Source organism: Pseudomonas sp. WS 5021, from assembly GCF_012985535.1.
In the GTDB taxonomy this organism is placed as follows: Bacteria; Pseudomonadota; Gammaproteobacteria; order Pseudomonadales; family Pseudomonadaceae; genus Aquipseudomonas.
On the sequence record NZ_JAAQWP010000001.1, the window covers coordinates 1,082,255 to 1,139,309 of the forward strand.

The window sequence follows — 57,055 nt, forward strand, 5'->3', positions numbered from 1 at the left end:
TCATTTGCACCTGAATGACGAGCCGGGGGCCGCTCTTGTTGCAGACTGTTTCAATCGGTTCTTCACCGCGCCTTGACTTGGCGGGGGCAACTGTCGAGGCTGGGCGGATTGAAAGGGAGTCAACCATGAACAATCCGAATACCGCGAAGGCATCCACCGGCCCAGGCGCACCGATCCGATGAGTAGTGCCAAGGGAATTATCCGTGTGCTTGGGCTGTGCTGCGTCAGCCCGTTGGTTTTCGCTGCTGATCTACCGGGAAGCCAGGATCTGCCCAGCGTGGCCCGTCAGGTGGATGCGCAGATTGTCGACTACCGTCCCGCCGAAGAAAAAGAACGCATTTACCCGATGGGCGCGATCCGCAAGATCAGCGGCCAGTTACGTTACGAAGGCCAGGCCACGGCGCGTGGTCAAGTGACCGCCATCACCTATGAACTGCCCGCCGAGCACAGTTCCAGCGCGGCCTTCAAATCCACGCGCGAGGCCTTGCAAGAGCAGGGCGCACAGTTGCTGTTCTGGTGCCAGGCCCGCGATTGTGGCGAAAGCAGCCTCTGGGCCAACGAGGTCCTGGGCAATGCCAAGCTGGTGGGCGCCGATGGCCAGCAGGAATTCCTCTTGCTGCGCCTGGCCGCCCCCCAGGACAACTCCCTGGTGGCGCTGTACGGCATCACTCGCGGCAATCGCCGGGCGTACCTGCATGTGGAGCAAATGGACGCCAGCGCGCCCTTGGGGCAATTGCTGCCAACCTCGGCCACGTTGTTGCGCGAACTGAAAAGCACCGACGAGCTGGATTTCCCCTCGCTGGGGGCTGAGCCCGACGCCACGTGGCTGACCCTGATTTCCCGTGGATTGAACCTCGATACCACCTTGCGGGTCAGTTTGAGCGGGCCCAACGCCGAAGCCTGGCGCCAGGGCCTGATCGACAAGGGCGTACGCGCGGCGCGGTTGGAAACCGCCACTAGCGAGGCCAAGGGCCTGCATCTGCAAGTGATCCGCTGATCGTTCCAGGGCGAACGGACCCGTGCCGTTCGCCTAAGCTCTTCCTCTACAGACTTTTTTCGAGAAACCACATGCTCAACAATGATCGCCTGCTGGTGCAGATCCTGCTCCTGGTGCTGTTTGGTGCCAGTTTCTGGGTGATGGCGCCGTTCTGGTCGGCGCTGTTCTGGGGCGCGGTGCTGGCGTTTGCCAGCTGGCCGCTGATGCGCCTGTTGACCCGCGCCCTGGGTGGCCGCGAGTCCCTGGCCGCCGGGATCCTGACCCTGGGCTGGATGCTGCTGGTGGCGGTGCCGCTGGTGTGGCTGGGCTTCAACCTGGCCGACCACGTGCGCGACGCCGTGGCGCTGATCAAGGACGTCCAGGTCGACGGCCTACCCGAGGCGCCCACCTGGCTGGGCTCCATCCCGTTTGTGGGAGAGCGGCTGGTGGGCATGTGGGACAGCATCGACCAACAGGGCGCAGCCTTGATGGTCACGATCAAACCGTACCTGGGGCAGGTCGGCAACTGGCTGCTGGCCCGTAGCGCGCAGATCGGCGGCGGCATTCTGGAGCTGACCCTGAGCCTGGTGTTTGTGTTCTTTTTCTACCGCGACGGGCCGCGCCTGGCGATGTTCGTCCACCGTTTGCTGGAACGCTTGATCGGTGAGCGTGCCGGGTACTACATCGACCTGGTCGCCGGTACCGTACAGCGGGTGGTCAACGGCGTGATCGGCACCGCCGCCGCCCAGGCATTACTGGCACTGATCGGCTTCCTGATCGCCGGCGTGCCGGGGGCACTGGTGCTGGGCATCGTCACCTTCCTGCTCAGCCTGATCCCCATGGGCCCGCCGCTGGTCTGGATCCCGGCCACGGCCTGGCTGGTATGGAAGGGCGATTACACCTATGCGGTGTTCCTTGGCGTCTGGGGCACATTCATCATCAGCGGCGTGGACAACGTGCTCAAACCGTACCTGATCAGCCGCGGCGGCAACCTGCCGCTGGTGATCGTGCTGCTGGGGGTATTTGGTGGCTTGATCGCGTTCGGCTTTATCGGCTTGTTTATCGGGCCGACCTTGCTGGCAGTGGCGTATAGCCTGTTGACGGATTGGAGCGCCAGCCAGGCGCAGGTTCGTCGCGAGGACAAGACAAACTGATCTCTGCTAGGAGCCGGCAGGCCGGCTCCTACAGGGGTTCGCTTCTGGGTAGCCACATTTTTGCCGTCAACCCACCGCCTGGTGTTTCCTCCAGGCTCAATCTACCCCCCAACCGCTCCACCGCCTCCTTGGCGATGGTCATCCCCAGCCCCACGCCCCCGGAATTACGGTTGCGCGAGCCTTCCAGCCGAAAAAACGCTTCGAACACCGCTTCCCGCTGCTCGGCGGCAATCCCCGGCCCATGGTCGATCACCCGAATCACCAGCGCCTGGGGGCTATCCTGCAGTTCAATGCGCGCCGTACCGGCATAGCGCAGGGCGTTGTCGATCAAGTTGTTCAGGCACGAGCGCAAGGCCATGGGTCGCACTTGCAGTGGGGCGCTTCGGCCCAGGCACTGCACGTCTGCGCCCTGGTCCTGGGCGTTTTCGCTCAAAGATTGCACCAGTGCCTGCACGTCCAGCCACTGCCGGCTTTCGCCGGTGCGTTGTTCGTGCAGGTAGCTCAAGGTGGCGTCGAGCATGCCGATCATGTCGTCCAGATCGTGGCGCATCTGGCCCTGCAAGCGCATATCGTCGATCTGCTCCAGGCGCAGCTTGAGACGCGATAGCGGGGTGCGCAGGTCGTGGGACACTGCGCCGAGCATGCGCGCGCGCTGGCTGACTTGTTCGCGGATGCGTCGTTGCATCAGGTTGAAGGTCGAGGCAGCCTGGCGGGCTTCGCGCGGGCCGGATTCGTCCAGGGGCGGGCTGTCCAGGTCCAGGCTCAGGCGCTCGGCCGCCGCGCTCAAGCGCTGGATCGGGCGGCTGAGCAGCTTGGCGCCGAACCACGCGGCGATGATCAGCGAGATACATTGGAAGGACAGCAGCACCACCGCGCCTCTGAGTCTGGGACGGCTATGTACCTGGGGCTCCAAGGTACCGTCCGCTTGTTCGACCAGCGTTGTGACAGGCGGTGGTGGTGGCGGGCCGTAATGCTGGAACCAAAGGATCGCCAGCACATGGGCCAGCACAATGCCCACCAGCAACACCCCGAACAGGCGGCCAAACAACGTGTTGAAGGCGTTGCGCATCAGCCAATGTCTCGCGCGTCGAACAGGTAGCCTTCACCGCGCACGGTCTTGATCAGTTGCGGGGCCTTGGAGTCGTCCCCCAGTTTCTGGCGCAGGCGCGAGACCAGCAGGTCGATGCTGCGGTCAAAGGCTTCGATCGAGCGCCCACGGGCGGCATCCAGCAACTGTTCGCGGCTGAGCACCCGGCGCGGACGTTCGATAAATACCCACAGCAAACGGAATTCGGCGTTGGACAGCGGCACCACCAGGCCGTTGTCGGCCACCAGTTGGCGCAGCACGCTGTTGAGGCGCCAGTTATCGAAGCGGATGTTGGTCCGCTGCTCGGTGCGCTCATCACGAACCCTGCGCAGGATGGTCTGGATCCGCGCCACCAGTTCCCGGGGTTCAAACGGCTTGGACATATAGTCGTCAGCCCCCAGTTCCAGGCCGATAATGCGGTCGGTGGGTTCGCAGCGGGCGGTCAGCATCAGGATCGGGATATCCGATTCGGCCCGCAGCCAGCGGCAAATCGACAAACCGTCTTCGCCCGGCAGCATCAGGTCGAGCACCACCACATCAAAGGTCTCGGCCAGCATGGCCTGGCGCATGGCGGCGCCATCGGTCACGCCGCTGGCGAGGATGTTGAAGCGGGCCAGGTAATCGATCAGCAGTTCGCGGATCGGCACATCGTCGTCGACGATCAGCGCGCGGGTGTTCCAGCGCTTGTCCTCGGTGGCGGGCTCGTGGTTCAGGGCGCAAGGGGTATGCATGGTGCGATCATCTGCCTGGTTGACCGTCGGCCCAGGGGCGGCGACGGGGTAGGTGCGTTGAGCGTAGGCGCCGTGTCGGGGCATGCGGGCGAGGCTACTGGCGGGGCATGTTGCAGGCGTGTCGTGAATGTATCGACTTTGAAATATTAGCCGCTTCTCCCAGAAAAGTAGGCAGTCGGCGAGGATTTACCGATCATCGGATCCCGCAAAGCCGCTGCTTGCGCTACAATCCGCGCCGATTTCGACTTGCCTGAGAGCCCATTCCAATGTCCGTCTGCCAGACTCCTATCATCGTCGCCCTGGATTACCCCACTCGTGACGCCGCACTGAAGCTGGCTGACCAGTTGGACCCCAAGCTCTGCCGGGTCAAGGTCGGCAAGGAATTGTTCACCAGTTGCGCCGCAGAAATCGTCGGCACCCTGCGGGACAAAGGTTTTGAGGTGTTCCTCGACCTGAAATTCCACGACATCCCCAACACCACCGCAATGGCGGTCAAGGCCGCTGCCGAGATGGGCGTGTGGATGGTCAACGTTCACTGTTCCGGCGGCCTGCGCATGATGGCCGCGTGCCGTGAGGTGCTGGAGCAACGCAGCGGTCCCAAGCCGCTGCTGATCGGTGTAACCGTGCTGACCAGCATGGAGCGTGAAGACCTGGCCGGTATCGGCCTGGATATCGAGCCCCAGGAGCAAGTGCTGCGCCTGGCGGCCCTGGCGCAGAAGGCCGGCCTTGATGGCCTGGTCTGTTCCGCGCTGGAAGCCCAGGCGTTGAAGGCCGCCCATCCGGCGTTGCAGTTGGTGACTCCGGGGATTCGCCCGGCGGGCAGCGCCCAGGACGATCAGCGCCGCATCCTTACCCCGCGCCAGGCGCTGGATGCGGGTTCTGATTACCTGGTGATTGGTCGCCCGATCAGCCAGGCGGCTGATCCGGCCAAGGCCCTGGCGGCGGTGGTTGCTGAAATCGCCTGATGCCTTTGCGCTAAAAATGTGGGAGCTGGCTTGCCAGCGATGCAGGCACCTCGGTTTTTCAGTCAGTCCGAGGTGATGCTATCGCAGGCAAGCCAGCTCCTACATTTGCTTATGGTGTGTCGGCTGGCACCCAATCCCACAAGGGCTCTGTGGGGTGTCAGTTGACCTTGAGCACCAACTTGCCAAAGTTCTCGCCGTTGAACAGCTTCATCAGCGTCTCCGGGAATGTCTCCAGCCCCTCGACAATATCTTCCTTGCTCTTGAGCTTGCCCTGCGCCATCCAGCCGGCCATTTCCTGGCCGGCAGCGGCAAAGTTCGCCGCGTGGTCCATCACCACAAACCCTTCCATGCGCGCCCGATTGACCAGCAGCGACAAGTAGTTGGCCGGGCCCTTCACGGCTTCCTTGTTGTTGTACTGGCTGATGGCACCGCAGATCACTACCCGCGCCTTCAGCGCGAGGCGGCTGAGCACGGCATCAAGGATATCGCCGCCCACGTTGTCGAAATACACGTCCACGCCTTTCGGGCATTCGCGCTTGAGGGCCGCCGGCACGTCCTCGTGCTTGTAGTCGATGGCCGCGTCGAACCCCAGTTCATCCAGCAAAAACTTGCACTTGTCGGCGCCGCCGGCAATCCCCACCACGCGGCATCCCTTGATCTTGGCGATCTGCCCGGCAATGCTGCCCACCGCCCCGGCGGCGCCGGAAATCACCACAGTGTCGCCGGCCTTGGGCGCGCCGGTATCGAGCAGGGCGAAGTAGGCGGTCATGCCGGTCATGCCCAGCGCCGACAGATAGCGCGGCAACGGCGCCAGTTTCGGGTCGACCTTGTAGAAACCTCGCGGCTCGCCGAGGAAGTAATCCTGCACGCCCAGGGCGCCATTCACATAATCGCCTACGGCGAATTTCGGGGTGTTCGAGGCGATGACCTGGCCTACGCCCAGGGCGCGCATGACTTCACCGATGCCTACCGGCGGGATGTAGGACTTGCCTTCATTCATCCAGCCACGCATGGCCGGGTCGAGGGACAGGTACTCATTACGCACCAGTACCTGGCCGTCCGCCAGGTTGCCCACTGGCACTTCCTGATAGGTAAAGGTGTCCCGCGTGGCCGCGCCGACCGGGCGTTTGGCAAGCAGGAATTGGCGGTTGGTCTGGGCAGTCATGGCAAGGACTCTGGGTAAATGAACCTCAAGTGATAGACCTTCCAGGCGCCAGGAGCAAGTTCGGCCGATGCCTGCGAATGCCCGTCGATAGGCTGGCTTGATAGTGGGCACGGCACACTTATCACTGCCACGCATGGGCGTTCAACCGGCCTTCTGATAGTGCTGACGCGCGGCGCCGGGCACTGGCTATGCTGGGCGAACGGGTATTCATCCAAGGATAAAAGCTATGAGCATGACGTTTTCCGGCCAGGTCGCCCTGGTCACTGGTGCCGCCAACGGCATTGGCCGCGCCACGGCACTGGCATTTGCCGAGGAAGGCTTGAAGGTGGTGGTCGCCGACCTGGATGTGACGGGCGGCGAGGGCACGGTCGCGCTGATCCGCGAAGTGGGCGGTGAGGCGGTGTTCGTGCGCTGCAACGTCACCCTGGAGGCGGACGTAAAGAACCTGATGCAGCAGGTGTTGAACAGTTATGGCCGCCTGGACTATGCGTTCAACAATGCCGGCATCGAAATCGAACAAGGCAAGTTGGCCGACGGCACCCTGGATGAGTTCGACGCGATCATGGGGGTCAACGTCAAGGGCGTGTGGTTGTGCATGAAGTACCAGTTGCCGTTGCTGCTGGCCCAGGGCGGCGGGGCGATCGTCAATACCGCGTCGGTGGCCGGGTTGGGGGCTGCGCCGAAGATGAGCATTTATGCGGCGTCCAAGCATGCGGTGATTGGCCTGACCAAGTCTGCGGCCATCGAGTACGCGAAAAAGAAAATCCGCGTCAACGCCGTGTGCCCGGCGGTGATCGACACCGACATGTTCCGCCGCGCCTATGAAGCCGATCCGCGCAAGGCCGAATTTGCCGCCGCCATGCACCCGGTCGGGCGTATTGGTACGGTCGGGGAAATCGCCAGTGCGGTCCTGTATTTGTGCAGCGATGGTGCGGCGTTCACCACCGGACATGCATTGGCGGTGGATGGTGGGGCGACCGCTATTTAGGACCTGCTGCCGTGCACCACTGGGAAAGTGATTTGAGGCGCTGTGGGGCGTTTCCGCAGGTGGCAAGATGCCTTGGTTTATTGTGTTTCAATAGGTAAATAATTCAATAAAATCAATGATTTAATAAATTTATGAGCGGGGTGATCCGGACCTTCTGTGCTTAACTGTTTTGAGTTAAAAGCCAAACAGTTGAAGGGGGTGGCTCATGGATTTAGGGATCAATCGACAAGCCCTTGTACCGGTGGTTCAGCAAATTGTCAGCGCCATTGCCGCATGGATCCGAGAGAGCGGGGTCAGCCCTGGAACGCGCCTGCCGTCCATCCGGCAACTGGCTCATGACAACCTGCTCAGTCAATCCAATGTGATCGAGGCCCTGGAGCGCATGGTGGCCGAAGGAGTGTTGGCCTCAAGGGCCGGCTCGGGGTTTGTTATCGCCGAACAGCCTGTGGCCAGCAGTCCACTGGCAGAGTGCCAGTGGTACGAGGGCGCGGAGCGCAGGTGGGGAGCCTTTACCGATAACCAGTTGGGCGAATTGAAGCTGGGGTGCGGCTGGCTGCCGGACTCCTGGCGTGAAAGTGATGACATCAGCTACGCGATTCGCGAAATCAGCCGTACCGATACCGCAGGGGTTTTCAACTACAGCACGCCCCTGGGGTTGCCGGTGTTGCGTGAGCAATTGCACAAGCGCCTGACGCAGATCCAGGTGGCCAGCAGTACCGAGCGCATTCTCACCACCCATGGTGCCAGCCATGCCCAGGACCTGCTGATCCGCACCTTGCTCAAGGCCGGCGATACGGTGGTGGTTGAGACCCCTGGCTACGGCAACCTTTATCGTCAGTTGGCCTTCCACGGCGTCAAGTTGCTGGAGGTCCCCAGGACCCGCAGTGGCCCGGACATCCAGGCCCTGGAGGCGCTGCTGGCCAGCCACCGCCCCAAGTGCCTGTTCATCAACAGCCTCTACCACAACCCGACCGGTAGTAGCCTCTCGCGGACAGTGGCCGAGCGCCTGCTGCACCTGGCCCACGCCCGGGACTTCCTGATTGTCGAGGAGGATGTCTATGGCGACCTGCAACATGCTTCCTGTATCCGGCTGGCGGCATTGGCCCATGGTGATCGGGTCATCTATGTCTCGAGTTTTTCCAAGACCCTGAGCAGCGCCCTGCGAGTCGGCTATCTCACTGCCAGCACGGCCTTGATCGGCCAAGTGCTCAAGCTCAAGACCCTGACGGGCCTGGGCACCTCGCGCTTCGCCGAAGCGATGGTGGCGAGCCTGCTGGCCAACGGCACCTACCGCAAATGGGTGCAACGCCTGCGCCGTCGCTTGAGCACGGAGATGGCGAAGACGTTGCAGGTGCTGGAGGACGAAGAGTGGGAGGTGTTTGCGGTACCTGCAGGTGGCATGTTTGTGTGGGCGCGCCCCGGCGCAGTGGATGGCACGAGGTTGCATGCCAGGGCGCGGCAGCTTGGGGTCCTGCTGTCTTCCGGGGAGTTGTTCAGCCCGACCGGCGAGCACGCCGATTGGCTACGGATCAACGTGGCCTATGCCTGTGATCACCGGGCCCTGGCGTTGTTCAAGGCGATGGGGCCTGCAGGATCGACCTCCACCATTCTGAAAACGACGGGTATGTAGCTTTTTGCCATTATTGTGGCGCCAACGTCTTGTGTTGCGGGGGCCGGGGTTGCGAATCTCGTTGCATGGATACCGGGCTTGCTGGCATTCGCCACGCCAAGAGGATTTTGCGCAATGATTTGGGCCGTGCAACGACGATTTGCCAACCTTGGGCTGGCCAGGAAACTGGGGCTGGGGTTTGCCCTGGTATTGCTACTGACGGCCCTGGTGGCGGCGATTGGCGTGTGGTCCCTGCAAACCGTTGGCCAGCGTTTTGTGGGGCTCAAGGGCATGTCTTCGCTCAATGAAGGGCTGCTGAACGTGCGCCTGATCGAGCAGGAGTATGCGTTGCGCACCGACGCCAAGTCGGTCGAGGCTCTGCACCAGCGGGTCGATAGCCTGTTGGCCGAGGCGCTGGCGCTGAACATGAGCGAGGTCGGGCAGGCCCTGGGCGCTTATCGCAAGGCGTTTGACGAGTTTGTCGAGCTGACCCAGGCCAAGGATCTGGCGCTGGAAATGGCCAGTTGGTCGGTGTCCAGCGTGGCCAACAACCTTGATGTACTGCAGGCCGGCCTGGCCGACGACGGGGCCTATGGCCTCAAGGAAAGCCAGGGCAGGGAGGGCGCCGAGTTTATCGAGCAGGCCGGCCAGGTGGCGCAGGTCTCGCGCCTGATGTTGCAGGCCATGAACGAAGCGCGGGTGCGTCTGGATCAAAGCCGCAAGGGTGATGAGGACAGTGCCGGGCAAGGCCGCATCGAACAGGCTGACCAGGCCCTGGCCCAGGCCGAACAACTGAAGACCCTGGTCAAGGACCCCGGCTATCAGACGGTGCTTAATGAAGTGGTCGGGCACATCGGCGCCTTCAGCGAAAAACTCACCGAATACACCGGCCTGTTGGCCCAGGAAAAGATCGTCTACCAGCAGTTGCATGAGCGGGCGGCGCAGGTGGTGGCGCAGGTCAGCCAGGCCTATGCCGCCCAGGACCAGTCGATGCAGGCGCAATTGGCCAAGAGCAGCTTGCTGATCATTGTTTCGTCGGCCCTGGCCTTGTTGGTGGGGGTGATTGCGGCGTGGCTGATTACCCGGTTGATCGTGCTGCCGCTGCGCAGCGTGATTGGCGTGGCCCGGCAGATTGCCGCCGGGGATCTCAGCGGGCGCATGGAGGTGAGCCGACAGGACGAAATGGGCCAGTTGATGCAGGCGATGCAGCAGATGGGCGGGGGCCTGAGCAGCATGGTCAGCGGGTTGCAGGCGGGCATTGCGCAATTGGCCAGCTCGGCTCAGTCGTTGTCCAGCGTGACCGAGCAGACCAACCTCGAAGTCAGCAACCAGAAAGAAGAAACCGAGCAAGTCGCCACCGCCATGAACCAGATGGCCGCCACGGTGCATGATGTGGCGCGCAATGCCGAGCAGGCCGCCCAAGCGGCGCAAACCGCCGACGACAAGGTCGACAGCGGCCAACAGGTGGTGCGCCAGAGCTTGCAGCGCATCGAGTTGCTGGCCAGTTCGGCGACATCCGCCAGTACCAGCATCGAGAGCCTGAGCGCGGAAATCCAGAACATTGGCAGCGTGCTGGAGGTGATCAAAAGCGTGGCCGAGCAGACCAACCTGCTGGCACTCAACGCGGCCATCGAGGCGGCACGCGCCGGCGAGCAAGGGCGCGGCTTCGCGGTGGTCGCCGATGAAGTGCGGGCCCTGGCCCGGCGCACCCAGCAATCGACGGAAGAAATCGAACGTCTGGTCAGCACCCTGCGCAGTGCAGCGCAGTCCTCGGTGCGGGATATCCAGCACAGTGGCGAGCTGGTGAAACTGGCCGTCAGCGATGTCCTGGAAACCGAAAGCGCCTTGGGCAGCATTGCGGCGGCGGTCTCGCTGATCCAGCAGATGAACCAGCAGATCGCGGCGGCCGCCGAACAGCAGAGCTCAGTGGCCGAAGAGATCAACCGTAGCGTCACCAGCATCCGCGCCAGTGCCGATCAGTCGGCGCTGAGCATGCAGGGTAACGCCGCGTCGAGCATCGAGTTGGCGCAACTGGGGGCGGAACTCAAGGGGATGGTGGGGCATTTCCGGCTGTAATCATATTCAGGACCGGAACGAGTTCCCTGTGGGAGCTGACACCCTGAGGTGTACATCGCGGGCAAGCCCGCTCCCACAGGGGAATGCAGCTGCGTGCCTCGGCATCTCATCCATGTTGGAGATACGCAAGGTGTGATCAGGCGTGATTAGCCAAAAAGGTCAGCAGCGCCTCATTGACGAAATCCGGGTTTTCCCGGCTGGAGATATGCCCTGCACCCGGGATCAATACCAGATCGCAGCCAATCAGCTCAGCCATCTCCTGCGCCTCTGCGGGTGGGCGCGGCTGGTCTTCGTCACCGCACATCACCAACGTAGTATCGGAGTTCAGGCGGCACAGGCCTGCCATCGCATCACCTCGACCGAAAATCAGGCGCCCCAGGGGCACAATGCTCTGTAGCAGGCGATCCTTGGGGAAGTCACGCAGGGATTGGCGGAAGTCCTGATACAGCGCAGAGTCGCGGTCGATGCCGGGGCGGAAGAAGATCGGCACGATGATATCCAATAGCGCATCTGAGATAGCACCCGTGGCTTCAATCGCGCTGAGCAGCGCGAAATACTTTTCGCGGGTCGCCTCAGGCTCTGCGCCCAGGTAGGTGTCCATCAGCACCAGGCTATTGACCCGCTCGGGCGCCAGTAGCGCCAGCGGGGCGCCCCACATGCCGCCGACTGACAAACCCACCAGATTGACCTTGGCAAGGCCCAGGTGGTCCAGTAGCGCCAGGGCCTGGCGCGCCAGGTCGTCCAGGCTCTGGGTCGATGCTGGCAGTGGGCCGGACTCACCGTGGCCCCACAGCTCTGGCACGATCACTCGGTACTGTTGCGACAGGGCGGCGATCTGCGGGGCCCACATCTGCTGGTCCCACAAGTAGCTCTGGCCGAGCAGGACAGCCGGGCCAGAACCCTGGTCCACGTAGTGCAAGGGCTGATCATCAATGATGGCGATAGGCACGGCTTGCCTCCTTGGTTAAGTGCATGAAGTGCACTTTTGTACGCGAATTATAGAAGAGGGGATAGCCGCAGGATGATGGCACCGAGTGCAGGAAATGCACCCGGTGACTTAAGTACAGGAGGGGGTCAATCGTAGATGACTTTCTTTTTCCATTCGGCATCCGCGTCATCGGCCTTCAAGCCTGCAGTCAGTTCATTGACCTCTTCTGCGGTTTGCTGGCTGTTGGTCAGCACCATGGAGTTGGCGCGCGCCAATTGTTTTTCCAGCAGTTGCAGGTGCTGGCTGTAGGTGGCCGGCTCAGGCTGCTTGCGCAGGTATTGCACGCCGCGCTCGAACGCCAGGCGCGCCTGGCCGGGTTGCGCCTGTTGCAACGCGTGCTGGCCAAGATTGTTGAAGAACTCGATGTGCAGCAGCACCAGCAGGTGACGGATCTCGCGGATCCAGTGCTTGGCCTCGTTGGTCGGCAAAAAGCCGTCCTGGGCGGCGCGGGTGACCTGGCCGTGCAGGGCTTCGAGCAGAAAGCGCACATCCTTGGCCTTGGCTTCGGTCTGGATCGGTCCCGGGGGATTGTTCACCGGGATCGATTCGCCCTGGCCTACCAGTGCTTCCAACTCGGCAATACGTGCCTTGATGGTGGCGCTGGATTTGTTCAGGTGAAGCATGCGTTGGTTGACGTTCAGTTCCAGGCGGGTCAGCAGCAGCTTGAGCTGCGGCGTCATCAGTTGGCCAGGGAACGTCTCGGTGATCTCGCCACAGCGGCGCAGCCGATCGTTGAGTTCGATCTGGGCACGGGCCTTTTCCAGTTTGTTGTTTTCCACCACGTGGTTCATGTAGCCAATGGCGATCAGTATTACGATCCCGGCTATTACCAGCAGGGTGATCATGAGTGGTGTCACCGGTGTGACCTCTTTATGGGATGTGCGTTGAAGTGTAGTGATTGGCGCATGCGGCGGATAGGACTCTTCGACGAGATGAGTCGGTGCTTTCATCTGTATATGTAGGCATCGTCTTTATAGATGCACATTGCCATCATTCGCGGGTGGGGACTATAACGCCTTGTCGGGCGCCAGAATATAGGCGCCAAAGCCTGGACGGCGAGAAACCCCGGGAGTGCCTGGAAAGCAGGGGGAAGTCATTGATTTAAATAAATTTATCCTTGGGGGTTGACGACCTTTCAATCCATCCATAGAATGCGCGCCACTTACAGCGTAAAGCACACAGCGAAACGCGGTAGGGAGTGAATGTTGTACGTGTGTCCCCTTCGTCTAGTGGCCTAGGACACCGCCCTTTCACGGCGGTAACAGGGGTTCGAGTCCCCTAGGGGACGCCATTGCGGGAATAGCTCAGTTGGTAGAGCACGACCTTGCCAAGGTCGGGGTCGCGAGTTCGAGTCTCGTTTCCCGCTCCATTTTTAAACAGTGTGGCTTTCGGGCGGCACTGAGTGAAACCAGGACCAAGTCTTCGGACAAGGCCTCTGGGCACTGGAATACACACCATGTGTTTCAGTTAGCGTGTCCCCTTCGTCTAGTGGCCTAGGACACCGCCCTTTCACGGCGGTAACAGGGGTTCGAGTCCCCTAGGGGACGCCATTTGCGGGAATAGCTCAGTTGGTAGAGCACGACCTTGCCAAGGTCGGGGTCGCGAGTTCGAGTCTCGTTTCCCGCTCCATATTCAACAAAAACGCCGCTCAGTGATGAGCGGCGTTTTTGTTTGTCCGGGATGGACCCGCTGCAAGAGCAGGTCCAAGGGTTGGCTTAGAGTTTTGGCAGTTGCCCGATACGTCCCATCATTTCTGTCACGATCTGTAGGTCCAGCAGGAACTGCTCGGTGGTCTTGAACTCGTTGTCGGTGTGGCCGGTGTACTTGGCTTCTGGTCGGGCCAGGCCGAATTGCACGCCGTTTGGCAGTTCATGCACCGACGTTGCGCCGGCCGAAGTACCGAACTCGGGCTTCATGCCCAGGTTTTCGGTGGACACGGCCAGCAACGCCTTGACCCACTCGCCCTCGGGGTTGCGATACATCGGCGCGGCCACCGAGTAATCGAAGGTCGGCGCAATATGGGTGTTTTTGCTCCAGGCGCTGAGCTTGTCGGCGATCTCTTTCTTGAGTGTTTCCGGGGATTTGCCCTTCGGCACCCGCAGGTTGACTGCCAGCTTGAAGGCTTTTTCATCCATGCCGACGAAGGTCAGGGAAGTGGTCAGCGGCCCCATGAACGCATCGGAAAAGCCCACGCCCAATTTGCCGCCCAGATAATCCAGGCCCCAGTTGTCGGCGGCGTAACGCGCAGCGTCGGTGATTTCGTTGTGCTTGAGCGCAACCTTGCCATCCAGGCTATTAATGAAGACCAGCATCCGCGCGACCGGGTTAATACCGGATTCGGGCTCCGAAGAGTGGGCCGACACCCCGGTAACGGTCAGCTTGACATCATTGCCGACAACCTTGGCATCTACCGTGAAATCACCCCCATTGGCCTTGGCAAACGCAGCGCCGGCCTGCTGCAGGCTGGCCGCCAGTTCAGCGGGTTTGTCGCTGCGCAATGTGGCTACCGAGGCCGAAGGAATCTGGTTGGTCGCCAGGCCGCCGGTCATGGCGATGATCTCGGCGCCTTTGCCATCTGCCTTGCGCTTGGCAAAGGTCGCCATGACCGTGCCATAACCTTTTTCGGCGATGACCACTGGGTAGCCGCCGTCCAGCGCCAGGTTGTAGTTCGGCGTCGGGTTGTGTTCAAAGTAGTAAGGAATGGCGTCGCCAGTGGTTTCTTCGGTGGTGTCCACCAGCAGCTTGAAGTTGCGTGCCAGGGGCAGGTTTTCTTCCTTGATCACTTTCATCGCATACAGCGTTACCACGATGCCGTTCTTGTCGTCCTCGGTGCCGCGGCCGTACATGCGGTCGCCAATCAGCGTGACCTTGAACGGGTCGAGGCGGGTGCCGTCGGCCAGGACCCAGTTTTCCGGGGTCACCGGTACCACGTCGGCGTGGGCGTGAATGCCGACCACTTCATCGCCCGTGCCTTCCAGGGAAATTTCGTAGACGCGGTTGTCGACATTGCGAAAATTCAGGTTGAACGCCTGGGCCAGGCTCTTGATCTTGTCGGCGATCTTGATGAATTCAGGGTTGTCGTGCTGGGCCACGCCTTCCACCTGGAAGGTCGGTATGGCCACCAGCTCACGCAGGGTCTCGGTAGCCGCTGCGCCGTATTTCACCCGGGCGTAAATGCCCAGCAGGCGGTGAATCTCGTTTTGCTGTTCGGCGCTGAGGCTCTTGTTATCGAGAAATGCGCTGATCGCCGGGCCGAGATCGGCGGTTTTGCCCAGTTCACTTTTGGCCAGGCTGCCCAGGAAAGTGCGGAAGTCCTTGATCGACGCGTCATTGAACGTCTTGAGGATGGTCGCGCTCTGTTGCGGGGTGATGTTGGCGAAGGCGGGTGCGGTAAAGGCGGACAGGCTGGCGACCATCAGGGTGGCGGCGGCCAGGTGCTTGAGGGAGAAGTCCATTGCTGGGGGCATTCCTTTGCAGGTGGTGAGTAGGAAGTTTCCTATTTTTTTTGTCGGAAACATTTTCACACACTAGCATCAGCCACAAGCAGGAGGGGAGTCCCTTGCGGGGTGATGTCCGATCTCGATAAGAAAACGCCGCCTGCCATCCACCTGTCAGTCCAGGCTATAGCGCACCGACAGCGTGCCCTTTTTCTCCGACAGGCCGAGGATCTTGACCTGGCCGACTTGGGCCAGGGCTTGCACATGAGTGCCGCCGCAGGCGTAGGGCGGCAGGTCGCCAAAACCGACTTCGCGGGAGCCACTTTCCAGTGTCATGTGGCGCGGTAAATCCGCGGCGATCCACTGGTTGACCTGTTCCTGCAAGGCATCGGCTTCTATGTCTTGGGCCGATTCCCCACGGATAAAACTGATCTTGCCTTCACCGGGCCAATGGTGGGCCTTGATCGGCATCCAGCCCAGGGTTTCACCGGCGTTGCCGATCAGATGCCCGGCCGAATGCAGGCGTGTATGCAGGGCGCGGCGCTGGCCGTCGACCCGAGCTGGCTGGAGGCCAAGTGCCACGGGCTGGTCCACGTAGTGCACGATGCGCTCGGCCTCCTGCACCACTTTCAATACGTTGCTGTCCCCCAGCCACCCCGTATCAAAGGGCTGGCCGCCACCCTGGGGATGGAAAATAGTGGACTGCAGGACTACTGCAAACTGCTGCTCATGGGGCGTGCACTCCAGCACATCAACATCGGCAACCAGGTGGTCATGGGTAAAAAACAGGCGCTGGGTCATCGTCTACATCCGCATCAGGGGTCTACGCAGCAGTATAAGTAGTGCGCAAATGGGTGATAATCCGCTGAAATCTCAATGGACTTGTGCGTCATGAGCATCAATCTTCCTTTGCCACTGCTGGGTGAAATGGCGATTTTCGTCAAGGTGGTGGAAGCCGGCAGCTTCTCTGCAGCGGCGCGCCAGTTGGGCACTTCGCCATCGGCGGTGAGCCGCAGCATCTCGCGGCTGGAACAGGCCCTGGCCACGCGACTATTACAGCGCACCACGCGCAAGCTGCGCTTGAGCGAAGGTGGCGAAGAAGTCTTCAATCGCTGCCAGGAGATGGTCAACGCGGCGCGCTCGGTGATGGAAATCAGCGGCCAGTACACCCACGAGGCCGAGGGGCTGATACGGGTCAGCGTGCCCAAGGCGGTCGGGCGGTTTGTGGTGCATCCGCATATGCCAGAGTTCTTGCGGCGCTATCCCAAGGTCGATGTGCAGCTGATCCTCGAAGATCGGCAGGTGGATTTGATTGATGACAATGTCGACCTGAGCATCCGCATCACCGATAACCCGCCGCCGGGGTTGGTAGGGCGCCGGTTACTGCCGATCGAGCATTTGCTGTGTGCTACGCCGCAATATCTGGCCACCCACGGAACGCCGCTGCATCCCCATGACTTGCTGGAGCACAGCTGCATTTATCTGGGCGAAACCCCTGGGGATGCGCGCTGGAAATTGCGCCAGGCTGGCAAAACAGTGACGGTGGGTGTGCGTGGTCGTTATGCGGCCAATCACACGGGGGTGCGGCTGGATGCGGTGTTGCAGGATGTGGGAATTGGCAGCTTGCCGTATTTCACTGCGCGGCATGCATTGGAGGAGGGGCGGTTGGTGCAGGTCCTGGCGCAATGGGATTTTATTGCCTCGTACCATGGGGATGCCTGGTTGCTGCATTCACCCACGCGCTACCTGCCACCGAAACTGCGGGTGTTCATCGATTATCTGGTGGAGTGCATGGCTAAGGAGCCCACATTGCGTCGGCGGTAGGAGCACGATCGAGAATGTTGGGCGGATTAATGTGGGAGCGGGCTTGCTCGCGAAAGCAGCGGGTCAGTCAACATCAATGTTTGCTGGGCCGACGTCTTGGCGGCGATGCGTCGATCCGACAAGCCCGCTCCACATTTGGATCTTTGGTGCTTTTGAGATCAGTGCTTGGGCTGGTCGTTGGACATGGCCAGCAATTGCTTTTCCTGGTTCCAGTCGAACGGTTCGTCGTTCTGTTCGGCTTCGAAGCGCCGTTCTTCCAGGGCCTGGTACAAGTCCAGTTCATCATCGGGCATGAAGTGCAGGCAGTCACCGCCAAAGAACCACAGCAAGTCGCGCGGTACCAGATGGGCAATCTGTGGGTAACGCAGGATGACCTGGCTCATCATGTCCTGGCCCAGGTATTGGCTTTCGATCGGGTCGATGGGCAGCATGGCCCGCAGTTCATCAAAGCGTTCCAGGAACAAAGCGTGGCTTTCCTCTGGAACCTGTTCGGCTTCGCCGACGGCAACCAGGATACTGCGCAGGTGGTCGAGCAAGACGAGATGATCGGCAACGACGTTGGACACGAGAGTAAGTCCTCAAAAGCAAAAACGGGCGCGAGAGTATATAGCTCTCGCGCCCGCTTTTATATGACCGCCGGTACTAGCGGACTCTGCCAGGCGCCTGGGCCAACTCCTCCTTGCTGAAGTCATCCACGTCGATCACCTTGCGCCGCGCTGCTTCCGCGTCGCGCAGGGTCTGCGCCTCGGCCGGTTGCAGCACGCCAGCCTCGAGTGCGGCTTCGATGGCGTGTTCCCCCGCGCGTGGCTTGACCTGGCCACTCTTGAGGGCGCTGTGGAGTTTCTTTTGCAGGGGCTGGCTGGCACCCAGCAGGTCGTAGGCATGTTGCAAGGCGCCGACTGGATCTTGCGCCGACTGTGGGCGGTAGCAGCCAGCCAGCAGTTCTTCGAGGGTCGGGTCGCCCTTGGCCCGGCCAATTACTGCGGCGACTTCCGCGTCCAATGCATCGGACGGACCTTTGTGGCGGCGGCCGAACGGGAACACGATGACTCGCATCAGGCAGCCCAGCACTTTGTTGGGGAAGTTGCTGAGCAACTCATCCAGCGCGCGCTCCGACTGGCCAAGGCTTTCTTCCATGGCCCAGGCAAACAGCGGCTCCAGGTGGTCCGGGGAGTCGAGGTCGTGGTAGCGCTTGAGCGCTGCCGAGGCCAGGTACATATGGCTGAGCACATCCCCGAGCCGTGCGGACAGGCGTTCACGACGCTTCAGCTCGCCGCCCAGCAGCATCATGCTCAGGTCCGCCAACAGGGCGAACGCGGCAGCCTGGCGGTTGAGCGCACGGAAGTAGCCCTGGCTCAAGCGGTTGCCCGGGGCTTTTTCGAAGTGACCCAGGCCCAGGTTCAACACCAGGGTGCTGGCGGCGTTGCTCACGGCAAAGCCGATATGTTGCATCAGCAGCCCATCGAACTCCTTGAGCGCCTGGTCGCGGTCTTCACGGCCGGCCAGGGCCATTTCCTTGAGGACGAACGGGTGGCAGCGGATCGCGCCCTGGCCGAAGATCATCAGGTTGCGCGAGAGGATATTCGCCCCCTCCACGGTGATGAAGATCGGCGCCCCCTGCCAGCTGCGGCCCAGGTAGTTGTTGGGGCCCATGATGATGCCCTTGCCGCCGTGGACGTCCATGGCGTGGCTGATGCACTCGCGGCCGCGCTCGGTGAGGTGGTACTTGAGGATCGCCGAGAGCACCGAGGGTTTCTCCCCCAGGTCGACGGCATTGGCGGTGAGCATCCGCGCGCTGTCCATCAGCCAGGCGTTGCCGCCGATACGGGCCAGGGCTTCCTGGATACCTTCGAAGGCCGACAGTGGCACGTTGAACTGTTCGCGCACCTGGGCGTACTGGCCGGTCACCAGGCTGGTGAACTTGGCCGCGCCGGTGCCCACTGCTGGCAGGGAGATCGAACGGCCGACCGACAGGCAGTTCATCAGCATCATCCAGCCCTTGCCGAGCATCTCCTGGCCGCCGATCAGGAAGTCCAGGGGAATGAACACGTCTTTGCCGGAGTTGGGGCCGTTCATGAACGCAGCGCCCAGGGGCAGGTGGCGACGGCCGATTTCCACGCCGGGAGTATCGGTGGGGATCAGCGCCAGGCTGATGCCCAGGTCTTCTTCCTCACCCAGCAGGTGGTCCGGGTCATGGGCCTTGAAGGCCAGGCCGAGCAGGGTCGCGACCGGACCCAGGGTGATATAGCGTTTTTCCCAGTTCAGGCGCAGGCCAAGGGTTTCCTTGCCTTCCCATTCGCCTTTGCAGATCACCCCGGTGTCGGGCATTGCGCCGGCATCGGAGCCTGCCAGCGGGCCGGTCAGGGCAAAGCACGGGATGTCATCGCCACGGGCCAGGCGCGGCAGGTAATGGTTGCGTTGCTCGTCGGTGCCGTAGTGCAGCAGCAGTTCGGCCGGACCCAGGGAGTTGGGGACCATCACGGTGGAGGCGAGGTCGCCGCTGCGGGTTGCCAACTTCATCGCCACCTGGGAGTGGGCGTAGGCCGAAAAGCCCTTGCCGCCGAACTCCTTGGGAATGATCAGGGCAAAGAAGCCATGTTGCTTGATGTGGTCCCAGGCCGCTGGCGGCAGGTCCATGGCCTGGCCGATTTCCCAGTCGGTGATCATGGCGCACAGCTCTTCGGTGGGGCCGTCGATAAAGGCCTGTTCTTCTTCTGTCAACTGCACCTTGGGGTAGGCCAGCAATTTGTCCCAGTCGGGGCGGCCGCTGAACAGTTCGCCGTCCCACCACACGGTACCGGCGTCGATGGCATCGCGCTCGGTTTCGGACATTGGCGGCAGTACTTTCTGGAACCAGTTGAACAGCGGTGCGGTGAAGTACTGGCGACGCAGGTCGGGCAGCAGCAGCGGTGCGGCGACTACCGCCAGCAGGACCCAGAACACCAGCAGCAGCCAGCCCGGTGCATGGCTAAAGGCGCCCATCGCCAACAGATAGACGGCGACCACGCCCAGGGCGGGCAGGGGCGCGGTGCGACGGTGAGCCAGGTAGGCAATGCCGAGCACCAGAACCAGTATCCACAACAACAGCATATTCAATCCTCCGTGAAACCAGGGGCAGAAGCACCCTCAGAGCTTAGTCGGCATCCGAAAAAGCGGTGCCTGAGGGTGTTACGTGGTGTGGCGGGAAGTGCTCTCCAGTCACAGGCAGCAGGCGCCGACATTTGGCCGAATCGTCGTTATCCCTCGGTCGGACCTGTGGTTAGACTCCAGGCTCGCCTCGGAGACAATCCCCATGAATGCGTACTTGAGTCCCAGCCGCTTCATCGATAGTGACCACCCTGCGGTGGTGGAGTTCGCCGAAAAACATCGAGGTTCGAGCCTCGATCCCCGTGACCAGGCAGTCAGTCTCTATTACGCCGTGCGTGAAGCGGTGCGCTACAACCCTTACACCTTCAGTCGCGATCCGCAAACCCTGCGTGGCAGCTACGCCCTGGCAGCGGGCCAGAGCTATTGCGTGCCCAAGGCCACCCTGCTGGCGGCTTGCGCCCGGCATTGCGGCATACCGTCGCGTATTGGCCTGGCGGATGTGCGCAATCATTTATCGACGCCGCGCCTGATCGAGTTGCTCAAGAGTGATGTGTTCGCCATGCATGGCTACACGGAGCTGTACCTGGATGGGCGATGGGTCAAGGCCACACCGGCGTTCAACCAGCAATTGTGCGAGTTGTTCGATGTGCCGCCCCTGGATTTCGACGGAATCAACGACAGTGTGTTTCACCCGTTCAACCGCCAGGGCCAGCGCTCCATGGAGTACGTGGTGGACCATGGACAGTTTGCCGAGGTGCCCGAGGCATTCTTCTTTGCCCACATAAAGAAATGTTACCCGCACCTGTTTGGCGAGCAGTCGCCGCAGTTGTTGGGTGATATGCAGAGCGATTTGAGTCGCGGCTGAACCGGCGTATGCTGCTCCGGCATTCATCCACTGGGAGGCGGTCATGCTGAGGATCTGGGGTCGTAAAAATTCGTCAAACGTCAGGAAGGCACTGTGGTGCGCCGAGGAGCTCGGCCTGGACTATGAGGCAATTGATGCGGGCGGGGCCTTTGGTGTGGTCGATACGCCGCAGTACCGGGCGTTGAACCCCAATGGCCGGGTGCCGATGATCGAGGACGGCGAGTTCGTGTTATGGGAATCCAACACCATCGTGCGCTACCTCTGCGCCAAGCAGGCCTCGAGCTGGTACCCCAAGGACCTGCAAGCGCGGGCTAATGCCGAGAAGTGGATGGACTGGACCACCTCGACCTTTGCCGAACCGTTCAAGACGGTGTTCTGGGGCATCCTGCGCACGCCGGCCGAGCGGCAGAACTGGGACAGCATCCATGCCGGGCGCAATGCCTGTATCGAGGTGTTGAAAACCGTGGACCAGGCCCTGGCCGGCCAGCCCTACCTGTCCGGCACCGAGATCGGCATGGGCGATATTCCCCTGGGCAGCTTTATCTATGCCTGGTTCGAGATGCCTATCGAGCGCCCGGCAATGCCCCACCTGGAGGCGTGGTACCAGCGCTTGCAGCAACGCCCGGCCTATCAAAAAGCGGTGATGACCGCGTTGACTTAATACTGACTATTAATACAGGTGACTGTACTTGTGCGGCGCGGGCAAGCACCATGCTCGCCGTGCGCCGCAGTTGTATTACGTAGGGCGCGCCCTTATCTATTCTTTCTATTCCCTTCCTTGGTGCGTAATCCGATATGAGTTCCGCTCTGTCCATCCGGCAGCTAACCAAAACCTACGGCAACGGTTTCCAGGCCCTGAGTGGTATCGATCTGGATGTCGCCGAAGGTGATTTTTTCGCGTTGCTCGGCCCCAACGGTGCCGGCAAATCCACCACCATCGGCATTCTGTCGACCCTGGTCAACAAGACCAGTGGCACGGTGAATATCTTTGGCCATGACCTGGATAAATCCCCGGCCGCGCTCAAGCGCAGCATTGGCGTGGTGCCCCAGGAGTTCAACTTCAACCAGTTTGAAAAGACCTTCGATATCGTGGTGACCCAGGCCGGTTACTACGGCATCCCGCCGAAGATCGCCAAGGAGCGCGCCGAGCAATACCTGACCCAGCTGGGGTTGTGGGACAAGCGCGACGTGCCATCACGCTCGCTGTCCGGCGGCATGAAGCGGCGCCTGATGATCGCCCGTGCCTTGGTGCACGAGCCACGCCTGCTGATCCTCGACGAACCGACGGCAGGGGTGGACATCGAATTGCGGCGCTCGATGTGGACCTTCCTCACCGAACTGAACCAGAAAGGCATCACCATCATCCTCACCACCCACTACCTGGAAGAGGCTGAACAGTTGTGCCGCAACATCGGCATCATTGACCACGGCACCATTGTCGAGAACACCAGCATGCGCAACCTGCTGGGCCAGTTGCATGTGGAGACGTTCCTGCTCGACCTGAAGAACAACCTGTCGGTGCCTCCGCAACTGATCGGCTACCCAACCCGCCTGGTAGACAGCCATACGCTGGAAGTCCAGGTCGATAAAGCCGTGGGCATCACCGCGCTGTTCAGCCAGTTGGCGTTGCAGAACATTGAAGTGTTGAGCCTGCGTAACAAAACCAATCGCCTTGAGGAGCTGTTCGTGTCCCTGGTGGAGAAAAATCTGGCGAAGGTGGCGGTATGAGTTCCGAGTTCCAACCCAACCTGGTAGCGCTCAACACCATCGTCTACCGCGAAGTGAAGCGCTTCATGCGCATCTGGCCGCAAACCCTGCTGCCGCCAGCGATCACCATGGTCCTGTACTTCGTGATCTTCGGGAACCTGATCGGCCGGCAGATTGGCGATATGGGCGGCTTCACCTACATGGAATACATCGTGCCGGGGTTGATCATGATGTCGGTGATCACCAACTCCTATGGCAACGTGGTGTCGAGCTTCTTTGGCAGCAAGTTCCAGCGGTCCATTGAGGAACTGATGGTGTCACCGGTGTCGCCGCACACCATCCTGATCGGCTACACCCTGGGCGGCGTACTGCGCGGCTTGATGGTCGGGGCGATCGTGACGGTGCTGTCGATGTTCTTCACCGACCTGCAGGTGCATCACCTGGGGGTGACCATCCTGGTGGTGGTGCTGACGGCGACGATCTTCTCGCTGCTGGGCTTTATCAACGCAGTGTTCGCGCGCAACTTCGATGACATCTCGATCATCCCGACCTTTGTGCTGACGCCGCTGACTTACCTGGGCGGGGTGTTTTATTCGATTACCTTGCTGCCGCCGTTCTGGCAGACCGTGTCGATGGCCAACCCGGTGCTGCATATGGTCAACGCGTTCCGCTACGGGATTCTTGGGGTGTCGGATATCAAGATCAGCGTGGCGATTACGTTCATGATCGCGGCGACGGTGGTGTTGTATATCGGGTGCGCGCGGTTGCTGGTGAGTGGGCGTGGGATGCGTACCTAAGCCAGGTCTAAAGATGTGTGGGTTTGTGTAGGAGCGGGCTTGCCCGCGATAGCAGAGTGTCAGTCAATACCTCTTTAACTGACCCGCCGCTATCGCGGGCAAGCCCGCTCCCACACAAGCCCACACACACACAGTTTGGTCAGGTGTGCAGCGCAATCTCGATCAGCTCATGCAGCTCCTCAACCCGCATCGGCGCAGCGCCAAACAAAATTCGAAACACCGTCGGCGCCGCCAGCAGATTGATCAACCGATCTACGCTGGGCAATGCCTGGCCGCTACCTTGGTAACGATCCACGATTACCTGCAGTTGCCCACCCAGAATCGTCACGCAGTACCCCGGCGTCTGGCTGCACTGTACGTCGCGCATCATGTTGCGCCCCGGTTCCGAGCTCATCTCGTCCAGGTATTGTTCGGCCCAGGCTTGCAGGTCGCCGCGCAGGCTGCCGGTGTCGGCCGGTTCACTGTCGGGACGCATGCGGGCCAGGGCGACGTCGGCGAGCAGGGCGGCGAGGTCGCCCCAGCGCCGGTAGATGGTCGACGGTGTGACTCCCGCGCGTGCGGCGATCTGCGGCACCGTCACGCTGGCGCGCTCTTGCTCCTGCAGTAGCTGACGCACCGCCGAATGAACCGATTCTTGTACCCGGGCACTACGGCCCCCCGGGCGGAGGCCTTCTTTTATCGCCATGCCAAAACCTTAACACAAAGAATTTGCTTTAAGCGCGACCCAGTAGCACACTGCACAAAAGCAAAATATTAGCTTTAGCGGAGCGTGCCCATGTCCAGCGTCACTTCTCATCGTTCCAGCCTGGTGTTCCTGGCGATCACCTTGCTGACGTTTCTTGCCGCCTCCAGCGCGCCGACGCCGTTGTATCACCTTTACCAGGAGGGCCTGCACTTTTCCGCAGGCACCCTAACCCTGATCTTCGGTGTCTATGCCTTGAGCCTGCTGGCCGCGTTGTTGACCGTCGGTTCACTGTCGGATTACCTGGGGCGCAAGCCGGTGATCTTTGCCGCGCTGGTGCTGAATATGCTGGCGATGCTGCTGTTTATCTACGCCGACAGTGTCGCCTGGCTGATCGCCGCCCGAACCTTGCAGGGGTTTGCCACAGGCATGGCCACCGCTGTGCTTGGCGCTGCGTTGCTCGACACCGACCGTCAGCAGGGCCCGTTGGTCAACAGTGTCGCGCCGTTGCTGGGCATGGCCTGCGGCGCCATGGGCAGCAGTTTGCTGGTGGAGTTCGCGCCGCTGCCGACTCAGTTGATCTATTGGGCCTTGTTCGCGCTGCTGCTGTTGCAGAGCCTGTATGTGTGGCGGCTGCCCGAAAGCGTCAGCCGCATGCCGGGCGCGCTGGCCTCGCTATGGCCGACCCTGCATGTGCCGCCCCAGGCGCGCCGGGCCTTGTGGCTGTCGCTGCCGGTGGATATTGCCGTGTGGGCCATGAGCGGTTTCTACTTGTCGCTGGCGCCGTCGCTGGTGCGGGCGGCAACCGGATCGACTTCCAACCTGATCGGTGGCGGCCTGGTCGCGGTGTTGACCTTGAGCGGCGCGGTGATGATTTTCAGCCTGCGCAATCGCCCGGCGGACAAGGTGCTGCGCCTGGGGGCAGGCCTGTTGGCCGTGGGCGTCGCGTTGATCCTCGGTGCGGTCCACAGCGCCAGCCTGCCACTGTTTTTCCTCGCCACACTGGTGGCGGGCAGCGGATTTGGCGCGGGGTTCCTTGGCGCGGTGCGCAGTGTGGTGCCCTTGGCCTTGCCCCATGAGCGGGCCGGGTTGATGTCGGCGTTCTACGTCCTCAGTTACCTGGCGTTTTGCCTGCCGTCCCTGCTGGCGGGCAACCTGACCCGCAGCTTTGGCCTGATCGCAACCACCGACGGCTACGGTGCGGTGCTGATCGTCCTGGCGCTCGGGGCCTTGATTGGCTTGATGAGGCAAGCATCCGCCAAAGCTTTATATAGGTAAAACAGATAACAGTTAGAGATATTACCCGTTATATAGATATTCGTTGCGCTTCTATCATGGGCTCAACCTCATACGAGGAAGAGGAATAAGCCATGACGTGCCCCAATAGCATCACCCCCAGCTATAAACCGTTCAGCCATCTCGCCGCTCCCAGGGAAGTGATTCGCCAGTTCACCCCCAACTGGTTCGCCGCCACCATGGGCACCGGCGTGCTGGCGTTGGCCCTGGCGCAAGTGCCGGTGCAACTGCCGGGTGTCTATGCCATCGCCGAAGGGTTGTGGTTGCTGACAATCGTTCTGTTTGTATTGTTCAGCGGCCTATACGCCGCGCGCTGGGTGATGTTTTTTCACGAGGCGCGGCGAATTTTCGGACACTCCACGGTCTCGATGTTCTTCGGCACCATTCCCATGGGCCTGGCGACCATCATCAACGGCCTGCTGCTGTTTGGCCTGCCGCGCTGGGGCGAGGGCGTGGTGCAACTGGCTGAGGCCCTATGGTGGCTGGACGTGGCCATGGCCCTGGCGTGCGGGGTGTTGATCCCGTTCATGATGTTTACACGCCAGGAACACAGCATCGACCAGATGACAGCCGTCTGGCTGCTGCCGGTGGTGGCGGCCGAAGTCGCTGCTGCCAGTGGTGGCCTGTTGGCGCCGCACCTGGCCGACGCTCATTCGCAACTGGTGATGCTGGTGACCAGCTACGTACTCTGGGCATTTTCCCTACCGGTTGCGTTCAGCATTCTGACAATCCTGATGCTGCGCATGGCCCTGCACAAACTGCCCCACGCCAACATGGCCGCGTCGAGCTGGCTGGCCCTTGGCCCGATCGGCACCGGCGCCCTGGGTATGTTGCTGCTTGGCCAGGACGCGCCGGCGATCTTCGCTGCCAATGGCTTTGCCGGCATCGGCGAGATTGCCGCCGGCCTGGGGCTGGTCGCCGGCATCACCCTGTGGGGCCTGGGCCTGTGGTGGATGTTGATTGCGGTGCTGATCACCCTGCGTTACCTGCGCGCAGGTATTCCATTCAACCTCGGCTGGTGGGGCTTTACCTTCCCGCTGGGGGTGTATGCCCTGACCACCTTGAAACTGGGCAGTACCTTGCACCTGGCATTTTTCAGCGTGACCGGCAGCGTGCTGGTCGCCGCCCTGGCCCTGATGTGGCTGGTGGTCAGCAAGCGCACGGTGCAGGGCGCCTATAAAGGTGAGCTTTTTGTTTCACCGTGTATTGCAGGGGTGGGGAATAAGTAAGCGGGATTAGGTAAAGTCGTGGCCTGAAAAATCAATAAAGCCTTCAGGCCACGCAGGAACACGGACGATGAGTCACCCCTCGCAATTTACCTTGCTGCGCAAACGGCGCTTTCTGCCGTTCTTCATCACCCAGTCCCTGGGGGCGTTCAACGACAATATCTTCAAGCAGTCGTTGATCCTCGCCATTCTCTACAAGCTGGCCATCGAGGGCGATCGCTCGATCTGGGTCAACCTCTGCGCCTTGCTGTTTATCCTGCCGTTCTTCCTGTTCTCGGCCCTGGCCGGGCAGTTTGGCGAGAAATTCAACAAGGATGCGCTGATCCGCGCGATCAAGATCGGCGAGATCGTGATCATGGCCATCGGCGCCGTGGGCTTTATGACCAACCACCTGGAGCTGATGTTGCTGGCGCTGTTTGCCATGGGCACCCACTCGGCGCTGTTTGGCCCGGTGAAGTACTCGATCATGCCGCAAGCGCTGCATGAAGAGGAGTTGGTGGGCGGTAACGGCCTGGTGGAAATGGGCACGTTCCTGGCAATCCTCGCCGGGACTATCGGCGCTGGGGTGATGATGTCCTCTGCGCACTACGCGCCGGTGGTGTCCACGGCGATTGTCGCGATTGCCGTGCTGGGCTACCTGGCCAGCCGGGCGATCCCGCGCGCCGCGGCGTCCAGCCCCCAGATGCGCCTGGACTGGAATATCTTCAGCCAATCCTGGGCCACCTTGCGCCTGGGTCTGGGGCAGACACCCGCGGTGTCGCGCTCGATTGTCGGCAACTCGTGGTTCTGGTTTGTCGGGGCGATCTACCTCACGCAAATCCCGGCCTACGCCAAAGAGTGGCTGTATGGCGATGAGACCGTGGTGACCCTGATCCTCACGGTGTTCTCGGTCGGTATCGCGTTGGGCTCGATGCTCTGCGAAAAACTCTCCGGGCGTAAGGTGGAAATCGGCCTGGTGCCCTTCGGGTCATTCGGCCTGACGGTGTTTGGCCTGTTGCTGTGGTGGCATTCTGGCGGCTTCCCGCAGAACGTCCAGGCCAACGATTGGCTGGCGGTGTTGGGTTACGGCCAGGCCTGGTGGGTGTTGATCGATATCCTTGGCCTGGGGGTGTTCGGCGGTTTCTATATCGTGCCGCTGTATGCCTTGATCCAGTCGCGTACCGCTGAAAACGAGCGGGCGCGGGTGATCGCTGCCAACAATATTCTCAATGCGCTGTTCATGGTGGTCTCGGCGATTGTCACCATCCTGCTGCTGAGCGTGGCCAAGCTGTCGATCCCCGAGCTGTTCCTGGTGGTGTCGCTGCTTAATATCGCGGTCAACACCTACATCTTCAGGATTGTTCCCGAGTTCACCATGCGCTTCATGATCTGGCTGCTCGGCCACTCCATGTACCGCGTGCAGCATCGCGACCTGCAACACATCCCGGACGAAGGCGCGGCGTTGCTGGTGTGCAACCATGTGTCGTTTGTCGATGCACTGCTGATTGGCGGCGCGGTGCGTCGGCCGATTCGCTTTGTGATGTATTACAAGATCTACCGCCTGCCGGTGCTCAACTTTATCTTCCGCACGGCCGGCACCATTCCGATTGCCGGGCGCCATGAAGACCTGGAGATCTACGAAAAGGCTTTCCAGCGTATCAGCCAATACCTGAAGGACGGCGAGCTGGTGTGCATCTTCCCGGAAGGCAAGTTGACCGGCGACGGTGAGATCAACGAATTCAAGAGTGGCGTGACGCGGATTCTCGAGGAGACGCCGGTACCGGTGATTCCCATGGCGTTGCAGGGGTTGTGGGGGAGCTTTTTCAGCCGCGATCCGAACAAGGGGGTCTTTCACCGGATCTGGTCGCGGGTGACGTTGGTGGCGGGGCCGCCGTTGGCAGTGGAGCAGGCGACGCCACAGGCTTTGCAGGAACAAGTGCTGGCACTGCGTGGCACCACCCGGTAGGAGCCCGGCTTGCCGGCGATGGCGCCCGAAAATCCATCACGGGATTCAAGGGCCTCATCGCCGGCAAAAGCATCAGGCGCTAATCTTGAGCCCGATCAACCCGGCAATAATCAGCGCCACACTGGCCAAGCGAAACAGCGCCATGGACTCCCCAAACAGGATAATCCCGGCAATCACCGTGCCCACTGCACCGACCCCGGTCCAGATCGCATAGGCGGTGCCCAGCGGCAGTTCCTTCATCGCCAGCCCCAGCAGGCCGAGGCTGACGGCCATGGCGGCAATCGTCAGGGCGGTGGGCATTGGTTTGCTGAAGCCGTCGGTGTATTTCAGACCGACGGCCCAGCCAACTTCAAACAACCCGGCGAAAAACAGAATGACCCAGGACATATTGACCTTCCTTTAAGAAGTGGGGTCGTCCCCGGATTAATGCTCGAACGAGTCGCGGGGTCGTCCCCGCGAAGATGGGTAGAGTGCCGAAAAGCCAGCACCCGATCAAGTTTCGGCAAGGGCCTTGCGATCTTCCTTCTCGCTCATCCGGCGGAAATACGTCGACAACAGCGCCCCCGAAATATTGTGCCAGACGCTGAACAGCGCACTGGGCACCGCTGCCAGTGGCGAAAAATGCGCACTGGCCAGTGCGGCGCCCAGCCCCGAGTTCTGCATGCCCACTTCCAGCGCCAACGACTTGCGCTGGGCCAGTGGCAACTTGAACACGCGGCCGGTGAAGTAACCGAGCAAGTAGCCGAAGCTGTTGTGCAGCATCACCACCGCCATGATCAGCAGGCCCGATTCGGCAATCTTCGCCTGGCTTGCCGCGACCACGGCCGCGACGATAATCACGATGCTGACCACCGATACCAGGGGCAGCACATCGACCGCATGGCGCACCCGATCACCCAGCAGGCGTTGCGCCAATACCCCAAGCACGATGGGCAGCAGTACCACTTGCAGGATCGACCAGAACAGCTCCATGAACGACACCGGTAGCCACGCCGAAGCCAGCAGCCAGATCAGCGCCGGGGTGAGCAGCGGGGCGAGGAGGGTGGTGACGGCGGCGATAGCCACCGACAGCGCCAGGTCGCCCCGGGCCAGCCAGGTCATGACGTTGGACGAGGTACCGCTTGGGCAGCAGCCAACCAGGATCACGCCGACGGCGATTTCCGGCGGCAGGTGGAAGGCCTGGCACAGCAACCAGGCCACCCCGGGCATGATCACAAAGTGCGCGACCACACCCAGGGCCACGCGCCACGGATGGCGTGCGACCTCGGCGAAATCTTCAAGTTTGAGGGTCAGGCCCATGCCGAACATCACCAGGCCCAGCAGCGGCACGATGGCGCTTTTCAGGCCGATAAACCAGCTGGGCTGCAGGAACGCGACTACGGCAAAAATCAGCACCCAGTAGGCGAAGGTATTGCCGACGAAGCGGCTCAAGGCGGCGAGTGCGCGCATGGTGATGTCCTTATTATTAGAGTGCTGGAACTGGCAACCCCATCAACCGTAGGAGCTGGCTTGCCAGCGATAGCGGTATGTCAGTCAGTGACTCACTCTGTAACTGATACACCGCCATCGCAGGCAAGCCAGCTCCTACATTGAACGTGCCTGTTTTAGATGCCTTGCGGGGTCTCTTCGCCGCCCAATGCTTCCACCAGTGCCGGCAGGAAGTCGCCGAAGGTCAGCATCATCAGGGTAAAGCTTGCATCCAGTTGGCCCAGGGCCTCGTCGCCGCCGTCCTGTTCGGCCTGGTCTTGCAGCAGGTCCTCGAACTTCAGGCGCTTGACGGTCATTTTGTCGTCGAGCATGAACGACAGCTTGTCCTGCCAGGCCAGGGACAGTTGGGTCACGACCTTGCCGGTGGTCAGGTGCAGCTGGATTTCTTCGCCGGTCAGGTCCTGGCGCTTGCAGCGCACGATGCCACCGTCTTCGTGGGTGTCGCGCAGTTCGCATTCGTCGAGCACGAAGAAGTCAGCGGCCGGCTTCTGGGTGGTGACCCAGTCGGTCATGATTGCGGTTGGCGCGGTTTTCACGGTCAGCGGGCGTACTGGCAGGGTGCCGATCACTTCACGCAGGGTCGACAGCAGGTCTTCGGCGCGCTTGGGGCTGGCCGAGTTGACCAGGATCAGGCCCTGTTTCGGTGCGATGGCAGCAAAGGTCGACGAACGACGGATAAAGGCGCGGGGCAGGAAGGCCTGGATGATTTCATCCTTGATCTGGTCCCGTTCCTTTTTATAGACCTTGCGCATTTGCTCGGCTTCGATCTCTTCGACCTTTTCCTTGACCGCGTCACGCACCACGCTGCCGGGCAGGATACGTTCTTCCTTGCGCGCAGCGATCAGCAGGAAGTCACCGCTGACGTGCACCAGGGGCGCGTCTTCACCTTTACCAAAAGGCGCGACGAAACCGTAAGTGGTCAACTCCTGGCTTGCACAAGGGCGCGCCGGTTTGGTGGCCATTGCAGCTTCCAACGCCTCGGCATCAACAGGCAGATCTTGGGTCAGGCGATAGATAAGCAGGTTCTTGAACCACATGGGGTGAGTCTCTCCTTTATACAAAGTGGGGCATTATTCTCTTGATAGGGCCTGAGGCCAACCCTGCCTAAGCCATTGGAAGGGCTGAAAAAAAAGATTTAAGAAAGTGCTTGCCAGACTTATGGTCGCTCCGTAGAATGCGCGCCACACCGAAACGAAGGGTGATTAGCTCAGCTGGGAGAGCATCTGCCTTACAAGCAGAGGGTCGGCGGTTCGATCCCGTCATCACCCACCATTCGCTTCATGTGTTACGCGCAGCGGTAGTTCAGTCGGTTAGAATACCGGCCTGTCACGCCGGGGGTCGCGGGTTCGAGTCCCGTCCGCTGCGCCATATTCGGTAACCTGGAACACTGAACGCCAGGTCACCACAGAAAGCCCGCTCATCGAGCGGGCTTTTTGCTGTCTGGGGTTTGCGAAAATCCCCGCTCATAAAAACGCCCCCGATCATTTCCGATGACCGGGGGCGTTTTTTATGGGGCGCTTAGAAATCCCAGCGCGTAGTGACCATGAAGTTACGTGGTTCACCGTAGGCTGCGGAGTTATAGAAGCCGATGTTGGTGTAGTAGGACTTGTCGAAGATGTTGTTGACGTTCAGTGTCGCCGACAGATTTTTGGTGACCTGGTAACGGGTCATCAGGTCCACCAGCCAGTAGGCTTGCTGGGAAAACTCCTCATACCCGTTATGCGGGGTGTTGTAGATATCCTGCCAACCCACGCTCTGCCAGCGCACGCCGCCGCCGACGGTCAACTTGTCGAGGTCGCCCTTGAGCTTGTAGGTGGTGTACAGCTTGACCTGGTCTTCAGGCTCGAACGTGGAGATCTTCACGTCCTTGTCATCGCGCACGATCTTGTGGGTGTAGCCGGCCTGGAGCTGCCAGCCGGGGGCGATCTCGCCGGACATCTCCACTTCGTAGCCCTTGGTCACGGCCTTGCTGCTCTTATAGGCATAGTTGGATGGGATCGGCGTCTGATTGTTGTAGGCGTCATCCGACAGCGCGCGATTGGACTCATGGATTTCAAAGTACGCCGCGCTGGCGTTCACCCGGCCATCGAGGAAGTCGGCTTTCACGCCCAATTCCCAGTTCTGGCCTTCATCCGGCTCAAGCAGCTTGTTATCCCGGTCGCGGTTGTAGTTTTCCTGGGGCATGAAGATATCGGTGTAGCTGGCGTACACCGAGTAGGTGTCGTTCAAGTCATACACAGCGCCGACATACGGCACGAATCGCCCGGACTCGCGATAGTTGGGGTTATAGCCGGTGACCTGGTAGTTGACCACTCGCCCACCCAGCAACAGCTTGAGGTCATCGGCCAGGTTCAGACGAGTGGTCACATAGGCGCCAGTCTGGCGCACGGTGTCGTCGGTCAGGGATTGGGCATTGCCCCAGTCCGGAATAGCGGCGTGGCCGTGCCAGTTATTGAAGTCGACGATGTTTGGGCTGAGGTTCCAATAGCCTTTGCCTTTCCATTCGGACGCGCTGATGGAACCGCCCAGCACCAGTTCATGCTCGCGCCCGCCCAGGCTGAACGGGCCACTCACGTACAGGTCGGCGGAATCGCTGACCGTTTCCCCGGTGTATTTGCCTGAGGTGAGTTGTGCGGTGCCGTCCGGCTGCGGCTGGTCGCCCTGGATCGAACCCATCAGCGCGTGGTAACCGTTGATCTTGTGGTCCAGTTGCAACTTGGTCACCCAGCCGTTGCCCAGGTCATGCTCGAGCATGGCGAACACGGTGCGGGTGTATTGCTCCCAACTGCTCCAGTCGGCGGCGTTGTTGAACGAGCGCTTGACCTTGTTGCGCTCGCCCTTGGAGTTGATCAGCGGGAAGCTGCCTGACCAGGAAGAGCCCTTGGGCAACGTATCCTGGTAATCGCCGCCGACGGTCAGCAGGGTGTCCGGCGACAGGTCGAATTCCATGATGCCGTAGTACGTCGGGCTCTTGCGCGAGTAGTGGTCCATGAACGATTGCTTGTCCTGGTAGGCCGCGACCGCCCGGCCACGCACATTACCGCTCTCGGTCAGCGGGCCGCTGACGTCCAGTTCGCTGCGGTAGTTGTCCCAGGAACCGGCGCCGAGGGTGGCATGCCCCTTGAAATCGGCGGTGGGCTTCTTGCGCACCAGGTTGATCGTCGCGCCCAGGGAGCCGGCGCCGGTGAGCAGGCCGGTGGCGCCCTTGAGCACTTCGACGCGGTCGTAGATCGCCATGTCGCTCAGGGTATTGCCCGCCGAATAGGCAACGTTGCGCGCCGTCGAAGGAATGCCGTCGTACTGGAAGTTATTGATCGAAAAACCACGGGCGTAGTAGTTGCTGCGCTCGCTGTCGAAGGCCGACACGGTGATGCCCGGGGTATGGCGCATCACATCGTCGACGTTGTTCAGGCCGAAGTCGTCCATGTGCTGGCGCGTAACGACGCTGACGGACTGCGGGGTTTCCTTGGGCGTCAGCACCAGGCGCGTGGCGGTGGCGATGCTGCCGGGGGTGTAGGACCCACTGTCTTCGGTGACGTTACCCAGCTGGTTGCCGGTGACCTGGGTCGGGCCCAGTTCCATGCTGCCGTTGCTGGCAGTCGGCGCGGGTTGCAGCGCATACACCTGGTCGCCCTTTACCGCGACGTAGCCGCTGCCCTGCAGCAGCCGGTCGAAACCGTCCTGGATCCCGTAGCTGCCTTGCAGGCCCGGGCCATCGAGGCCTTGCAGCTCGCGGGACTGGAACACAATCGCCACGCCGGCCTGCTGGGCAAAGCGGTTGAGCGAGCTGCCCAGGGGCCCGGCAGGAATGTTGTACGCCTGGGCGGCGGTGCTGGCCGTATCCGCCTGGGCCAGGTTGATGTGCAGGGCGCCAACGGTGGCGGCGAGCACGGCCAGGGAAAACGGTGCACTTCTCAGCAGGCCAAAGCGCCCACGCGGGTAGGAAGGGGTGTGCATGGTGAAGGCAATCCTTTAGGTGTCGAATTACCTTGCTTGACGGGCAACTGCACAAAAACCGGAAGCAAATGCGAATAATTATTTATTGGCGGTGTTGGCCGGGTTCACCACGACCAGCCAGGGGGTATAGGTTTGCACGGTTATCGGCAGGGTTTGCGCCAGCAGTTGCAGGGCGTGGTCGCTGTCATCCAGGGGGATCACGGCCGACACGCGCAGGCTTTGCAGGGCGGCGCGATCAAACTGCAGGCGGCCGGACCGATGCCGGGAGATTTCATCCAGCACCTCGGGCAATGGCCGGTTTTCCACCACCAGTTGATGGCGGCGCCAGGCTTCGTTGATGCTGGACGGGTCGATGCTGCCGGTCAGGCGTACGCTGTCGGCATTGATCAGGGCCTGGGAGCCGGCGGCGACTTCCAGGGTCTGCCGGGCATCGGCGCTGTGGGCGGCCACGCGGGATTCGAGCATGCTCAGCACGGTGCTGTCGCCCTCGCGCTTGACCACAAACCGCGTGCCCAGTGCGCGCATGCTGCCTTGGGCGGTCTGCACGATAAACGGCCGCGCCTGATCGTGGGCTACCTCCACCAGGATCTCGCCTTGCAGCAGTTCGATGCGCCGCTGCGTGGCGTCGAAATGCAGGTTGGCCGCGCTGATGCCATTGAGGCTCAGTGCCGAGCCGTCCGCCAGGCGCAGGGTCTGCCACTGGCCGGGGCCGTTGCGCACATCGGCCATCCAGCGCTGCGGATACGGGCTGACCAACAGCGCCGCCGCAGGCACTGCCAGGCTGCACACCAGCAACAGGGTGCGCACGGTGCGTTTGCTGCGGCGCGATTGCTGGGTGGCGAACGCCGCATTCAGCGCCGCCCGTGCCGGTGCCTTTTTCCCGCGCAGGGCCTGCATCCGCGAAATCACCGCCTCCATGCGTGCGGCAGCGGCGGCGTAGTGCGGGCCTTGTTGCTTCCAGCACTCGAACGCCAGGCGCTGCGCTTCGCTCAGCTCACCTTCATGCAGGCGCAGCATCCACTCGGCGGCTTGTTCTTCGATCTGTTGGCGGGCGTCGGGCATGGGTGGCTCAGGTGTCCATACTGTGGCCGCAATGCACCAGGGCCAGGATCAGGTATTTGCGCACGGTGCGTTCCGAGAGCTTGAGTTGCCGGGCGATCTGCTGCTGAGTCAGTTCTTCGAGGTAATACAGCACAAACGCCTGGCGCGAATACTCATGCATGCCTTCAAGGATAAACGCGATCTGTTCCAGGGCTTCCAGGGTGGTGTGGATCTGCTCCGGTGACTGGAACCCTTCGAGCGCGTCCACCGTCAGGGCCAACTCTTGCAGATAGGCTTGCTCAATCTGTTTGCGCCGGGCCTGGTCGATAATCAGCCGCCGCGCGGTAGTGCTCAAGTAGGCCCGGGGTTCGCGGATCGTCGCCACCGATTCACGGGTATTGAGGATACGTGCGAACGTGTCCTGTGCCAGGTCGGCGGCATTCTGCCGGCAGCCCAGCTTGCGCCGCAGCCAGGTGAGCAGCCAGCCATGATGCTCGCTGTAGAGCTGGGTAATTTCCCGTTGGAATGGCGGTTCACCCACAGACATAGGCGTGGCTCAGGTGTTATTGAGAATGGTTTCTAATTGTGGCCTCGGGGCAGGGTAAACGCAATAGACTCGCGTTTACCCGCTAAAAGCGCAGGTTTGCGGGCTGTTGGCTGCCGGCGAAAAGATATTTCAAATAAATTGCATTTAAATCAACACATTGCGGATTTTTCGTATATGATGCGCCCCGCACCGAACGTAAAGGGTGATTAGCTCAGCTGGGAGAGCATCTGCCTTACAAGCAGAGGGTCGGCGGTTCGATCCCGTCATCACCCACCATTACGTCCAATGCTACGCGCAGCGGTAGTTCAGTCGGTTAGAATACCGGCCTGTCACGCCGGGGGTCGCGGGTTCGAGTCCCGTCCGCTGCGCCATATTTGGTTACCTGGAATGCTGAACGCCAGGTCACCCCACAAAGCCCGCTCAATGAGCGGGCTTTTTTGTGCCCGGGATTTGCGGTTCTACAACCCCACCAACCGGTAGCCCACCTGCAGTTCGGTAATGAAGTACTGCGGCTGTGCCGGATCCACCTCCAGCTTTTGCCGCAGATGCGCCATATGCACCCGCAGATAGTGAGCGCGGTCGACGTAATCCAGGCCCCACACTTCCAGCAGCAGTTGCCGGTGCGTCAGTACGCGGTTCTGGCCGCGAACCATGGCGCAGAGCAGGCGGTACTCGATGGGCGTCAAGTGCACCGGTTGGCCTGAGCGCCACACTTGGTGGGTCGCCAGGTCCACTGCAATCTCGCCAAACGCCACCTTGCTGGTGGCCACCACCGTGCCGGTGTGCCCGTGCCGGCGCAGTTGGGCGCGGATACGCGCGAGCAACTCGGGCACGCTAAACGGCTTGGTCAGGTAGTCATCGGCGCCCGCGTCCAGGGCGGCGACTTTTTCTTCTTCACGGTCACGCGCCGACAGCACCAGGATCGGCACCGCCAGCCAGCCGCGCAGTTCGCTGATCAGTTGCTTGCCATCGCTGTCCGGCAAGCCAAGGTCGACAATCACCAGGTCCGGCTGACGGCTGGCGGCATGAATCAGCCCACGTTTGACGCTGTCGGCCTCGAACACCTGAAAGCCTTCGTCTTGCAGGGCAATGCGCACAAAGCGGCGGATATTGGCCTCGTCTTCAACAATCAGGATGCGTGCAGTGCTCATAAGGGTTCCATGGCAGGCGGGGTGCCTGCGGGTAGCGTGATGGTGAAATGCATGCCGCCCGTGCGGCCGGGGTTGGCCTGGATGCGCCCGCCGTGGGCCTCGATGATGCGCTTGACCAGCGCCAGGCCCAGGCCGATGCCGGCCACCGACGATTCCTGCTGGCCGCGCGTGAAGGGCTCGAACAGATTGGCCGGTGCGCGACCGGGGCCGGTGTCGCTGACCTCAAGCACAATCTGCTCGCCGGCCTGGCTGGCGGCCACGCTGATGGTGGTGCCCGGCGGGGTGTACTTGGCGGCGTTGTCCAGCAGGTTGACCAGCACCCGCTCGATCAGCAGCCCATCGACTTCCACCAGCGGCAACTGTGCGTCGAGCGTGGTGTGTACGCGGTGGTGCGCCAGTGGTTCGCGCAATTGGCGCAGGGCGCTGCCGACGATTTCTTCCAGGGAGTGCCATTGGCGGTTCAGGCGCACACCGCGTTCTTGCAGGCGCGCCATGTCCAACAGGTTTTCGATCAGGCGCTGCATGGATGTGGCCTGTTCGTGGATGCCATGCAGCAGCTCGTTCAGTGGCCCCGACGGGGCGTGGGGCAGGGCGGTCTCGGCGGCGCCGATCAGGGTGGTCAGCGGCGTGCGCAGGTCATGGGAGATTGCCGCGAGCAGGGTGTTGCGCATTTTCTCGCCTTCCATCTGCACCAAGGTGCTTTGCGCCACTTCAACGAAATGCACGCGCTCCAGGGCAATCGCCAGTTGGCTCATGCAGGCTTCCAGCAGGCGGCGTTCTTGCGGGTCGTTCAAGCGATCGCGTTGGGCCAGTTCCAGCACCAGCACGCCGCGCACGCGCATCGGCGCCTTGAGTGGCCAGTAACAGCCCTTGGCCGCCGACAAAGTGTCGGTGCCGTGGCCAGCGGGGTGGCCGTGGTCGTATGCCCATTGCGCGATGCTGTCGTCGATCGGCAGCCCAGCGGCGCTCACGCTGTGGACGCCATCGGCGGCGTCGGGCAGGGCCAGGCCGACTCGTGCTTCGAAGACGCCACTGAAGGTGCGCAGCGCGACTTCACTGATTTGCTCCACCGTCAGCGCCGCCGACAGGTCGCGGGCCAGGCGCGCCAGGGAGGTCGCGCGGCGTTCCCGTGCGGCGGCGGTGCGCGCTTCGTGGCGCAGGCGCGCGGTGAGTTGGCCGGTGATCAGGGCGATGCCGAGCATCAAGGCAAAGGTGAAGAAGTACTGGGTGTCGTTGACCGTGAATGAGTAGCGTGGCTGGACGAAAAAGAAGTCAAAACACAGCACCGCGAGCATCGCGGCCCACACGCCGGGGCCGCGTCCAAAGCGCAGCGCTACCAGCACCACCGTGAGCAAAAACAGCATGACCACGTTGGCCAGGTCGAACACTTGCAACAGCAGTGCGGCCACGGCGCTGGCGGCGAAACAGGCCAGGCTGGCCCAGAGATAGGCCAATCGCGTACCGGGCAATGTTGCTGTTTTTTCGGGCACGGCAGGCGTGCCCGGCAGCAGGCCGTGGGCCATCACGATCTGGTCGATTTGCGGGTGGTGGCGGCTGATCCGATCGCTGACCGACTGATGCCAGAACTGCCACCGGCGGCGCGGATGATGGCCGAGTACCAGGCGATTGGCGTTGTGCTCACGGGCACAGGCCACCAGCGCTTCGGCGACGTCCATGCCCGGCAGCGTGGCGGTATCGGCGCCGAACTCTTCGGCCAGGGCCAGGGTTTTCATCGCGCTCGAGTAGCGCCTGGCGCCGCGCGCCTGGGCCGAGGCCACGTGCACGACAATCCAGTCGGCCTCCAGTTTTTGCGCCAGGCGCGCCGCTTCACGCACCAGGCGTTCATCGCCGGCATCCCCGGCCACGCCGACCAACAGCCGTTCGCGGGCCGGCCACAGGGTCTTGATCGACTGTTCGCGGCGGTACACGCGCATCTGCGTGTCGACCCGGTCGGCCGTGCGCCGCAGGGCCAGCTCGCGCAGCGCCAACAGGTTGCCCTTGCGGAAAAAATGCTCAGACGCGCGTGCCGCCGCCGGGCCCAGGTACACCTTGCCGTCCTTGAGGCGTTGCAGCAGATCGTCGGGCGGCAGGTCGATCACCACCACTTCGTGGGCGTTATCGAACACATGGTCGGGCACCGTTTCACGCACACGTATGCCGATGATCCCGCTGACCAGGTCATTCAGGCTTTCCAGGTGCTGCACATTGAGGGTGGTCCACACGTCGATGCCGGCGCTGAGCAGTTCTTCCACGTCTTGCCAGCGTTTGGGGTGGCGTGAGCCGGGCACGTTGCTGTGGGCCAGTTCGTCCACCAGTAACACGCCAGGATGGCGCAAGAGGGCGGCGTCGAGGTCAAATTCGCTGAGGGCGAATTCACGGTGCAGGTGCTGGGCGCGAGGCAGTTGTTCGAGGCCGTGGAGCAGCTCGGCGGTGTCCTGGCGGCCGTGGGTTTCCACCACGCCGGCCAGTACGTCACGGCCACGGCCAGTTTCGCGGCGCGCCGCTTCGAGCATCGCACAGGTCTTGCCGACCCCGGCGTTGGAGCCAAAGTAGATACGCAATTTGCCGCGCAAGGCGGCCTGTTCTTCTTGTTGGACCCGAGCGAGCAGGGCGTCGGGGTCGGGGCGTGCGTTGTTTAAGGCGGGCATGTCATTCCTGGTCAATGCGGTTCAAGTGTGGGAGCGGGCTTGCCTTAATGGCAGTCAGTTAAGCGCAGATCCCCTGTGGGAGCGGGCTTGCTCGCGAAAGCAGTGGGTCAGTCAACATCAATGTCTGCTGGGCCGACGTCTTCGCGGCGATGCGGCGATCCGACAAGCCCGCTCCCACATTTGATCTTCACTGCTTTGAGCATTGCGTTCGCTTAACTGATTGGCATTAGGGCAAGCCCGCTCCCACATGGGGGTGAGTCGTTACACCAAGCCCACTGCGGTCAAGAGCATGTCGATCAGCTTGATCCCGGCAAACGGCACCAACACCCCGCCCAGGCCATAGACCAGCAGGTTGCGGTTGAGCAGCGCCGCCGCACCGATTGCGCGGTAAGTCACGCCGCGCAGGGCCAGGGGAATCAGCGCGACGATGATCAGCGCGTTGAAAATCACCGCGCTGAGAATCGCCGAGTTGGGGCTGCTCAGCTGCATCACGTTCAACGCGCCGAGCTGGGGATAGGTCGCGACAAACGCCGCCGGGATGATTGCAAAGTACTTCGCCACGTCATTCGCCACGCTGAAGGTGGTGAGGGCGCCGCGGGTCATCAGCATCTGTTTACCCACCTCGACCACTTCGATCAGCTTGGTCGGGTTGCTGTCGAGGTCGACCATGTTGCCGGCCTCCTTGGCAGCCTGGGTGCCGCTGTTCATCGCCACCGCCACGTCAGCCTGGGCCAGCGCCGGCGCGTCGTTGGTGCCATCGCCGGTCATGGCCACGAGCTTGCCCTTGGCCTGGTAGTCGCGGATCAATTGCAGCTTGTCTTCCGGGCGGGCTTCGGCGAGGAAGTCATCCACCCCGGCCTCCACCGCAATGGCGGCGGCGGTCAGGCGGTTGTCGCCGGTGATCATCACGGTCTTGATGCCCATGCGCCGCAGCTCGGCAAAGCGCTCCTTGATGCCGCTCTTGACCACGTCCTTGAGCTCCACCACACCTAGCGCCGTGGCGCCGTCGCTGACCACCAGCGGGGTGCTGCCGCGCCGCGAGACTTCATCGACCCTGGCCTGCAAGGCTGACGGAAAACTGCCGCCCAAGGCTTCGATATGGCTGCGGATCGCGTCGGCTGCGCCCTTGCGAATCGCCCGGCCTGCGGGCAGGTCGACGCCGCTCATGCGGGTTTGCGCGGTGAAGTGCACAAAGCTTGCACCCAGTTGGTTGATGTCCCGCGCGCGGATGTCGAACTTCTGCTTGGCCAGCACCACGATACTGCGGCCTTCCGGAGTTTCGTCGGCCAGGGAGGCCAATTGCGCGGCATCCGCCAAGTCCGCTTCCTGGATGCCCGGCGCCGGCAAAAAGCTGCTGGCCTGGCGATTGCCCAGGGTGATGGTGCCGGTTTTGTCCAGCAGCAACACGTCGACGTCACCCGCCGCCTCGACCGCCCGCCCGGAGGTGGCGATGACATTGGCTGACATCATCCGGCTCATGCCCGCCACGCCGATGGCCGAGAGCAGGCCGCCGATGGTGGTGGGGATCAGGCACACCAGCAACGCCACCAGCACCGTGGCGCTGACCACGCTGCCGCTGCCGCTCATGGCCACGGCGAAGATCGAGTAAGGGCTCAGCGTGGCGATCACCAGCAGGAACAACAGCGTCAGGCCCACCAGCAGGATGGTCAGGGCCACTTCGTTCGGGGTTTTCTGGCGCTTGGCCGATTCGACCATCGAGATCATGCGGTCCAGGAACGACTCGCCGGGGTTGACGCTGATGCGCACCACCAGCCAGTCCGACAGCACGCGCGTGCCGCCGGTGACCGAGGAAAAATCGCCGCCGGACTCGCGAATTACCGGCGCCGATTCGCCGGTGATCGCGCTTTCATCCACCGACGCCACGCCCTCGATCACGATGCCATCGAGCGGCACCAGGTCGCCGGCTTCGATCAGCACCACCTGGTCCTTGCGCAGCAGCGACGCTTCGGTCGGCAGCCACGCTGCGCCGTGCTTGGGCTGTTGCAGCAACTTGGCCAATGTCTGGCGTTTCATCCCGCGCAGGCTGGCGGCCTGGGCGCGGCTGCGGCCCTCGGCCAGGGCTTCGGCGAAGTTGGCGAACAGTACGGTGAACCACAGCCACAAGGTGATGCTGAGGATAAAACCGCTGGGCGCTTCACCCTGGCCGCCCAGGGACTGGAACCACAGCAGGGTGGTGAGGATGCTGCCCAGGTAGACCACGAACATCACCGGGTTTTTCCATTGCGCCTGGGGGAGCAGTTTCTTCAGCGCATCCCCACACGCGGTGAGCACGATGGCGCGATCAAACAGAGGTAAACGAGCATTTTTCATGAGGGCAATCTCTTACTCACTGGTCGCAATAGGCGGCGATGGCTGGCGGGCATCCAGCGCAAGGTTGAGTTGCAGCACATTGACCCGTGGCTCGCCGAGCAGGCCGAGGGTGCGTGCGCTGGTGTGCTGGCTGACCAGTTGCAGCAGTTCGGCTTCGGGGATCTGCCGCAGGCGCGCGACCCGTGGCAGTTGCAGGCGCGCATTGGCCACCGAGATATGCGGGTCGAGGCCCGAGGCGGAAGCGGTGACCGCGTCCACCGGCACCTGGGCGTCGGCGGGCAGGCCGTTGGCCAGGCGATAGGCCTGCACGCGGGCGGCCACCTGGTCCACCAGTTTCTGGCTGGTCGGCCCCAGGTTGCTGGCGCCGCTGGAACCGGCGTTATACGGCTGCGAGACGCTTTTGCCTGGGTCTTGCGGGTCGGCGCCCAGGGTCATGCTCGGGCGGCCATGGAAGTATTGCGCCCGGGTGAAGTGCTGGCCGATCAGGGTCGAGCCCATGACCAGGCCATCGCGTTCAATCAGCGAGCCGCGGGCCTGGAACGGGAACATCAGCTGTGCGGCCACGGTGGTGAACGCCGGGTAGGCGAGCCCCGTCAACAGCATGAAAAACACCGCCGAAACCAGCACCGGGCGCAACAGCCCCTTGAATATCGATTGGGTTGTCATCTACGTGTCCTCAGTTGTACGTCTGGCCGGACAGCAACTGCAGTTGCTCCACCAGCGGGCCGAGCGCGAGCGCCGGCAAAAAGGTCAGGCCGCCGACCACCAGCACCACGAACACCACCAGCAGCATGAACAGCGGGGTCGCGGTGGGAATGGTCCCGGCACCGGCCGGCACGGTTTTTTTCATCGCCAGGGAACCGGCCACGGCCAGCATCGGCAGCATGGTGAAGAAGCGCCCGATCAACATCGCCAGGCCAATGGTGGTGTTGAAAAACGGCGTGTTGGCGTTCAAGCCGGCAAAGGCCGAGCCGTTGTTGGCGGTGCCGGAGGTGTAGGCGTACAACACCTCGCTGAACCCATGGGGGCCGTTGTTGTTGAGGCTGGCCATGGTGTCGGGCCACAGGGCGGCGAGGGCGGTAAAACCGAGGATGCTGATGGGGTGCGCGAGCACCGAGAGCATCACCAGCTTGATCTCCCGCGCCTCGATTTTCTTGCCGAGGAACTCCGGGCTGCGGCCGATCATCATGCCCACCAGGAACACCGTCAGCAGGGCGTACTGGATCAGGTTGATAAAGCCCACGCCGTCGCCGCCGAACACGCAGTTGAGCATCATCTGCGCCAGGGGCACGAAGCCGCCCATGGGGGTCAGCGAGTCGTGCATGGTGTTGACTGAACCGGTGGTCGCCGCCGTGGTGGTGGCAATGAACAGGCTGCTGTCGGCGATGCCGAAGCGCAGCTCCTTGCCTTCCATGTTGCCGCCGCTGTGCTCCTGCGACAGGGTCTGGTTGGCGCCGGCCTGGGTCAGCAGCGGGTTGCCGCTTTGCTCGGCGCCGTAGACCAGGGCGAGGAAGCCGATGAACATCACCAGGAAGGTGCCGAAAAACACCCAGCCCTGGCGACGTTGCATCAGCATGCTGCCGAAGGTGTAGGTCAGTGCCGAGGGGATCAGCAACATGCTGAGGATATGCAGGATGTTGGTCAGCGGCGTCGGGTTTTCGAACGGGTGCGCGGCGTTCATGCTGAAGAACCCGCCGCCGTTGGTGCCGATGTGCTTGATCGATTCAAAGCTGGCCACCGCACCGACAATCAACTGTTGCTGCGCCCCTTCCAGGGTGGTGACCAGGGCCTGGGAGGCGAAGGTCTGCGGCATGCCCTGCCAGACGTACACCAGCGCCATGCCCACGCACAGCGGCAGCATCACGCGGTACAGCGTGCGGGTGAAGTCGACCCAGAAGTTACCGAGATCGCCCGAACTGGAACGGCTCAAGCCGCGAATGAAACCGGCCGCCGCGACCACGCCGGAGGTGGCGCCGACGCACATCAGAAAGGTGATGACCGCCATCTGGCTGAAGTTCGACAGGCTGGTCTCGCCCGAGTACGCCTGCCAGTTGGTATTGGTAATAAAGGACGCGGCGGTGTTGAACGCCAGGTCCGGCGATTGCGCGGCGAGCCCCAGCGGGTTGATCGGCATGACCGCCTGCAGGCGCAGGACCAGGTAGCCCAGCAGCATCATTGCCGCGTTCGACAACAACAGCGCCGTACCGAAGCGGGCCCAGCCCATGGTTTCTTGTGGGTCGATGCCCAGCAGGCGATAGGTATAACGTTCCGGCAAGGCATGGTGGGTCCCGGTGAAGACCCGGGTCAGCCATTTACCCATCAGTACGGCGAGCCCCGTCATTACCCCCAGGACCAGCGTAAATTCCAGCAGCGTGCTTAACATGTCGTGGCTCCGTTCAAATCTTGCCCATGGCGACAATGGCCATGGCAGTCGCAACAAAAAACACCAGGGAAAGGCTGATAAACATCAGGTCGTACATGGCCAGCTCCCTAGAATTTTTCTGCGCGAATAAGGGCGTAGCCCAAGTAAACGAACAGCCCCACGGCACATAAGCCGCTGGCGATATAAATGAACGTGAGTGTGAGCACGGTGTAACTCCCCTGATTGAATAAGCCGCAACTGCGGACGCGGGGAGGTTAATCTTTGGGGTATCAAGTTCGGGCACTGATTAGCGTTAGCGGTATTAAGACGGTATATAGAAAAAGCTCGGCCGGGCGCACGAAAAAAAGGGATCGCCCGCCGCCCGGGTATCCCTTTAAACACTGGGGTGCTGCTGATGCTAACGACCCGCTTATTTGGTTTTGTTTTTCTTCTCGCTGCGGGTAGCGAGGTGTTCGAAGCAAAACGCGGCAGTGCCGAAGAGCGCAATCATTGACAGGACGAGCATGCCTAAAGTTGAACTTTCCACGATGACTTCCTACGGGTGTTTGGGTAGGAAGTGACGGTAGGGCGTTTGCACTTGGTTACTCAATAGCGGCGACGTAAACGTTATGGCGAATGGGCGAACTATATGAACTCTTTACGCGGTGGTGGTCTCGACGATCCCGGTTGTTCCCCGGATTGGCTATGACCTGGCGGAATACCCCCATACCCATTGGTCGATTGCACCGCAGCCGGCACCCACGCTTATCTATAGCCACGCGAAGACTTCAAGGCGGCACAGTGCCCGCTTCTAACAATGGCCTGCAAAGGCAATAAAAATAGTCTGTCTGGGGAAGCGCACGAGATGAAATACCCATTGCGTCCTTTGGTCTTCTGGCCAACTTTTCTGATTCTGTTGGCGGCGGTAATCGCCAGCTACGTCGACCTCACCGCATTCCTTGCCGTGAGCAAACAGCTCAACACCGTGATCCTGCAAAACTTCTCCTGGCTGTTCAGTGCCGGCTCTTTCGCCATGGTGGTGCTCACGGCCATTGTGTATTTTTCGCCCCTGGGCAACGTGCGTATCGGCGGGGAGGGTGCTACGCCGCTGTTGAGCAAATGGCGCTGGTTCATGGTCGCGCTGTGTACCACCCTGGCGGTGGGCGTGCTGTTCTGGACCACGGCCGAGCCGCTCTACCACCTGTACTCGCCACCCTCCAGCCTGCCGATCGAGGCGGGCAGCGCGGCGGCCAAGAGCTTTGCCCTGTCGACGATGTTCCTGCACTGGACCCTCACGCCCTACGCGATTTACCTGGTGCCCTCCCTGGTCTTTGCCCTGGTGTTCTACAACCTGCGCAGCAACTTCTCGATTGGCGCCATGTTGCAACCCTTGCTCGGCGCCCGGCGGGTCAAGCGGTATGCCGGGTTGATCGACACCCTGGCGATGTTCGCCCTGGTGGCGGGCATGGCGTCGTCCCTGGGCACCGGCGCACTGACCCTGTCCGGCGGCCTGAGCCAGTACATTGGCGGCGAGACCACGCCCTTGCGCCTGGCCCTGATCATCGCGGTGATCGTGTTCACCTTTGTCGCCTCGGCCGCCAGTGGCTTGCAGCGCGGCATCGTCATGCTGTCGTCGTTCAACACCTGGATCATGTTGGCCCTGGGCGCGTTTGTATGGTTGTGCGGACCAACCCTGTACATCTTCAGCCTGGGCGTCGAGTCCCTGGGGGTCTACCTCGACACCTTCTTCAGCCGCAGCCTGTCCACCGGCGCCGCCAGTGGCGACAGCTGGCCGCAGAGCTGGACGGTGTTCTACTGGTCGGTATGGTTCGCCTGGGCGCCGGTGAGTGCGTTGTTCCTCGGCAAGATCGGCCGGGGCTACCGGGTGCGCGAATTTATCCAGATCAACATGCTGTACCCGGCGCTGTTTACCGCGTTGTGGATTTGCATCTTCTCCGGCAGCAGCCTGTATTTCGATGCCCTGGGCGATGGCAGCTTGAACCGCGTGCTCAACGAGCAAGGCGTGGAGCATGTGCTGTACCAGATGTTCCAGCAGTTGCCGGCCAGCGGCCTGATGATCGCGTTTTTGCTGTTTGTCGCGTTTATCTCGTTCGTCACCGCCGCCGACTCCAGTACCGACGTGATCGCCAACCTGTGCAGCAAGGGCGTCACCGCCGATTCGGACCTGGATGGCAACCCGCTGCTGAAGATTGTCTGGGGCGTGATCATCGGCACGGTGTCCTGGGTCATGGTGGCCTTTGTCGGCATCGACGGGGTGAAGATGCTCTCCAACCTCGGCGGCCTGCCGGGAATGATTCTGGTGCTGCTGGCCAGCACGTCGTTGCTCTACTGGTTGAAAAACCCCGCGCTGCTGGACGTCAAGATCCCCGCGGTCCATGTCGAACCTGGCCTGCGTGGTGCCAGCCCGGTGGCGGATTTTGCCCGCTGACCTGCCTCTTTGTTGTTGGAGTTACCCATGGAAATCGTCACCGAATTTGCCTACAAGGTTCGCGAGATCGAGCACTGCCTGATCCCCATGAGCGATGGCACACAACTGGCAGCGCGTATCTGGCTGCCTGACGCCGCCGGCGCGCAGGCCTTCCCGGCGATCCTCGAATACCTGCCCTATCGCAAGCGCGATGGCACGGCGGTGCGCGATGCCCTGACCCACGCATGGATGGCGGGGCAGGGCTATGCCTGCGTGCGGGTCGATATGCGCGGCAATGGCGAATCCCAAGGCTTGATGGCCGATGAGTACCTGTTGCAGGAGCAGGACGACGCCCTCGAAGTGATCGACTGGCTGTGCCAGCAGCCCTGGTGCGACGGCAACTTGGGGATGATGGGCATCTCCTGGGGCGGCTTCAACAGCCTGCAAGTCGCTGCGCGCCAGCCCGGAGCATTGAAGGCGATCATCACCCTGTGCTCCACCGATGACCGCTTTGCCGATGACATCCATTACAAGGGCGGCAACCTGCTGCTGGAGAACTTCGGCTGGGCCGCGACCATGCTCAACTTCAGCGCGGCAGTGCCCGACCCGCTGCTGGTTGGCGATGCCTGGAAAACCCTGTGGCAGCAACGCCTCGACGCCATGCCGCTGCTGGCCGAGACCTGGCTGCAACACCAGACCCGCGATGCCTACTGGCGTCACGGCTCGGTCTGCGAGGACTACTCGGCGATCAAGGCGGCGGTGTACGCCGTCGGCGGTTGGGGCGATGCCTACAAGAATGCGGTGCCACGCCTGATGGAAAACCTGCCGGGGCCGAAAAAAGCCGTGATCGGCCCGTGGATTCACAAGTACCCGCATTTCGCCGTGCCCAACCCGGCCATTGGCTTCCTGCAGGAGGCCAAACGCTGGTGGGACCACTGGCTTAAAGGTATCGACAATCGGGTGATGGACGACGCGGCCTGCACCTTTTACCTACAGGATGTGTTGGCGCCCAAGGGCAGTTATGCCGAACGCCCAGGCATCTGGGTGCAGACCTCGGGCTGGCCCGATCCCCAGGTGCAATGGACCGACTACAGCCTGACCGACCATGGCCTGCGCCCGGGCCAGCAGGCGCTGGGCGGCCCGCGCAGTATCTGTTCGCCACTGACCACCGGCCTGCACCAGGGCGAGTACTGCGCCATCTGGTTTGGCCCCGACGGCCCCACCGATCAGCGCCGCGACGATGCGCAGTCTTTGTGCTTCGACTCTCAGCCACTGGCCGAACCCCTGGCGCTGCTGGGGGATGTGCGCTTGCAACTGCGCCTGGCCAGCGATACCTCTTGCGGGCAACTGGTGGCGCGCCTGAATGCGGTGGCGCCCGACGGGCAAGTCACGCAGATCACCTACGGCGTGCTCAACCTTGCCTTACGTGAAGACTTCTCCCGTCTGACGCCACCTGTGCCAGGCGAACCGCTGGATGTGCAACTGAGCCTGGATCATGTCGGCACGCGGGTGCCGGCCGGCTACCGCCTGCGCCTGGCCCTGAGCACCGCGAGCTTCCCGCTACTGTGGCCCAGCCGCGAACTGACCACCCTGACCGTGCTGCCCGCCGTGCAACGTGTGCAATTGCCGATTTTCAGCGGCGCGGCCGTGCCATGCCCGTTCGAGGCCCCGCAAGCGGCTACTCCGGCGGCGCTGGAGGTGCTGCGGGCGGCTGCGCCGAAACGTACCTTGATCGAGGACGTAGGCAGTGGCGAAGTGTGCGTAAACATCGAGGACGACCTGGGCGCCGTGCGCTTCACCGACCATGGCCTGGCGGTGGACCAGCGGTGCACCGAGCAATATCGCACCATGCCCTGGGACCCGTTGTCGGCCCAGGCCGATATCCACTGGCAGTACCGTGTCGAGCGCGCGCAGTGGTCGGTGGCGGTCGACAGCCACTTGCAGGTGCACGCCGACGCCCAGTGGTTCTACATCGAGGCGCAGCAGCAGGCGCGGGAAAACGGGGTGCAGGTGCATCAGCGAAGCTGGAGCAGACGGGTCGCGCGGGTCGCGTTGTGAGCGGGCAAGTGGCAGGATGCTTGCTCATCTGATCAGCCACGGATCCCTGCATGTCGCGCCGAAACGTCGACCTTCCACCGCTCAATTGTTTGCAGACGTTTGAGGCCGCCGCCCGGCATTTGAGCTTTACCCAGGCGGCCCACGAACTGAACCTGACCCAAAGCGCAGTGAGCCGGCAGATCAAGCGCCTGGAGGAAGACCTGGCGCGACCGCTGTTTTATCGGTTGGCGTTGGGGCTGAGTCTGACCCCGGCCGGCGTGCGTTACTTTCGCACCATCCAGCGCCTGCTGCGCGAGCTTGATCGCGAATCGGCGGAGCTGCGTCGACGCGGTGCCGATCGCCAGCTGACCCTGGCCAGCACGCCGACCATCAGTTCCATCTGGCTCGCCGCGCTGCTGCCGGCCTTCCAGGATGAGCACCCGGAGCTGGATATCCGCATCCTGTGCAGTGAAAGCCCGAGCCACCTGGATGTCAGCGAATATGACCTGGGCCTGTTCTATCACCTCGACGAACTGCCAGCGCCCCTTGGCCTGGAACTGACCCCGGTGTTTGCCAGTGAGCAGGTCATCGCCGTATGCAGCCCCGGCTACATCGAGCGCCATGGCGCGATCCGCGACGCCGAGCACCTGCTGCGCAGCCATACCCTGTTGATCGTAGAAGACCACTATCACGACTGGTTGACCTGGACCGACTGGTTCGCCGACATCGGTGCGCAGTACCACACGCCTCGTCACGCCTTGCGCACCAACAGCTATCAGTTGCTGATGCAGTCGGCAGTGATGGGGCATGGCGTAGCCCTGGGCTGGAAGTGCCTGCTTGAAGGCGAGCTGGCTGCCGGACGCCTGCAATTGGCCTTGCCCCATCACATGCACAGTCGTGGCCGCCTGCAACTGATGCAACCGCAGCATCGCAACCCACCCTCGGCGGCGCGCAGTTTTCAGCAATGGTTGCTGACGGCATCCGATACAACGCCGCAGGGGCTTTTCTGTGGGAGCGGGCTTGCCCGCGATGATCGTTAACGATGACGCGGTGAGGCGTTCTTGCTGACGTCAGCGCGAGCAAGCCCGCTCCCACAGGCATTATTCAGGGGGCGTTGCGGCTATGCCGATAATCACTCACCGCCTCATACACCGCCTTGCGCAGCCGATTGATCCCCCCAATCGGCCGGTGTTCCTCCACGCCAAACCATGGGTTGAACGACTGGTTGTCACAGGCCAGGTTCAAGGCCTGTGTATCGAAGTCCTGCGCCGGAATGCGAATTTTCGCCACGCTCTCGTAGGGCGCGTCGCTTTCCTTCCATTCGATGCTGGTGTCTTCGATGGGCATGTATTTCTGCGGGTTCTGGCGCTGGATCTGCAACACAAAACAAGCGTCGATGCGGTCGGTGGACAACTGCTGGCTCAAGGCGCTGCGCAGGAAGTTCGGCAAGTCCTGGTTCTGCTTGGGCAGATGGTATTGCGGGCAGCTTTGCGGGTCTGGGGCGACGCGAAACTTGGCGTTGGCGCTGCCGAACTTGTAGGGCGATACCGAAAAGTACGTGGTCTCGGTCGGGCTGGCCGGTGCCGGCGCCAATGTCGCCAGGGCAATAAACAGATGGCGCACCTGCCAACTGCGCGGGTCGAGGCTGGGGAAAAATGCCATGACTTTCTTGCCGTCGGCCTGGGCCCCGACGTTCTGCGCATATTCCGCCACATCGCTGACAAAGAAGTTGGGGTGGCTGAACATCACGAAGTCCTGCTCGCCGCGTGCCTGCTGGTCGGCCAGCAGTTGCTTGCCCGGCACGTCCAGCAGCTTGATCGCCATGCCGCGGGCGTCGCGGATGCTGTCGAACTGTGGATAAGCGTTGCCGTTGGACAGGCGCATCATCGCCTGCCAGGTCTTGCCCGGCTCGGCGAACACGCCCTGGCGCAGCGCCGGGTCAAGGTTTGGCAACACGCTGACTTCGGCTTTTACGCAGCCGTGGGCCTTGGCATGGGCATCGCGCAGGTAACGGGTGCCTTCGCGATGCTGGTCGACAATGCGCACCGCCGTCTGAATGATGCCTTGGGTCATGGCCGCTTCGCCGGGCGGAATCTGTTCCTCGGCCGACACCGGGCCGCTGTGGTGCCAGGCGAACCACAGGGTCGACAACAACCAGCCGAGCAGGCCCAGGCCTACCAGCCATAACAGCGTCTTGCCGAGAAACGCGCCGAGGCGCAGCCACAGTCGAGCGAGCATGGAACGGTCCTTGTATCGAAATGGGGAAGTCATGGCAGTTGTTGCTCCAGGGGGCCGCCCAGTACTTTCAGGTATTCCAGCAGCGCCCAACGCTCCTCAGGCTCAAGGCCGCGGCCGATCACCCCATTGCCACGCTTGCCGGCGCGAAACTCGTGGCCACTGTTGTGGTTGCCAGTGATGTTGGTGTCGAACAGGAATGCATTTTTAAACGCCTCGGTGCGATAACCCAGGTGACGCGGGTTGTAGTCGAAGGTGCCTTTATAGAAGGTGCGGCTGCGCTCGTACTGGGGCGAAAGCAACTGGTAGATCGTCGGCACCGAACCGTTGTGCAGGAACGGCGGCGTGGCCCACACACCCGCCAGTGGGCGGGCCTTGTAGGCGCGCAGTTCGCGCACGCCGATGGGCAGGCCGTAGCCGTCCAGGCGCGGGCGTTCGGCCGCTGTGATGCCGGCGGCGCGGTAGGCGTGCTCTTCGACAAACGCTGTGACATAGGCCAGGCCCTTGGCCACGGACAGGCTGCGCAGATCCAGCGGTTCGGTCGGCGTGGGGTGCAGTTCGACATTCAACTGCGCCAGTTCGGCCGGGTCCCATTGCAGGGCGCTGAGGTCGTAGCGCTGGTCGGCAATGTTGCTGGCGGTGCCCGGGTCGGTGCCGATGTAGTCCACTGGCAGCATCTTCAACTGCTGCACCGGGCGCCCGTTGACTTCGCTCACGCTGGGCACATGGCAGGCCGCGCAGTTTTCCGCGAACAGCGCACGTCCTTGGGCGGCCAGGGGTTTGTCGATGGCGCCGAACAGCGCTTCAGGCCAAACCGGTGGCTTGAGCCGTTGCAGGGTTTCTTCGATCAGGTTCAGGTCACGCACGCGCACGCTGGACGGGTAGCGCGCATCGCCCTTGAGGGGCTGGCCGGCGCTGTCGAAGAACGCCAGGGTCGCGCCCACGCCCAACGCCTCGCCGATGTTGCGCGCCATGGGTTGCTGGGCCGAGCCGTTCCATTGCACCCAGTCGAAGGTCCACATGTCCCACAGCTGCGGGTAGTCCACCGGCGCGTTGGCGATACGGTAGTTGTCCGGGGAAATGGCGTCGCCAAAGCTGGCATTGGCGATGCGGCCGAACGCATCGGTGCGCCCCGGGCCTTCTTCGGTGGGGTAGAGGCCGCGGTGGGTATCGTTCCAGGCCACCTTGAGGAAGTTGTCCAGGGACTTTTTGAAGTCCTGGCGCAACTGATCGTACTGGGCGTCGTATTGATCCCCCAGCACGCTGTGGGCAAAGCGCCTGAACTTCAACGGGTTGTAATAGGTAGAGGCGAGGCTGGCCACCAGGGCCTGGCCAAAGCTGCCGCCGCGCAAGGTTGGCACGCTGGAGGGCAGCACATGTTGCGCAGAGCCGCCATCGATGCGCAGGGCCTGGCCATTGAAATGCAACTCGCCGGTATGGCAGGCGGCGCAGGTGATATCGAGAAACTCGTCGCTGCTGCCGGCATTTTTGTGCCGGGCGAAGCCTACGGGCAGGTTGCCGGGGTTCTGGGGTGTGGCCTGTTGTCGCGGGTCCACCAGGAAACCGAAGCGTGCCAGGTTGGCCGGCTCGGCAAAACGCTGCTCGGAAAACGGCAGCTCCAGCGCAGTGAACCAGTTATAGCGCAGGCCTTTTACCTGGGTGCCCTGGGGCGTGAAGTAGTAGGCCTGGCGGTCGGCGGCGCTCCATTGGTCCTGGTAGTGCACCTGCTGCACCGCCACGTAATCCGGGAGCCTGGGGTTGATCACGTAATAAAGGACCACCGCCAGCAGCAGTCCCATAAATGACAGGATCAGGAGTAAAACACGGGAAAAAATGCGCAAGATAACTATCCTTGTCGAGTTGTTGTGCCCTTATGCCACTGAGCGCGGTAGGCGGCAAGTAGCCATGATCCGTCTACGCAGGCGGTTTTCGCTACGCCGGCTGTCCTTCGCCGGGCTTTGGGGCAGATGAAAATGCTTTTAAACACGTGAACTTATCAGAAGTTTCCTGCTCACATGCCGGTAGCCATTGGTCGTGGCCGCCTGATAAGCTCGCGACTTTATTCGAATGCCCTTTTGGCGCATGAACAAGGAAATAGCATGAAACAGCATCGGTTGGCGGCGGCGGTGGCCCTGGTTAGCCTGGTACTTGCGGGTTGTGATTCGCAAACCAGCGTAGAGCTGAAAACCCCGGCGCAGAAAGCTTCCTACGGTATCGGCCTGAACATGGGCAAAAGCCTGGCTCAGGAAGGTATGGATGACCTGGACTCCAAGGCAGTTGCCCAAGGCATCGAAGATGCCGTCGGCAAGAAAGAACAGAAGCTGAAGGACGAAGAACTGGTCGAAGCGTTTTCCGCACTGCAAAAGCGTGCTGAAGAGCGCATGACCAAGATGAGTGAAGAGTCGGCAGCCGCCGGCAAGAAATACCTTGAAGACAACGCCAAGAAAGACGGCGTAGTCACCACCGCTTCCGGCCTGCAGTACAAGATCGTGAAGAAAGCCGAAGGCGCCCAGCCCAAGCCTACCGACGTAGTGACTGTACACTACACCGGCAAGTTGACCAACGGCACCACCTTTGACAGCTCCGTGGATCGCGGCAGCCCGATTGACCTGCCGGTCAGCGGCGTGATCCCAGGTTGGGTCGAAGGCCTGCAACTGATGCACGTGGGCGAGAAGGTCGAGTTATACATCCCGTCCGACCTTGCCTACGGCGCCCAGAGCCCGAGCCCGGCGATTCCAGCCAACTCCGTACTGGTCTTCGACCTGGAGCTGCTGGCAATCAAGGACCCGGCCAAGGCCGACGCTCCTGAGGCACCGGCTGCCAAGTAAGCCGCTGCTGAACACACAACGCCCCGTTTATACGGGGCGTTGTTGTTTCTGGTGTGGGAGCTGTTGACCGAGGTCGCGGAGGGGTGTGGGAAAATCAGAACGAACACCTGCGACTTAGAGCAGTCTGATGCTATACCTCGGCACGGGTAGCCGCAGATGCCCCCCAAGTCAATGAAATCTTGGGATTTTTTTATGTGCGCAAAAAACGCCCGATCTGACTGTAGGCCTTGTATTACGTGGCTTTCAGCCGCAAAAATGGGCTCTGTTCACAAGGTTATCCACAAGTTGTGTGGATAACCTTTTATCTCGCCTGGAACTGGAGTGACGATGAAAGCACCCTGGAATTTCACCCGCTTCCTGCCGTTGGCCGCACGGCTGATCGGGCGTGGACGCCTGCCGACGCTGTTGTTCGCGGTCGCTGCCAAAGGCTCCAGCCAGGGCAATCGCCTGGGCAAGCTCAAGGACGACCTCAAGCTGCTCCAGGCGCTGTGCCTGGCCTATTGGCGCGGCGAGTACCGGGCTATCAGCCCCAAGGCGCTGATCTCGGTGGTGGCGGGGCTGATGTACTTCCTCAGCCCGATTGACGCGATCCCGGACTTCCTGCCGATGTTCGGCATGCTCGATGACATCGCGGTACTGGCCTGGGTCATGAAGAGCCTGGACGGTGAGTTGGGTGCCTTCCGCGCCTGGCGTGACCGCCAGCGCCCGGAGAAGTTGGTGGTGGTTGAACGCCTGCCCGCCACGCCGCAACTACTGGAGCAGGAAAACCCGAAAAAAAACTGAACACGCGGATTATCCCCCTGCGCTCTTTGTGGCTGTTAGGATTACACTCCTAAGGAAAGTACTTACTTCGTAAGTGTTGTGATCCTACGGGGCAGTCATGGATATACAAATCATTTCACGGGATGGCGAACCCGAGTACGCGGTTCTGCCATGGGCTCAGTACCAGGCGCTGTTAACAGCCGCCGGCCTGCAGCAACCAGTCACTCCTGCTGCACAGATCCCTCCCGTCGCTACCGAGCAGGATCTACGCCCCCTGGCGCAATTGCGCAGCCTGCGCGAAGCCAAGGGCCTGGCGATCGAGACATTGGCCCGCACCGTCGGCATCAGCCCGTCCTACCTGGGGTTGATTGAAAGTGGCGAGCGCCAGCCGGATGCCGCGATCCGTCGCAGCCTGGCCTGGGAATTGGGGATTGCCGGTTGGAGGGATGAAATGTGAGTGTGCGCATCAGCCGTCAACATTGGGATGGCTTGCTCAATGAGCTCGACCAGGCCCGTCGCCAGCGACATCTATTGACCTACCGTGCGTTGCTCGAGCGTCTGCAGTTCCCGACGCCGGCGATGCAAACCCTGACCGCCGCGTTGGAACACCTGGCGGCCCTGGATGCCAAGGCGGATCAGCCACTGCGCAGCTCCCTGGTAATCAGCCAGGGCGCGAGCCGCTTGCCGCGCACCGGTTTTTTTGAATGTGTCGAACGCCTCGGGCGCTTTTGCGGACCGTCCGATGGCGTTGCTGCAGCATCGTGGCATGCCTCGGAAGTGGTCCGTGTGTTCGAGTACGAATATCCTGAGTCAGCGGAGGCCTGAGTGTTCTGGAAGCTCAAAGCGTATGCCAGTTATTGGCTGGCACGCAGATTGTTTCATTGGTCATGGTTTGTGCGTCAGCCCCGCGGCTGGCACTGGCTGGAGGGTCAGTTTGCACGCATGGCCAACCTGGGCAATGTCGAGGCCCAAAGTTTCTATGGGCATATCCTGACCTTTCGCGGCCTGGGCATTGGCGCGCGGGAGGAGGGCGTGCGCTTGCTGCGCCTGGCGGGTCAGGCGGGGGATGGCAAGGCGGCCTATCAAGTGGGCGTGCTGAGCCTGGCAGGCAGCCTGGGCAAGGCTCCGGACCCTGTAGAAGCGGCACGCTGGTGGACTATCGCCGCCAAGGCCGGGCATCCGCTGGCGCAGATACGCCTGGAGCAGTTGTAAGGACCGGCTTGTCGGCCTTACAGGATTTCGCGGCTATCGATGAGGTGGATGCTGTAGCCGGCCACGTCCTTGGCGTGATGCTTGGCCTGGGAGGCCAGTTCCGCCAACTGGCTGGCATCCAGGTGCCCACAGCTCAATGGATGCAGATGCACCACGCCGATGGACAGCGACAGCAAGGCAAACTCCTGGCGCACCCCCTGACGATTCAGGGCGATAAAACAGCCCGCATCCAAGTGTTCACTGCGGTAGAAGCGCCGGCACTGGGTCTGGAAATCATCCACCAATTGGTTGAGACGCTTGCGCCAGTCCTGGGCGCCCAGCACCAGTAAAAAATCATCGCCGCCAATATGCCCGACAAAATCACGGCTGGGGTCTACCCGGTCGTTCAAGCAGTGCGCCAGGCACAGCAATACTTCATCGCCACGGCCATAGCCGTAGATATCGTTGAATGGCTTGAAGCTGTCGATATCCACATAGCAAATCACCGATTCGCGCTGCTGCTGCAACAGCCGTGTCAGGCACTGCTGGATCGGCACATTGCCCGGCAGCAGGGTCAGCGGGTTGGCGTAGCGCGCCTGTTGGATTTTCAGTTCGGTAATCAGCTTGAGCACGTCGATCACCCGGCCCAATCCCAGGTAGTTGCCATTCTGGGTGATGATGAAATCTTCTTCGATACGCTGCCGCGCGCGGCTGGTCAGCAGGCGGCTGACCTGTTGCAACGACTGGCTCAGTTCCACGGCCAGGAAGTCATCGCTCATCAGGCGGCTGATAGGCTTGCGCGCAAACAGATCGGTGGCAAACGGCTTGAGCAGGACGTCGGACAACGAGTGCCGATGCACGATACCAATCGGCTGGCCGCGCCCATCCAGGACCGCCAGGGAGTTGAGATTGGCCTGGCTGCGAAACGCTTCCAGCACTTTGGCCGTGGCGGTGTCCTGGGCCACGGCCGGTTGTTCGTTGAGCAGGGCGCTGAGGTCACTGGCGTCCTCGTTGAGCGAAACGCTGGTGCTGTCGGGCTTGGCCAGCATCAACCGGGCTTCGGTCGGTGGGTGCTCCTGGGGACGGCACAGCAGGTAGCCCTGGATCAGGTCCACGCCCATTTCCGTGAGCACTGCCAACTCTTCCGGCAGCTCGATGCCTTCGGCAATCACCTGCGCGCGCGAAGCCCTGGCGATCTGCAGGATCGAACCGACAAACTCGCGCTTGAGCGCATCCTGGTGAATGCCATCGATAAAATGCCGGTCGATCTTCACGTAGTCCGGGCGCAATTCTGACCACAGGCGCAAGCTGGAATAACCGGCGCCCAAGTCATCCAGGGCAATCGAAAAACCCATGTCACGGTAATGGTGCAGGGCGGTTTGCAACAGCTGGAAGTCGTCGGTCGGCGCTTGCTCCGTGAGCTCGATCACGATCTGGCTGGGCG

The 57,055-nt window shown here is 61.9% G+C and carries 48 protein-coding genes and 8 tRNA genes (2 of these 56 cut by a window edge); 31 read left to right on the forward strand and 25 right to left on the reverse strand.

Going from position 1 to position 57,055, the window contains the following annotated elements; genetic code table 11:
• From HBO19_RS05045 to HBO19_RS05055, 3 genes are all read left to right on the forward strand, one after another.
• Positions 1-76, forward strand: partial view of an alpha/beta hydrolase gene (locus HBO19_RS05045; RefSeq protein ID WP_169956812.1) — the 3' portion only. Its footprint begins 779 nt before the window's first position; the window shows 76 of its 855 coding nt (coding positions 780-855); its start codon lies off the left edge, out of view; its stop codon occupies positions 74-76.
• A 102-nt stretch (positions 77-178) separates the two neighbouring features.
• Positions 179-997 carry a DUF4892 domain-containing protein gene (locus tag HBO19_RS05050; protein WP_169956814.1) on the forward strand — a complete coding sequence of 273 codons (819 nt, stop codon included), beginning with the start codon at positions 179-181 and terminating at the stop codon, positions 995-997.
• 71 nt (positions 998-1,068) lie between these two features.
• Positions 1,069-2,130, forward strand: coding sequence for an AI-2E family transporter (locus HBO19_RS05055; protein ID WP_169956816.1), 1,062 nt, complete (start codon positions 1,069-1,071; stop codon positions 2,128-2,130).
• Positions 2,131-2,158: 28 nt separating this feature from the next.
• On the opposite strand, the gene HBO19_RS05060 is transcribed toward HBO19_RS05055, so the two are convergent.
• Entirely contained in the window at positions 2,159-3,199 is a 1,041-nt protein-coding gene (locus tag HBO19_RS05060) for an ATP-binding protein (protein WP_170056986.1), read from the reverse strand.
• On the reverse strand, positions 3,199-3,948 hold the full coding sequence (locus HBO19_RS05065) for a response regulator (protein ID WP_170057095.1): 750 nt from the start codon (positions 3,946-3,948) through the stop codon (positions 3,199-3,201). The genes HBO19_RS05060 and HBO19_RS05065 overlap by 1 nt, the downstream gene beginning before the upstream one ends.
• A gap of 266 nt (positions 3,949-4,214) precedes the next feature.
• On the opposite strand from HBO19_RS05065, the gene pyrF reads away from it, so the two are divergent.
• Positions 4,215-4,913 carry an orotidine-5'-phosphate decarboxylase gene (pyrF, locus tag HBO19_RS05070; RefSeq protein WP_029292743.1) on the forward strand — a complete coding sequence of 233 codons (699 nt, stop codon included), beginning with the start codon at positions 4,215-4,217 and terminating at the stop codon, positions 4,911-4,913.
• A 157-nt stretch (positions 4,914-5,070) separates the two neighbouring features.
• Here pyrF and HBO19_RS05075 read toward each other — a convergent pair whose 3' ends face one another.
• Positions 5,071-6,078: an NADP-dependent oxidoreductase gene (locus HBO19_RS05075; protein ID WP_170056987.1), complete on the reverse strand. Its 1,008-nt coding sequence runs from the start codon at positions 6,076-6,078 to the stop codon at positions 5,071-5,073.
• Between the two features lie 226 nt (positions 6,079-6,304).
• On the opposite strand from HBO19_RS05075, the gene HBO19_RS05080 reads away from it, so the two are divergent.
• From HBO19_RS05080 to HBO19_RS05090, 3 genes are all read left to right on the forward strand, one after another.
• Positions 6,305-7,066, forward strand: coding sequence for an SDR family oxidoreductase (locus HBO19_RS05080; RefSeq protein ID WP_170056988.1), 762 nt, complete (start codon positions 6,305-6,307; stop codon positions 7,064-7,066).
• A 205-nt stretch (positions 7,067-7,271) separates the two neighbouring features.
• On the forward strand, positions 7,272-8,696 hold the full coding sequence (locus tag HBO19_RS05085; protein ID WP_170056989.1) for a PLP-dependent aminotransferase family protein: 1,425 nt from the start codon (positions 7,272-7,274) through the stop codon (positions 8,694-8,696).
• A gap of 114 nt (positions 8,697-8,810) precedes the next feature.
• Positions 8,811-10,751 (forward strand): methyl-accepting chemotaxis protein, encoded by a 1,941-nt coding sequence (locus HBO19_RS05090; RefSeq protein WP_170056990.1) that lies wholly within the window; start codon positions 8,811-8,813, stop codon positions 10,749-10,751.
• A 136-nt stretch (positions 10,752-10,887) separates the two neighbouring features.
• On the opposite strand, the gene HBO19_RS05095 is transcribed toward HBO19_RS05090, so the two are convergent.
• On the reverse strand, positions 10,888-11,700 hold the full coding sequence (locus tag HBO19_RS05095; RefSeq protein WP_169956827.1) for an alpha/beta fold hydrolase: 813 nt from the start codon (positions 11,698-11,700) through the stop codon (positions 10,888-10,890).
• A 125-nt stretch (positions 11,701-11,825) separates the two neighbouring features.
• Positions 11,826-12,596, reverse strand: coding sequence for a hypothetical protein (locus tag HBO19_RS05100; protein WP_092234781.1), 771 nt, complete (start codon positions 12,594-12,596; stop codon positions 11,826-11,828).
• A gap of 358 nt (positions 12,597-12,954) precedes the next feature.
• Between HBO19_RS05100 and HBO19_RS05105 the strand changes: the two genes are divergently transcribed.
• The 4 genes from HBO19_RS05105 (at position 12,955) to HBO19_RS05120 (ending at position 13,368) form a co-directional block, all read left to right on the forward strand.
• Positions 12,955-13,030, forward strand: a tRNA-Glu gene (locus HBO19_RS05105).
• A 2-nt stretch (positions 13,031-13,032) separates the two neighbouring features.
• A tRNA-Gly gene (locus HBO19_RS05110) sits at positions 13,033-13,108 on the forward strand.
• Between the two features lie 105 nt (positions 13,109-13,213).
• A tRNA-Glu gene (locus HBO19_RS05115) sits at positions 13,214-13,289 on the forward strand.
• Between the two features lie 3 nt (positions 13,290-13,292).
• Positions 13,293-13,368: transfer RNA gene (locus HBO19_RS05120), tRNA-Gly, on the forward strand.
• 86 nt (positions 13,369-13,454) lie between these two features.
• On the opposite strand, the gene HBO19_RS05125 is transcribed toward HBO19_RS05120, so the two are convergent.
• Positions 13,455-15,194: a dipeptidase gene (locus tag HBO19_RS05125; RefSeq protein WP_170056991.1), complete on the reverse strand. Its 1,740-nt coding sequence runs from the start codon at positions 15,192-15,194 to the stop codon at positions 13,455-13,457.
• Between the two features lie 156 nt (positions 15,195-15,350).
• Positions 15,351-15,977: an alanyl-tRNA editing protein gene (locus tag HBO19_RS05130; protein ID WP_170056992.1), complete on the reverse strand. Its 627-nt coding sequence runs from the start codon at positions 15,975-15,977 to the stop codon at positions 15,351-15,353.
• Between the two features lie 90 nt (positions 15,978-16,067).
• Here HBO19_RS05130 and HBO19_RS05135 point away from each other — a divergent pair, with 90 nt between their 5' ends.
• Entirely contained in the window at positions 16,068-17,000 is a 933-nt protein-coding gene (locus tag HBO19_RS05135) for a LysR family transcriptional regulator (RefSeq protein WP_170056993.1), read from the forward strand.
• Positions 17,001-17,158: 158 nt separating this feature from the next.
• Here HBO19_RS05135 and HBO19_RS05140 read toward each other — a convergent pair whose 3' ends face one another.
• Together HBO19_RS05140 and HBO19_RS05145 are read right to left on the reverse strand one after the other, a co-directional pair.
• Entirely contained in the window at positions 17,159-17,566 is a 408-nt protein-coding gene (locus tag HBO19_RS05140; RefSeq protein WP_099168779.1) for a PA2817 family protein, read from the reverse strand.
• A gap of 76 nt (positions 17,567-17,642) precedes the next feature.
• Positions 17,643-20,090 (reverse strand): acyl-CoA dehydrogenase, encoded by a 2,448-nt coding sequence (locus HBO19_RS05145; RefSeq protein ID WP_170056994.1) that lies wholly within the window; start codon positions 20,088-20,090, stop codon positions 17,643-17,645.
• A 202-nt stretch (positions 20,091-20,292) separates the two neighbouring features.
• Here HBO19_RS05145 and HBO19_RS05150 point away from each other — a divergent pair, with 202 nt between their 5' ends.
• The 4 genes from HBO19_RS05150 to HBO19_RS05165 all read left to right on the forward strand — a co-directional run bounded on the left by HBO19_RS05150 (position 20,293) and on the right by HBO19_RS05165 (position 23,456).
• The gene (locus HBO19_RS05150) at positions 20,293-20,952 is read left to right on the forward strand and encodes a transglutaminase family protein (RefSeq protein ID WP_169956832.1); all 660 of its coding nucleotides are present in this window, start codon (positions 20,293-20,295) and stop codon (positions 20,950-20,952) included.
• Between the two features lie 43 nt (positions 20,953-20,995).
• Complete coding sequence (locus HBO19_RS05155; RefSeq protein ID WP_170056995.1) at positions 20,996-21,613, forward strand: glutathione S-transferase; 618 nt, start codon at positions 20,996-20,998, stop codon at positions 21,611-21,613.
• Between the two features lie 134 nt (positions 21,614-21,747).
• Positions 21,748-22,680: an ABC transporter ATP-binding protein gene (locus tag HBO19_RS05160; protein WP_169956834.1), complete on the forward strand. Its 933-nt coding sequence runs from the start codon at positions 21,748-21,750 to the stop codon at positions 22,678-22,680.
• Positions 22,677-23,456 (forward strand): ABC transporter permease, encoded by a 780-nt coding sequence (locus HBO19_RS05165; protein WP_169956835.1) that lies wholly within the window; start codon positions 22,677-22,679, stop codon positions 23,454-23,456. Before HBO19_RS05160 ends, HBO19_RS05165 begins: the two co-directional genes overlap by 4 nt.
• Positions 23,457-23,595: 139 nt before the next feature.
• Here HBO19_RS05165 and HBO19_RS05170 read toward each other — a convergent pair whose 3' ends face one another.
• A complete protein-coding gene (locus HBO19_RS05170; protein WP_170056996.1) occupies positions 23,596-24,141 on the reverse strand; it encodes a TetR/AcrR family transcriptional regulator in 546 nt (181 codons plus the stop codon).
• Positions 24,142-24,231: 90 nt separating this feature from the next.
• Between HBO19_RS05170 and HBO19_RS05175 the strand changes: the two genes are divergently transcribed.
• The 3 genes from HBO19_RS05175 (at position 24,232) to HBO19_RS05185 (ending at position 28,605) form a co-directional block, all read left to right on the forward strand.
• Positions 24,232-25,416, forward strand: a complete 1,185-nt coding sequence (locus HBO19_RS05175; protein WP_170056997.1) for an MFS transporter — start codon at positions 24,232-24,234, stop codon at positions 25,414-25,416.
• Positions 25,417-25,508: 92 nt separating this feature from the next.
• The gene (locus HBO19_RS05180; RefSeq protein WP_170042666.1) at positions 25,509-26,663 is read left to right on the forward strand and encodes a TDT family transporter; all 1,155 of its coding nucleotides are present in this window, start codon (positions 25,509-25,511) and stop codon (positions 26,661-26,663) included.
• Positions 26,664-26,730: 67 nt separating this feature from the next.
• Positions 26,731-28,605 carry an MFS transporter gene (locus HBO19_RS05185; protein ID WP_170056998.1) on the forward strand — a complete coding sequence of 625 codons (1,875 nt, stop codon included), beginning with the start codon at positions 26,731-26,733 and terminating at the stop codon, positions 28,603-28,605.
• A 72-nt stretch (positions 28,606-28,677) separates the two neighbouring features.
• On the opposite strand, the gene sugE is transcribed toward HBO19_RS05185, so the two are convergent.
• From sugE to rdgC, 3 genes are all read right to left on the reverse strand, one after another.
• Positions 28,678-28,992, reverse strand: coding sequence for a quaternary ammonium compound efflux SMR transporter SugE (sugE, locus tag HBO19_RS05190; RefSeq protein WP_057438900.1), 315 nt, complete (start codon positions 28,990-28,992; stop codon positions 28,678-28,680).
• 105 nt (positions 28,993-29,097) lie between these two features.
• Positions 29,098-30,054 (reverse strand): bile acid:sodium symporter family protein, encoded by a 957-nt coding sequence (locus tag HBO19_RS05195; protein WP_070995372.1) that lies wholly within the window; start codon positions 30,052-30,054, stop codon positions 29,098-29,100.
• Between the two features lie 155 nt (positions 30,055-30,209).
• The gene (gene rdgC, locus HBO19_RS05200; protein ID WP_169956841.1) at positions 30,210-31,130 is read right to left on the reverse strand and encodes a recombination-associated protein RdgC; all 921 of its coding nucleotides are present in this window, start codon (positions 31,128-31,130) and stop codon (positions 30,210-30,212) included.
• A gap of 159 nt (positions 31,131-31,289) precedes the next feature.
• Between rdgC and HBO19_RS05205 the strand changes: the two genes are divergently transcribed.
• Both HBO19_RS05205 and HBO19_RS05210 read left to right on the forward strand, forming a co-directional pair.
• A tRNA-Val gene (locus HBO19_RS05205) sits at positions 31,290-31,365 on the forward strand.
• Between the two features lie 19 nt (positions 31,366-31,384).
• Positions 31,385-31,461, forward strand: a tRNA-Asp gene (locus tag HBO19_RS05210).
• Positions 31,462-31,611: 150 nt separating this feature from the next.
• On the opposite strand, the gene HBO19_RS05215 is transcribed toward HBO19_RS05210, so the two are convergent.
• From HBO19_RS05215 to HBO19_RS05225, 3 genes are all read right to left on the reverse strand, one after another.
• Complete coding sequence (locus HBO19_RS05215) at positions 31,612-34,050, reverse strand: TonB-dependent siderophore receptor (protein ID WP_170056999.1); 2,439 nt, start codon at positions 34,048-34,050, stop codon at positions 31,612-31,614.
• A 78-nt stretch (positions 34,051-34,128) separates the two neighbouring features.
• Entirely contained in the window at positions 34,129-35,112 is a 984-nt protein-coding gene (locus HBO19_RS05220; RefSeq protein ID WP_170057000.1) for a FecR family protein, read from the reverse strand.
• 7 nt (positions 35,113-35,119) lie between these two features.
• Entirely contained in the window at positions 35,120-35,638 is a 519-nt protein-coding gene (locus HBO19_RS05225) for a sigma-70 family RNA polymerase sigma factor (protein WP_170042669.1), read from the reverse strand.
• Positions 35,639-35,838: 200 nt separating this feature from the next.
• Here HBO19_RS05225 and HBO19_RS05230 point away from each other — a divergent pair.
• A tRNA-Val gene (locus tag HBO19_RS05230) sits at positions 35,839-35,914 on the forward strand.
• An 18-nt stretch (positions 35,915-35,932) separates the two neighbouring features.
• Positions 35,933-36,009 (forward strand) — tRNA-Asp (locus HBO19_RS05235).
• Positions 36,010-36,096: 87 nt separating this feature from the next.
• Here HBO19_RS05235 and HBO19_RS05240 read toward each other — a convergent pair.
• The 6 genes from HBO19_RS05240 to kdpF form a co-directional block, all read right to left on the reverse strand.
• Positions 36,097-36,789 (reverse strand): response regulator, encoded by a 693-nt coding sequence (locus tag HBO19_RS05240; protein ID WP_170057001.1) that lies wholly within the window; start codon positions 36,787-36,789, stop codon positions 36,097-36,099.
• Entirely contained in the window at positions 36,786-39,437 is a 2,652-nt protein-coding gene (locus tag HBO19_RS05245; protein ID WP_170057002.1) for a sensor histidine kinase KdpD, read from the reverse strand. The genes HBO19_RS05240 and HBO19_RS05245 overlap by 4 nt, the downstream gene beginning before the upstream one ends.
• Positions 39,438-39,698: 261 nt before the next feature.
• Positions 39,699-41,768: a potassium-transporting ATPase subunit KdpB gene (kdpB, locus tag HBO19_RS05250; RefSeq protein WP_169957213.1), complete on the reverse strand. Its 2,070-nt coding sequence runs from the start codon at positions 41,766-41,768 to the stop codon at positions 39,699-39,701.
• 12 nt (positions 41,769-41,780) lie between these two features.
• Positions 41,781-42,434 carry a K(+)-transporting ATPase subunit C gene (kdpC, locus tag HBO19_RS05255; protein ID WP_170057003.1) on the reverse strand — a complete coding sequence of 218 codons (654 nt, stop codon included), beginning with the start codon at positions 42,432-42,434 and terminating at the stop codon, positions 41,781-41,783.
• Positions 42,435-42,444: 10 nt separating this feature from the next.
• Positions 42,445-44,151 carry a potassium-transporting ATPase subunit KdpA gene (gene kdpA, locus HBO19_RS05260; protein ID WP_170057004.1) on the reverse strand — a complete coding sequence of 569 codons (1,707 nt, stop codon included), beginning with the start codon at positions 44,149-44,151 and terminating at the stop codon, positions 42,445-42,447.
• Between the two features lie 107 nt (positions 44,152-44,258).
• On the reverse strand, positions 44,259-44,357 hold the full coding sequence (kdpF, locus tag HBO19_RS05265) for a K(+)-transporting ATPase subunit F (protein ID WP_076964610.1): 99 nt from the start codon (positions 44,355-44,357) through the stop codon (positions 44,259-44,261).
• Between the two features lie 638 nt (positions 44,358-44,995).
• On the opposite strand from kdpF, the gene HBO19_RS05270 reads away from it, so the two are divergent.
• From HBO19_RS05270 to HBO19_RS05280, 3 genes are read left to right on the forward strand one after another with little or no spacing between them, the layout of a single operon-like run.
• A complete protein-coding gene (locus tag HBO19_RS05270) occupies positions 44,996-46,579 on the forward strand; it encodes a BCCT family transporter (RefSeq protein ID WP_170057005.1) in 1,584 nt (527 codons plus the stop codon).
• A 27-nt stretch (positions 46,580-46,606) separates the two neighbouring features.
• Complete coding sequence (locus HBO19_RS05275) at positions 46,607-48,616, forward strand: CocE/NonD family hydrolase (protein WP_170057006.1); 2,010 nt, start codon at positions 46,607-46,609, stop codon at positions 48,614-48,616.
• A 50-nt stretch (positions 48,617-48,666) separates the two neighbouring features.
• The gene (locus HBO19_RS05280; protein ID WP_169957204.1) at positions 48,667-49,635 is read left to right on the forward strand and encodes a LysR substrate-binding domain-containing protein; all 969 of its coding nucleotides are present in this window, start codon (positions 48,667-48,669) and stop codon (positions 49,633-49,635) included.
• A gap of 64 nt (positions 49,636-49,699) precedes the next feature.
• Here the strand turns inward: HBO19_RS05280 and HBO19_RS05285 are convergent, their stop codons facing one another.
• The gene (locus HBO19_RS05285) at positions 49,700-50,833 is read right to left on the reverse strand and encodes a catalase family protein (RefSeq protein ID WP_169957203.1); all 1,134 of its coding nucleotides are present in this window, start codon (positions 50,831-50,833) and stop codon (positions 49,700-49,702) included.
• A gap of 29 nt (positions 50,834-50,862) precedes the next feature.
• Positions 50,863-52,671: a di-heme-cytochrome C peroxidase gene (locus tag HBO19_RS05290; protein WP_170057007.1), complete on the reverse strand. Its 1,809-nt coding sequence runs from the start codon at positions 52,669-52,671 to the stop codon at positions 50,863-50,865.
• Between the two features lie 258 nt (positions 52,672-52,929).
• On the opposite strand from HBO19_RS05290, the gene HBO19_RS05295 reads away from it, so the two are divergent.
• From HBO19_RS05295 to HBO19_RS05315, 5 genes are all read left to right on the forward strand, one after another.
• Positions 52,930-53,658, forward strand: coding sequence for an FKBP-type peptidyl-prolyl cis-trans isomerase (locus tag HBO19_RS05295; RefSeq protein ID WP_029292800.1), 729 nt, complete (start codon positions 52,930-52,932; stop codon positions 53,656-53,658).
• Between the two features lie 327 nt (positions 53,659-53,985).
• Positions 53,986-54,441, forward strand: coding sequence for a YkvA family protein (locus HBO19_RS05300; RefSeq protein ID WP_170057008.1), 456 nt, complete (start codon positions 53,986-53,988; stop codon positions 54,439-54,441).
• A 97-nt stretch (positions 54,442-54,538) separates the two neighbouring features.
• Positions 54,539-54,877 (forward strand): helix-turn-helix transcriptional regulator, encoded by a 339-nt coding sequence (locus HBO19_RS05305; protein WP_169957198.1) that lies wholly within the window; start codon positions 54,539-54,541, stop codon positions 54,875-54,877.
• Complete coding sequence (locus tag HBO19_RS05310) at positions 54,874-55,245, forward strand: hypothetical protein (RefSeq protein WP_057440671.1); 372 nt, start codon at positions 54,874-54,876, stop codon at positions 55,243-55,245. Before HBO19_RS05305 ends, HBO19_RS05310 begins: the two co-directional genes overlap by 4 nt.
• Positions 55,246-55,632, forward strand: coding sequence for an SEL1-like repeat protein (locus tag HBO19_RS05315; protein ID WP_169957197.1), 387 nt, complete (start codon positions 55,246-55,248; stop codon positions 55,630-55,632).
• Positions 55,633-55,649: 17 nt separating this feature from the next.
• Here the strand turns inward: HBO19_RS05315 and HBO19_RS05320 are convergent, their stop codons facing one another.
• Positions 55,650-57,055: the 3' portion of a bifunctional diguanylate cyclase/phosphodiesterase gene (locus HBO19_RS05320; RefSeq protein WP_275942216.1), read on the reverse strand. Its footprint extends 352 nt past the window's final position; only the last 1,406 of its 1,758 coding nucleotides appear in the window; the start codon falls outside the window, past its right edge; its stop codon occupies positions 55,650-55,652.

Excerpts from the sequence above, each read along its gene's own strand:
- HBO19_RS05055 (WP_169956816.1), top strand. The coding sequence starts at position 1,069 with ATGCTCAACAATGATCGCCTGCTGGTGCAGATCCTGCTCCTGGTGCTG.
- HBO19_RS05165 (WP_169956835.1), top strand. The coding sequence starts at position 22,677 with ATGAGTTCCGAGTTCCAACCCAACCTGGTAGCGCTCAACACCATCGTC.
- HBO19_RS05150 (WP_169956832.1), top strand. The coding sequence starts at position 20,293 with ATGAATGCGTACTTGAGTCCCAGCCGCTTCATCGATAGTGACCACCCT.
- HBO19_RS05300 (WP_170057008.1), top strand. The coding sequence starts at position 53,986 with ATGAAAGCACCCTGGAATTTCACCCGCTTCCTGCCGTTGGCCGCACGG.
- HBO19_RS05065 (WP_170057095.1), bottom strand. The coding sequence starts at position 3,948 with ATGCATACCCCTTGCGCCCTGAACCACGAGCCCGCCACCGAGGACAAG.
- HBO19_RS05245 (WP_170057002.1), bottom strand. The coding sequence starts at position 39,437 with ATGCCCGCCTTAAACAACGCACGCCCCGACCCCGACGCCCTGCTCGCT.
- HBO19_RS05275 (WP_170057006.1), top strand. The coding sequence starts at position 46,607 with ATGGAAATCGTCACCGAATTTGCCTACAAGGTTCGCGAGATCGAGCAC.
- HBO19_RS05130 (WP_170056992.1), bottom strand. The coding sequence starts at position 15,977 with ATGACCCAGCGCCTGTTTTTTACCCATGACCACCTGGTTGCCGATGTT.
- HBO19_RS05225 (WP_170042669.1), bottom strand. The coding sequence starts at position 35,638 with ATGTCTGTGGGTGAACCGCCATTCCAACGGGAAATTACCCAGCTCTAC.
- kdpB (WP_169957213.1), bottom strand. The coding sequence starts at position 41,768 with ATGAAAAATGCTCGTTTACCTCTGTTTGATCGCGCCATCGTGCTCACC.
- HBO19_RS05125 (WP_170056991.1), bottom strand. The coding sequence starts at position 15,194 with ATGGACTTCTCCCTCAAGCACCTGGCCGCCGCCACCCTGATGGTCGCC.
- rdgC (WP_169956841.1), bottom strand. The coding sequence starts at position 31,130 with ATGTGGTTCAAGAACCTGCTTATCTATCGCCTGACCCAAGATCTGCCT.
- HBO19_RS05075 (WP_170056987.1), bottom strand. The coding sequence starts at position 6,078 with ATGACTGCCCAGACCAACCGCCAATTCCTGCTTGCCAAACGCCCGGTC.
- HBO19_RS05085 (WP_170056989.1), top strand. The coding sequence starts at position 7,272 with ATGGATTTAGGGATCAATCGACAAGCCCTTGTACCGGTGGTTCAGCAA.
- HBO19_RS05185 (WP_170056998.1), top strand. The coding sequence starts at position 26,731 with ATGAGTCACCCCTCGCAATTTACCTTGCTGCGCAAACGGCGCTTTCTG.
- HBO19_RS05215 (WP_170056999.1), bottom strand. The coding sequence starts at position 34,050 with ATGCACACCCCTTCCTACCCGCGTGGGCGCTTTGGCCTGCTGAGAAGT.
- HBO19_RS05050 (WP_169956814.1), top strand. The coding sequence starts at position 179 with ATGAGTAGTGCCAAGGGAATTATCCGTGTGCTTGGGCTGTGCTGCGTC.
- HBO19_RS05295 (WP_029292800.1), top strand. The coding sequence starts at position 52,930 with ATGAAACAGCATCGGTTGGCGGCGGCGGTGGCCCTGGTTAGCCTGGTA.
- HBO19_RS05285 (WP_169957203.1), bottom strand. The coding sequence starts at position 50,833 with ATGCTCGCTCGACTGTGGCTGCGCCTCGGCGCGTTTCTCGGCAAGACG.
- HBO19_RS05170 (WP_170056996.1), bottom strand. The coding sequence starts at position 24,141 with ATGGCGATAAAAGAAGGCCTCCGCCCGGGGGGCCGTAGTGCCCGGGTA.
- HBO19_RS05220 (WP_170057000.1), bottom strand. The coding sequence starts at position 35,112 with ATGCCCGACGCCCGCCAACAGATCGAAGAACAAGCCGCCGAGTGGATG.
- HBO19_RS05270 (WP_170057005.1), top strand. The coding sequence starts at position 44,996 with ATGAAATACCCATTGCGTCCTTTGGTCTTCTGGCCAACTTTTCTGATT.
- HBO19_RS05175 (WP_170056997.1), top strand. The coding sequence starts at position 24,232 with ATGTCCAGCGTCACTTCTCATCGTTCCAGCCTGGTGTTCCTGGCGATC.
- HBO19_RS05305 (WP_169957198.1), top strand. The coding sequence starts at position 54,539 with ATGGATATACAAATCATTTCACGGGATGGCGAACCCGAGTACGCGGTT.
- HBO19_RS05060 (WP_170056986.1), bottom strand. The coding sequence starts at position 3,199 with ATGCGCAACGCCTTCAACACGTTGTTTGGCCGCCTGTTCGGGGTGTTG.
- HBO19_RS05090 (WP_170056990.1), top strand. The coding sequence starts at position 8,811 with ATGATTTGGGCCGTGCAACGACGATTTGCCAACCTTGGGCTGGCCAGG.
- HBO19_RS05180 (WP_170042666.1), top strand. The coding sequence starts at position 25,509 with ATGACGTGCCCCAATAGCATCACCCCCAGCTATAAACCGTTCAGCCAT.
- HBO19_RS05160 (WP_169956834.1), top strand. The coding sequence starts at position 21,748 with ATGAGTTCCGCTCTGTCCATCCGGCAGCTAACCAAAACCTACGGCAAC.
- HBO19_RS05145 (WP_170056994.1), bottom strand. The coding sequence starts at position 20,090 with ATGCTGTTGTTGTGGATACTGGTTCTGGTGCTCGGCATTGCCTACCTG.
- kdpC (WP_170057003.1), bottom strand. The coding sequence starts at position 42,434 with ATGACAACCCAATCGATATTCAAGGGGCTGTTGCGCCCGGTGCTGGTT.
- pyrF (WP_029292743.1), top strand. The coding sequence starts at position 4,215 with ATGTCCGTCTGCCAGACTCCTATCATCGTCGCCCTGGATTACCCCACT.
- HBO19_RS05080 (WP_170056988.1), top strand. The coding sequence starts at position 6,305 with ATGAGCATGACGTTTTCCGGCCAGGTCGCCCTGGTCACTGGTGCCGCC.
- HBO19_RS05135 (WP_170056993.1), top strand. The coding sequence starts at position 16,068 with ATGAGCATCAATCTTCCTTTGCCACTGCTGGGTGAAATGGCGATTTTC.
- kdpA (WP_170057004.1), bottom strand. The coding sequence starts at position 44,151 with ATGTTAAGCACGCTGCTGGAATTTACGCTGGTCCTGGGGGTAATGACG.
- HBO19_RS05155 (WP_170056995.1), top strand. The coding sequence starts at position 20,996 with ATGCTGAGGATCTGGGGTCGTAAAAATTCGTCAAACGTCAGGAAGGCA.
- HBO19_RS05280 (WP_169957204.1), top strand. The coding sequence starts at position 48,667 with ATGTCGCGCCGAAACGTCGACCTTCCACCGCTCAATTGTTTGCAGACG.
- HBO19_RS05240 (WP_170057001.1), bottom strand. The coding sequence starts at position 36,789 with ATGAGCACTGCACGCATCCTGATTGTTGAAGACGAGGCCAATATCCGC.
- sugE (WP_057438900.1), bottom strand. The coding sequence starts at position 28,992 with ATGTCCTGGGTCATTCTGTTTTTCGCCGGGTTGTTTGAAGTTGGCTGG.
- HBO19_RS05195 (WP_070995372.1), bottom strand. The coding sequence starts at position 30,054 with ATGCGCGCACTCGCCGCCTTGAGCCGCTTCGTCGGCAATACCTTCGCC.